The following is a 57,671-nucleotide window of genomic DNA, read 5'->3' as shown; positions in this document are numbered from 1 at the left end:
CGATAAACATACCAACAAACGGTGACCAAGATACCCACCAAGCCCAGTAGAATACCGTCCAGCCGTGCATCCAAGTTTCATCTTCACGACCGTGAGGGTTACTCAATGGAATAATATTTTCAATGTAAGCCATTGTTGTGTCGCGTAGCGAGCTCCACGCCGTATCAAACGTGATGAAGGTAATGAAAATAAGCAGCGCAAACGCAACCACCATATTGACGTTACTCAGTAGCTTAACACCACCATCAATACCACGAATCACTGATAGCACCGCGATAAAGGTAACGAAGGTGATCACAATCATTTGTGTACCAATGCCGCCTTCTAGACCAAAGACATGGTTAATACCACTGGTCGCCTGCTGAGCACCCAGACCTAGCGACGTTGCAAGACCAAATAGCGTCGACAAAACGGCAAGGATATCAATAACGTGACCTAACCAGCCCCATGCACGGTCACCAAAAATTGGATAGAACGCCGCGCGCAATGAAAGTGGTAAACCTTTGTTAAATGCAAAAAACGCTAATGCTAGTGCAACGAGTGCGTAAATACTCCAACCATGCACACCCCAGTGGAACATAGTGGCACCCATCGCGAGGGATTTTGCTTCTTCGGTGTATGGTACTGCGTTAAGTGGCATTCCCCACCAATCAGTGAAATACGCGGTCGGCTCAGCCACACTCCAGAACAGAAGACCAATACCCATACCCGCGGCGAAAAGCATCGACAACCAAGAAACGGTTGAGTGATCCGGCGTTGCTTCTTTGCCACCTAAGCGGATTTTACCTAGCGGAGAAAAAAGAAGAGCAACGGCGAACAATAAGAAGAAGTTTGTCGACCACATAAAAAACGCATCAAACTGTTCGATAATTCCGTTTTTTAGACCGTTTAATACGTCACGAGCAGTGGTTGGCTCAACAAGAAGAAGTGAAATCAGACAGAAAACAACGAGCCCCGCACTAATGCCAAAAACCGGGTTATGTATATCGAATCCCCACTTTTGAACGTTATCCTGTCCAACCTGATAATCGGTTGTATCAATACTATATTTTTTAAATGCATTATCCATAAATACAAATTTAACGTGAATTTGAAACGCCCCTCAGGTGAGAAGAACTCCAATACCGCCCTCCATTAATTTGAACTCTAAAGTTTTAAAGCGGAACGAATTTTAGCAGCAATCACATATTTTTGCAAAAAGTCGTGATTTATTGCATTTTAAGCTCAATTCGAGACAGATGAAGGGGAAATAATATCAACACAAAAATTATGAGGTCTAACGATTGATTTTGTCGTAGGTTGTAGACTAGAAAAGACACAAGAAATACTTAAGTTCATAGCCAGTCACTGCGCAAATAGAGAAGACCTGCGCTGATTTGGTTTCACAATTAACGACGAAACCAAATCAGCAAACCTTTCATCCAGCGAGCGTTATAAGAAATGGAAGGTGATGTTCCCTGTTACGCTGCTAACGGTATCGCTATCGCCTTCAATATCCACGCCAAACGCTTGATAACTCGCGCCCACAGACACATTGTCAAGCAAGAAGTATTCGGCACCAACACCATACATATAAGAGACGCCATCATCTTTGTCTAAGTTTCTCAGTCCACCGTCATAATCAACGTTGAATGCATTGATGCCGCCTTTTGCGTAAACGTGTAACGGGCCGAAGTCGATACTAGGTTTCGCCGCTAAATAGAATGAATCAAAATCAGCGCTACCCCTGCTGCCACTCAAAGATAAATCCACTTTGCCGTGGTTAAAGTAGCCTGCCTCAATGCCAATGAATGGCAAAATACCAGTACCGACATGAATACCATAAGTTGTATCATTTTCGCTGTCGATATCGGACTGACCAATTTGGCCACCAGCGTAAATCCAAGAGTCAGCCATTGCTGACGTTGAGCACAACGTTAGAGCGAATAACGAGAGTGTTTTTTTCATACTATCCCTTCCTGATCGATTCCTAAGCGAAACATTACGCAAATATGCGCATTTAATCGCCACTATATATTGGAAAGCATAGGCATTTTAAGACTCTAAAAGTGAATAATTTATGTTCAACTTTTGTTTTGTGACTTCCAGACAAAAAAACACCGACATAAAGCCGGTGTGTTTCATATGGTGTTAGAAAGCTTGACGCTTATAGGAAATGTAGTGTTGCGTTAACAGAGAACGTGCTGATATCGTCTTTACCAGCAGTGTAGTTCATGTAGCTAGCACCAACAGACATTGGGCCAAAAATGAAGTACTCAGCACCCACACCGTACATTAGGTCCAAATCGTCATCGTCTTTGCCGCCTTTCACTTTTTTGTCCCACTGATGGAAACCACCTTTTGCGTACACGTGTAGCGGACCGAAGTCGATGCTTGGCTTAAGTGCTGCGTAGTAAGAAGTTAGCTTAGTGTCTTGACCATTTACGTTAAATTCACCGTGTTGTGTTACACCAGCTTCAACACCAATGATAGGTAGAATGCCTGTACCAACGTGAACAGAGTATGATGTGTCTGTCTCACCTTTGTAGTCAGACTGACCTACTGTTGCACCACCGTAAATCCAAGAATCCGCCATTGCCGCAGAAGATGCGCCAAGTAGCGCCACTGCTAATAGAGTTTTTTTCATCATCTACCTTTACTCTTTATTATTCCCACGTCTGCATAACTCAGTCGTTGGTACTACAAATAAAGGGAGGCGAACTATTGCCTCCCAGAACTAAAAAATAATGCTTATTGAGTTACTAGCAATTAGTGTACCAGCAACTTCTTAAGCGATAATTACAAACCTGACACTATTTTACTGGTTGATTAGCAAGCATCAATCGCGTTTTTGACTCGTTTATCAGAAACAGGATAAGGAGTGCCTAATTGTTGAGCAAAATAACTCACGCGAAGCTCTTCAATCATCCAACGCACTTCTTTTACATTTTCAGGAATGGCCACACCTTTCGGGATCTTGTTCAGCAACTCTTTATAGTCTTGAGTCACAGATTCAATCTTCAGCATATGTAAACGATCTTTGTTTGGATCGATTGGCAACTTCTCCATACGACGCTCTATCGCGCGCATGTAGCGAAGAATATCCGGCAAGCGTTTCCAGCCACATTCCGTTGCAAAGCCTTTGAAGATCAAGCCTTCAATTTGTGCTTTGATATCGGACAGAGCAAACGCCATTGTGAAGTCGATCTTGCCTTTTAGCTTCTTATTGATGCTAAACGCCGTGGTCAGAATAGTCTCAACCTGTTGAGCAATCTCTACAACGGTGTCACCCAATTCAGCACGAACGTGTTCTTTCAACGCTTCGAACTTCTCTGGCTCCCAAACTAAACCACCCTGCTCTTCAATAAGCTTATCGACACCACAGGCAATGCAGTCATCTATCAGATCAAGCACTTTGCCGTATGGATTAAAGTACAGACCCAGCTTCGATTTGTTCGGTAAGTTGGCGTGCAAATATTTAATTGGCGACGGTACGTTCAATAAAATTAGGCGACGCTGACCAGCACGCATTGCCGTTATCTGCTCGTACTCCGTTTCGTAGAGTTTGATTTCAACGCTGTCTTTGGTATCAACAAGCGCCGGATACGCTTTTACATCGTAGCCGCCACGTTTTTGTTGATACACTTTCGGCAATTCTCCAAAACTCCACGTATGCAGACCTTGCTGTTCGATATCGTCATCCGCAACTTTGGAAAGCGTTTCTTGAACTTTGTCTTTCAAACTTTCTTTCAGTTCATGAAGGTCTTTGTTTTCCTTCAGTTTACGATTTCGGTGATCAACCGCACGAAACGTGACTTTCAAGTGCTCAGGTACTTGTTCCAAGTTCCAGTCTTCACGCAGCACTTCTACGCCCGTCATGCGTCGCAACTCTTTCTCCAATGAATCTAACAGCGGCGCTTCCATTGGCGTGACGCGTGCTAAGAATGCATCGGCATAGTTCGGCGCAGGTACAAAGTTCTTACGAATTGTCTTTGGCAACGATTTAATCAAGCTAACCACAAGCTCATGGCGTAAACCTGGGATCTGCCAATCAAAGCCCGCTGGTTCAACTTGGTTTAAAATCGGCAACGGCAAATGCACTGTGACACCGTCACTATCATCGCCTGGTTCAAATTGGTAACTCAATTTGAGCTTCAAACCATTTTGATGCCAGAAGTTCGGGTAATCCAAATCGGTCACATGGCTAGCATCACCCTTGAACAGCATCTCTTTTTCAAAGTTCAGCAGTTCCGGATTTTCTTTAGATGCCTTTTTCCACCACGTATCGAAATGCTTACCAGACACCACTTCGGTGCCAACGCGTTGGTCATAGAAATCAAACAGCTCATCATCATCCACTAAGATGTCTCGACGACGAGATTTATGCTCAAGCTCTTCCACTTCTTGCAGAAGCTTACGGTTTTGCTTAAAGAACGCGTGTTTGGTTTCCCATTCACCCTCAACCAATGCACTACGAATGAAGATTTCGCGACTTACGGTCGAATCGATACTGCCGTAGTTGACCAAGCGTTTCGGTACGATTGGTACGCCGTAAAGCATCACTTTTTCGTGCGCCATCACCGCAGCGCGTTTCTTCGACCAATGTGGTTCACTGTAACTGCGTTTAATAAGGTGTTTAGCTAACGGCTCAATCCACTCTGGCTGAATCTTTGCGATGATACGACCCCAAAGTTTTGAGGTTTCCACCAACTCAGCAGACATGATCCACTTAGGCTGTTTCTTGAATAGACCTGATGCAGGGAAGATATGGAAACGAGCATTACGCGCGCCTTGATATTCATTCTTTTCTTGGTCTTTCATGCCGATGTGCGACAGCAAACCAACCAAAATGGCACTGTGTACGCCATGGTAAGAAGCGGGCTCATCGTTAAGCTTGAATTCCATCTCACGCATCGACTGATGAATTTGGAAGTACACATCTTGCCACTCGCGAACGCGCAAGTAGTTCAAATAGTCTTGCTTACACTGTTTGCGGAACTGATTGCTAGACAAGGCTTTTTGTTGCTTTTGGATGTATTCCCACAAATTCACAAATGTCAGGAAGTCCGACTCTTCATGGAAGAAGCGACGATGTTTATCGTCTGACGATTGTTGTTTGTCTGAAGGACGTTCGCGTGGATCTTGAATCGACAAGGCAGCTGCGATGATCATCACTTCTTTAAGCGCACCATATTTTGGCGCTTCCAATACCATACGCGCCAAGCGCGGATCGATTGGCAAACGCGCTAATTGGCGACCAATGGAAGTCAGGCGTTTTTTCGGGTCTTTTACCTCAGAGTTAATCGCACCAAGCTCTTCCAGCAAACGCACGCCGTCTTGGATGTTACGTTTATCCGGTGCTTCCACAAACGGAAACGCTTGAATATCACCCAAACCAAGTGCCGTCATTTGCAAGATAACCGACGCTAGATTGGTACGTAGGATTTCAGGATCAGTAAACTCTGGGCGTGACTCAAAATCTTCCTCTGAGTACAGACGAATACAAATACCCTCTTCCACACGACCACAACGACCTTTTCGCTGGTTCGCACTCGCCTGAGAAACTGGCTCAATTGGAAGACGCTGAACCTTAGTACGGTAACTGTATCGACTGATACGCGCCGTACCCGGGTCGATAACGTACTTAATGCCCGGAACAGTTAGCGAGGTTTCTGCCACGTTGGTTGCCAGTACAATTCGGCGACCAGTATGAGGTTGGAAAATCTTATTCTGCTCACCTGCCGACAAACGCGCGTAAAGCGGCACAATTTCCGTGCTCTTCAGATTACGTTTGGACAATGCATCTGCGGTATCACGGATTTCACGTTCACCGTTCATGAAAATCAGGATGTCACCTAAACCTTCATCGCACAGTTCATCTACCGCTTCGAAGATGCCTTCAAGCTGGTCACGATCATTGTCGTCATCACCGCTTAGTGGGCGGTAACGTGTTTCTACTGGGTAAGTACGACCCGATACTTCAATGATTGGTGCATTGTTGAAGTGTTTTGAGAAGCGTTCTGGGTCGATGGTTGCCGACGTGATGATCACTTTCAAATCAGGACGACGTGGCAGCAACTCTTTCAAGTAACCCAAGATGAAATCGATGTTAAGGCTGCGCTCGTGCGCTTCATCGATAATGATGGTGTCGTATTGATTCAAGAAACGGTCATGCTGAATTTCAGCCAGCAAGATACCGTCCGTCATCAATTTGATTTGGGTATTTTCAGAGATCTGATCGTTGAATCGAACCTTGTAACCAACAAACTCACCAAGCTTGGTTTCCATCTCTTCGGCAATACGGTTAGCAACCGAACGCGCTGCAAGACGACGAGGCTGAGTATGACCAATCAGACCAAATTTACCGCGACCAAGCTCAGCACAGATTTTTGGTAGCTGAGTGGTTTTACCAGAACCGGTTTCACCCGCGACGATAACCACTTGGTTTTCTTCGATCGCTTTCGCAATATCGTCGCGTTTTTGGCTTACAGGCAGGATTTCTGGGTATTCAATCGTTGGTTTGTAGTTGCTGCGCTGCTCTGCAACCATCATGGATTTTGCGATGTCTAATGCGATTTCGTCGAACACAGCATTACGCGCTGCGTCCTTCTTAATTTTGCTTGCACCAGAAATACGTTTACTCAAGCGGAAACGGTCGCGCATCATGCACTGATTCAGCGCTTTACGCAGAGATGCAGCACTATTCACTTGAGCCTGAGGTGTTTGAGCTTGTTTCGCTGTCGCTTTTTGCGCACCATTTGACGGTGTCGCTTGCTCTTCAGCTAGATTCTTTTTTGGGGGCTGTGACGAAGTCAAAGCGTTTCCTATTCTTTTCATTACAAAAACTGCGCGGATTGTATCACACAAGATCTGTAACAAGATAACCGAAAGCTCATTCAATTTTTTCGAACATGTTCAGCGAATCGCTAGGCTTTTGAACTAACTTACGTTGCTTATAATGGCTCCCATAGTCGAAAGCACTTATTTAAGGAATAACCATTATGTCTCGTGTACTAGCTCTAAAATCAAGCATCCTTGGCGATTACTCTCAATCAAACAAATTGGTTGAAGACTTCATCAAAAATGTAGACCAAGACAAGCTTACTGTTCGTGATTTGGCTGCAAACCCGCTACCTGTTTTGGACTTCGCCGTTGCGACTGCACTGCGCGCTACGGAAGATCTTTCACAAGAACAGCAAGCGGTAGTCGACTTGTCTGACACCCTTATTGAAGAAGTAAAGGCCGCAGACACTTTGGTTATTGCCGCTCCAATGTACAACTTTACCATCCCGACTCAGCTTAAAAACTGGATTGATTTGATTGCTCGTGCAGGCGTGACATTCAAATACACAGAAAACGGCGTTCAAGGTTTGATTGAAGGTAAAAAGGCGATTGTAATAACGACTCGTGGTGGTATTCATAAAGATTCACCAACTGACAACGTTACGCCATACCTACGCACTGTGCTGGGTTTTGTAGGAATCACTGATGTGGAATTTGTTTACGCAGAAGCGCTAAACATGGGTGAAGATGCGGCTGCAAAAGGCATTTCAGAAGCGCAAAGCCAACTTGCAACAATGGCGTAAGTTAGAATAAACCAGAATACAAAAGGGATTGGTTCGCGCCAATCCCTTTTTGGATCCTGATGCCTTGATCGTATTTATAGGGTCTCTTACATCGTCAAAAACGATTCACTTTCTCCAAGTTGCGTATTGCATCGAGGTAGACTTTTTCTAAAGACCGCTCAGCTTCGCTTATCATATTCTCGATCATCGCATTAAACGCGACATCGCTACGGATTTCTATATTGTCTCCCGCCTTAACGTCAAGAGAGTTGACGTACAACACCAACCATTCATCGCCCTCCAAGTGCCCTTCTCCGTGAATGGCAAAAAAGCGTTTGGCAAATTCAGCGTTGGTACAATTTATCGCTTCAATTTGAAGATTGAATGAGGAGTCGATACTCATGGTGCTCATCCCATCCGATTCATCAGATGCATCACAAACAGCCTTAACTCTGGCACGATATACGAAATTTCTCGTTGAAAGCAGCATAGTATTATTCATCATTACTCATAATGGGCGATAAATAAGTCAGTTGCAAATCCGACTTATATGCATCTCGCGATGCGCTAAAACTCGAACTGGAAATAAATAGTATTGTAGTTACTCCCACCTTTAATTCGCCCAAACTGGGAAGCGCTTTCAAAAATCGCCGAGCGGTGATGCAATGAATAGCCCACCCACATATTGTTCCAGCTCTTTTGGTTGAAGAGATCGCCTACATTGACATCAAACGAGAAATCTAAGTAGTTGAGCAACTTGCTTGGTGTATAACCCTTGTCTTCCATTTCTGTGCCTTCAATATAGGTAATGCTATCAATGTATGACACACCTTCCGCTACACCAAATCGCCAAGTCGTAGGCCAATTAACCGTATAATAAGCCTTAATCGCCATGACGTATTCTGTGCTCGCAGACTGAACACTGGACGACCAGTGATGAACCAACCCTGGCGTTAAATAAATATCAAGAGGAAAACCAAACAGCTCATCCGTTAATGGATGCCCATAAAACAATGAAGTAAGTTGATTGTCGTATGGGTCTTTTTCTCTCTCAAAGCTAAATATTTCACCGATGTTCGAAGGCGTCGCCCAACCATGCGCAATACGTAGATATGCTTTATTGCTCAGTGTCGGTTTCGGAGCTTTGCTTTTATCGTTGAAAAAGCCAAAACCGACAAACACTTCTCCCTGATATCGATCTTCTACAAGCTGACTGTTGTAGGCGTTATCATCTAAGCGAGTAACACTCGTCTCACCCAATAAATACAAATTTGAAGTTACATGGTAACGAGCTTTAATACCAAGATTGGTGTCAAGTCCAGCTCCAATTCTCTCGCCAGTAATATCCTTAAAGGAATAGTATTCACTATTGAAATCAGCGTCTTTGTATCGAATCGTAATCGATGGCTCTAATTCCCAATCACCAAATACATAATTGGCAGCAAGGCGGTAATTAGAGTGAAACTGGAGTTCGTCGTCCGTCATCAACTCTACTTCTGCGCGCCAATTGTCGTTAATGCTATAACGCACTTGCCCACCGAAATCGACTCTGTCCCCTTCATTAGCATTTTGTAGCGACATGGGAATATCGACAAATCTCAATCGCATGAGTGCGCTCGCGCGCCAGTCGGAATCACTCTCGTTATACAAAAAAGCGCCACCTTCAATGCCATTGATATACACATGTTGGTTTTCAAAGAACATCATTGGTACAAATGTACTCACCGTAGAGTCATTATCGGCGGTATAAAACGGAATCGATGCTGTGCGATACATCGCAGCAATCCCCCACGTTTGTTCTTCTGAACCATGCGCAGAAGAAACTGCCGCAGCTAAAGGTAAAGCGAGTGTTGTTAGAATTAATCTCTTCATGAGTTCGAAAAATGTTGGTTGAGAAGCAGGCAAACATCAATGATTTGCCATTAAAAGCTTATGTTCTGCTGATGATAGCCGTTACAATGGCAAATGTTGTCATCCTCGTGACAGTTTGAGTCCCAAGATCATATTAATATTGCACGACTAGGTGAGCTTGTTTGCGAATATTTTACCATTACAACAAGCGCTTAAACTCTAGCTTAGTTCTAAATCAAACATAATGAAGTAAAAAGTGAAAGCATCAGAACTCATCTCTACCTTGAATCATTTACCCGCAGACACAGACCCAGACATTGTGATGGGAGAAGCATGGCTGCCAGAGAGGTTGATAGGGACTCAACTCGATGGTGACATGTTGTTTTTGCACTTTGATAATGCACCAGAAGATGGTCAAGGTGACGAAGAAGGGCGTGGCTTCGTCGAACACGAAATCGACCTAATTAGAACTCGGCTTCAGCAAATTTTGGATGAAGACAGTGATAACGCGTCAAAAGCCGATGCGATGCTTGGTTTGTTCCTTATGGGACATGAACTTAGTAGCTCGCAAGTTATCGAAATATTAGAAGAAGAAGCTGACACATAAGGAGCCGTTTTGCCAGCATTGATGAACACGACTGAAATTTCTTCACTTCCTCTTGTCGTTGCAGGTCCGATCCTACGTAAAGTGACCGCAACTGAAATCAATATTTGGCTAGTCACCACCCAACGCTTGGAGGGTATGGTGCAAATTACGGATGAAAATGCCTCCATCCTTTATCAAGCCCCTTTAAGTGAACAAAAAGAACAGCTTCAAATCGGCCTCAATGCGTGGTGTTGCTTACTTAAATTAGAAGGCGAGTTTCCAACCCATCAAGCGTTACGCTATCAAATAAAAACGCAATATGGATTAGTGACGGAACTGCTCCCTCACCTGACTTATGAGCGAGATAATACGCCAAACTTGGGTATTGAGTTCCTCGTTAGTGAAAAAGCGGATTATCTCCTACATGGCTCTTGCCGTAATCCCCATCACTTCAGTGATGATACATTGGTCGCTGCGGATCATAAAATCGCGTCTCAATCCATTGAAGAAAGACCGGATATGCTCATCATGAGTGGTGATCAAATCTATGCAGACCATGTTGCAGGCCCCACTCTCGATGCCATTGAGCAAGTGATAGCTTTATTGGGTTTGCCAGGCGAAGAATTCGATCAAGCTCCGATAAAAAATACCAATGACCTCTACCAACACCCTGCTTGCTATTATGGTCGAGATAAATTGTTGCCCCATTATGTGAGTGATGACAGTTTACTAAGTAAGTTTTTTCCACACCGAGGGACACCAATATTCAGCGCCAAAGAGTGTGAGAATCACCTAATAAGCTTTGCTGAGTGCTTTGCAATGTACTTATTGGTTTGGTCTCCGACCTTGTGGAAGTTTGTTCGAACGGATCGTTTATTAGAAAACGAATTTACTGTCGGCGGAGAAGTTCTTGAACCGAAATGGCAGCAGCAATGGCGCGAAGAAAAAAAACAAATTGATAAATTCGTCGCAGGTCTGGACAAGGTTCAACGCTTACTCGCTCACATTCCAACCTATATGATCTTTGATGATCACGATGTCACCGACGATTGGAATCTCACCATAGGCTGGGAACAAGCCGCATACAGCAACACGTTTGCAAAACGCATTATCGGTAATAGCTTGATTGCTTACTGGCTTTGCCAAGGTTGGGGAAATGCGCCAGAAAAATTCAATGATGAATTTATGAGCCTCGCTCAACGCTTTATCGATGAGCGAACCTCGCAAACCCAAGATGCATTTATTCAATATTTGTATCGCTTTGAGAATTGGCACTACACCATTCCTACGACACCAAAAGTTGTCGTGCTAGATACACGAACCAGACGCTGGCGTTCTGAGTCTAAAATGAACAAACCTTCTGGCTTAATGGACTGGGAAGCGATGATTGAGTTCCATCAGGAGCTCGTGCATCAAGACAAGGTTGTTATTGTTTCTGCCGCGCCAATGTTTGGTGTGAAATTTATCGAAGCACTACAACGTGTGGTGACCATGCTTGGTAAACCATTGATGGTTGATGCTGAAAACTGGATGGCTCACCCCGGAAGTGCGAATACTCTTATTAGTATTTTCACACACACAAAGACACCAACTAACTTTGTTATTCTCTCTGGCGACGTGCACTACTCTTTTGCATACGATATTAAGCTCCGCTATCGAAAAAACAGTCCGAATATCTATCAAATCACCTGTAGTGGAATTAAAAATCAGTTCCCTACACAACTGCTCAATATGTGTGATGGCCTAGATAGACTGCTATACAGCCCTCGCTCACCTTTAAACTGGTTCACAAAACGTAAACGACTCAAGATTTACAAACGCGCACCAAGTACGCACAACTTTTATCGCTTGGTTAACCATAGTGCCATTGGTGAGCTACGCCTTGATGATGAAGGCAAACCAAGTCAAATTAGTATTCTGACGAGTGATGGTGACGAAGTTCATTTTCCACCGACACGTGCTGAAAGCTGAGTATCAATCCCAAAATGACTTGCCCTTTGTAAGAGGCAAGTCACCTTAAACTAACTCAGGAGTTTAGGTTTTTTGGGGAGAAAGTGGCCGTGCTTAAATGTCAACGGCGTGCTAAATTTGGTATCGCACCTTGAGATCTTCCGTATTTATTACCATGTTAACCAAATAAACAATAGCTCGGTGTTCATTATGTTTAATTCTCTCACATCATTATTTAAACAACTCATTGATGGCTCTGATTTAAGCCAAACCAACACACTTTCCCCTAACATGGCTATCGCGTGTTTGCTTTGTGAAGTTTCTGGTGCAGACCATAGTGTCGATGATAGAGAACAAGAAACAAAGCGCTCTTTATTGATGAAACTGCTTTCGTTAAATGAAGAAGAATCAAATACTTTGTTAGAGCAAGCGCAACAGAAAATAAAAGATTCCGCTTCGCTGTACGACTTTACCTCTCAACTAAGAGAACTGACTCAAGAAACTCGTTACAACTTAATCAAAAGCATGTGGGAAGTCGCTTACGCAGACGGCGAAATTGACCCGCTAGAAGACGCGGTGATCCGTAAAACAGCAGAGCTACTCTATGTTGATCACAGCGAGTTCATTCGAGCGAAGTTACAGTCTCAGTAAAGTGAGGAGATGAGTATATAAGTCGCTGGCTAACTCTAAGCTACCCCTAGGATGACAACAGATATCGCTTCTGTAGCCATAAAAAAACGCGCACTCTGCGCGTTTTTCAATAAGCCAACGACATTGTTATTAAAATACTGGTCAAGGTATGTGTTTAGCTCTTTCCACACTAAACAGACTGCATGACAAAACAACAATGGTTGGATGATAATTTAATTACAAGCTAGCTAGGTTCGAATAACTAAAACATGGTCAAAGCAAGCTTAGCTAAGTTGTATGCATCTACATAGCCAGAGTGTTGACGCCCTTCCCAGTCTATTCCTTTTGCTTCTTGAGCGGCTCGATGGCCTATACGTTTATCTTTAAGACGATTTTGAATACGGTAGAGTGTCGCTAAGTTGATGAACTCTGTGAACGGTGCTTCAATACCTTTTTGCTTACACTCTTCTAGAAGAATGAGGTCATCTCGCCCCCAAGATGCAAAGATTTTGTTGCGACCACCGAAGTTCTTAACCATGGATTTAAGCACTTCTTCTAGTGGGCGTCCTTGTTTTTCAATCTTACGTGGTGTGATGCCCGTTAACTCAGCGCAGAACAGAGACACTTCATCGTGTTCTGGTTTCACGTAGTATTGAGCACGCTTGACTATCTCACCTTTAGACAAATCTATTTCAGCTAACCCCACTTCGATAATTTCACCCGTGCTGCCGATGCCATTTTCGTTCCAGCAACACATTTCTAAATCGAAGCATACAATACGGTTATGGTTCATAGTTTGCCTTGGTTCCTAACATAAAAATTTAAAGCGTGCGATTCTATCGTAACACGGCGTAAAACTCGAATTTGTGCGCCCATTTAATCGCCGATCGACACATTATTACGGCCGTTTTTTTTACTCAAATAGAGTTGACTATCCATTTTGTGATACAAGCTCTCAGGATCTTCTTCTTTATGGATAACCGCACCGATACTCAACGTACAGATGATTGACGCATCACCATAATCAAAAGCCGTACTTGCCACAACACTCCGTAATTTTTCTAGGTAAGCTTCTAGCACTGCTCTATCAATGACTTTAGAAATAATACAAAACTCGTCACCACCAGCTCGGTAAAACTTATCTCCCGGTTTTAAATTAGCACTGACCAGCTTAGTGACATGTTGTAACGCTTCATCTCCACCTAAATGGCCGTGTTTGTCATTAATCACTTTGAAGTGGTCGATATCAAAACCAACCAAGGCGAAGTTAACACCTTTGTTTATCTGATTAAGCAAATGATCGTTGAATGCTCGGCGATTCAGTAGTTGAGTTAGAGGGTCTCGCTCTGCCATTCTTTTTAATTCAACGGTTTTGAGCTCCAACATGACCGCTAAGCGCTCTTTTTCTCGAGACTGTAAATTCACAATCCAACTGATCAAAAAGGCGATTACCAATCCGGCTAGCGTCGTGCCCGCTAAAATAGAACGCTCCCAAGCTGAGACTGCGTCAGAAAGCTTAAAGTCAATACGCCATTCACGGTTAGGCAGTTGAATGGTTCGGCTTATAACGGTTCCTCGAATGTTATCCCAGCTAGCACTTTGAAAGAGAACAGGGTCATCTGCTGCGTCGAATCCCAAGTCTTCTACGCGCACCGACATATCGAGCTCCGTCGCGGTTTTCGTAATCAAATCCTCAAAGTAAACCGTACTTCGGATAACGCCGGTCACTACTCCTAATAAATATTTGTTCTCGAAGTCGAACACTGGATGGAACACCAGCAACCCAGTCTTAGGTATGGACTTGTCATAACCATCTTGCAGTAAGCGAACTTTATCCGAGACATTCGCTCGCCCATTTTCGGAAATATCATCCAAGATTAAATCGAAGCGTTTGCGCGAAAAATAGAAACCCAATAGAGAAAGGTTTTCCGGTGTTCTTGGGTAGATATCCGACGCGATGAAAATTGGCTCATTGTGTTCAAAAATGTACCCGTAGGTTTTGGGACCATCTTTAGGAACGGTAAACGGTTGGAAGTTTGGAAATTTTTGACGGGTCTTTAAAATATGTTCATCAAGATCTTCGAATTCGACCTTTTGCATCCATTGAAGTCCAATGAGACTTCGCGAGCTGTTAATCACTTGTTCCGCATACATCGGAAACGATGGCCAATAGCTTCGCTCAATCGAATGGAAAAAGTTTGCGCCCGCACCAATGAACTTTAGATCATTCTCGACGTTTGCTTTAAGTGATTCTGCTTGTCGGTCGGCTAAAGTATCAAACGTAGTCTGTGTATACCGTTGCTGCATTGTATAAGCAGCACCAACTACACCAGCAGTGACACATAAAGTCGCCAAAAAAGCTAAAATAGAGTCTGAATGTCGTTTTATAAAGCTCTTATGAGCGGTGCTTTGTGTCATATCGTAATTTTTGATACTTCCGTAAGTTAAACTTCGGGATCTATTGAAATACTGCGTTAGCAATGCACAAACATCAAGCAACAACCTATATTGGGGAGTCTGATCGTCGATTTTTCACGCTGTTCGTACGGTATAGTCACGAATTATTACAGCCTTAAGCCTTGAATATGCTACCATCCGTCATCATTTTAATGTCTAAACTTGGTGCAAGATCGCAAAGACGATCGTTTTAGTGAACAAATATGAGCCAATACTGAGCACCAATAAATCAATAGAAAGAGAAAAAACGTCATGAACATTGATTTGAACCTAATTCCTCAAACGTTCGATATGCTTCACGCTGGCCTAACCGCATCGAGCGTTTTGCTTCTTCTAGTTGCAGTGTCGCGCAAATCAAAAGTGGTCGAGAAAGTGGTAGAAAAACCAGTCGAGAAAATCGTCGAGGTTGAGAAACCAGTTGAGAAGATCGTTGAAGTAGAAAAAGTAGTGGAAGTAGAGAAAGTCGTTGAAAAAGTGGTGGAAGTTGAATCAAAACTTGCAACCGCGTCAACGGACTCTGCAATGCAGCTGCTTTCTATCATGCAACAAGAAGCTCGCCTGATTGACTTCCTAAAAGAAGACCTAACGTCATTCTCTGATGAAGAAGTAGGCGCAGCCGCTCGCGTAATCCACACTGGCGGTCAGAAAGTACTGAACGACTACGTGACGCTAGCGCATGTTCGTAACGAAGACGAAGAAACTCGCATTACGGTTGAAGAAGGCTTCAACCCACAAGAAATCCGCCTAACTGGCAACGTAACAGGCAGCGCGCCATTCAACGGCACGCTAGTTCACAAAGGCTGGAAAGCAACATCAATGACGTTGCCCAAACTTGCTGAGAACTACGATGCTTCTGTGATCGCTCCAGCTGAGGTTGAGCTGTAATGGAACACATGAACCAAGAAAACCATTCTCAAGAAGCGTCTGTTGAAACTCAACAGACGCCTAAATTCAGTGTTGGTATCGACTTAGGTACAACACACTGTGTCATGTCTTTTGTTGATACACACAACGAGGACGCTCGCGTTGAAGTGATGCCTATCCCGCAGTTGACTGCGCCGGGCACGGTAGAGACTCGCAGCCAATTAGGATCTTTCCTATACCAGCCGCACGAGCACGAAATGAACCCGCAATCACGCGTTCTTCCGTGGTCGAGCGAGCCAAAAGCTCTGGTTGGTGCAATTGCACGTAACCTAGGTTCGAAAACGCCAATTCGCCTTGTTGCAAGTGCAAAATCTTGGCTTTGCCATGCTGGTGTGAACCGTCGTGATGCTTTCCTACCAGCAGGTAGCCCAGAAGAAGTGGAAAAAGTATCCCCTCTTCGTGCGACAGAGCTTTACCTAGAGCACCTAAAAGACGCTTGGAATCACACCAATCCAAATCACAACCTTGCCGATCAAGACGTAACTATTACAGTTCCTGCTTCTTTTGACCCTGCTGCTCGCGATCTAACAGCAGAAGCAGCACGCAACGTTGGTTTTGTGCACCTAACGCTTCTAGAAGAGCCACAAGCTGCGCTTTACAACTGGATCGATAACAGCGACGACAAATGGCGCGACGAAGTTGAAGTTGGCGACATCGTGCTTGTGGTCGATATCGGTGGTGGTACAACCGACCTTTCTTTGGTTGAAGTAACTGAAGACGATGGCAACCTAACTCTGAACCGCATCGCGGTAGGTGAACACATCCTACTTGGCGGTGACAACATGGATCTTGCACTTGCGTACCGCTTGAAGATGAAGCTAGCGCAAGAAGGCAAAGAGCTACAGCCATGGCAAGTTCAGGCGATGACGCACGCATGTCGTGACGCGAAAGAAGCGCTATTGAACGACAGCGAACTTCAGTCAGTGCCAATCGTAGTACCAAGCCGTGGTTCTAAATTGCTTGGCGCAACGCTGAAAACAGAACTGACTCAAGAAGAAGTACAACAAACACTGGTTGACGGCTTCTTCCCTCAAGTTGCGATTACTGACCACCCTGTTCAACGTAACCGTGGTGCACTAACGCAAATGGGTCTGCCTTACGCACAAGATGCAGGCATCACTCGTCACATTGCTGCATTCTTGTCTAAGCAAGCTAATGCCCTTTCTGCTTCAGGAAATGGCGCAGAAGCAGCAGCTCAAGATTTCAATCCATTCGCTAACATGCCTGGTATGCCAGGTGCGGATGCAGCGCAATCAGCTGACTTCATCAAGCCAACCGCAATCCTATTCAACGGTGGTGTTCTGAAATCGAAACTTCTAGCAACTCGTCTAGAAGACACGATCAACGAATGGCTAATTGAAGCAGATGCTGAAATGGCAAAACGCCTAACAGGTGTAGATCTAGACCTTGCGGTTGCTAGCGGTGCGGCTTACTACGGCTCTGTACGTCGTGGACAAGGCGTTCGTATCCGTGGTGGTATTGCTTCGGCGTACTATGTGGGTATCGAAAGTGCGATGCCAGCGATTCCGGGCATGGCGCCTCCAATGGAAGCACTTTGTGTTGCACCATTTGGTATGGAAGAAGGTTCAAGCGTTGACGTACCAAGCCAAGAGTTTGGTTTGATCATTGGTCAACCGGTTAACTTCCAATTCTTCGGCTCAACCGTTCGTCGTGATGACCTAGCAGGTACTCACCTAGACTACTGGGCACCAGAAGAGCTTGAAGAGCTTCCAGAAATCCAAGTAACGCTGCCTGTATCTGAAGGTCGTCGTGAAGGTGAAGTGGTTCCAGTAACCCTAGCCTCTCGCGTCACAGAGCTTGGTACGCTTTACTTAGAAGCCATTGCCGCTGATAACGGTCAAAAATGGCATGTTGAGTTCGATGTGCGCGAAGACGCGAAAAGCAACTCAAACGAAGAAGAATAAATAGAAATCAAACGGCATCCAATCGGGTGCCGTTTTTAAATACACGAAGGTTTGTATGGCATCTCCTCGTTTTCTTGTTGGTATTGACCTTGGCACCACAAACACTGTGGTGGCGTATTGTGAAATCACCGACAACCTTGAACAATCCGAAGTATCCCTATTCGACATCGACCAATTGATTGGTCCGGGTGAAGTGGTTCGTAAACCATTGCTGCCCTCTTTTCGCTATCACCCAGCGGTTGGTCAAATCTCCCCTTCTGACCTAACACTCCCTTGGGAAAACGAACCTGTATCTGGCGACATTAGTAATGTGATCGTGGGTGAATGGGCTCGTGAATTAGGCGCTAAGGTGGAAGGACGTCAGGTATCCAGTGCTAAAAGCTGGCTATCGCACCAAGCAGTGGATCGTAGCTCAGACATTCTTCCTTGGGCTGGTGCACAAGATGTAGATAAAGTATCTCCCGTCATTGCCAGCGCAAGCTACCTCAACCACATTCGTCAAGCATGGAACTACCGTCACCCTAGCAATAAGTTAGAAGACCAAGATGTGGTTGTGACCGTTCCAGCATCGTTCGATGAAACCGCTCGTAAGCTCACGCTTGAAGCCGCGGAGTTGGCAGGCTTAAAGAAAATCGTCCTGCTCGAAGAACCACAAGCCGTATGTTACGACTGGTACGCACGCCACCAGCAAACCGCAGCTGATGAACTCAAAGAGTTACCGCTGATTCTGGTGTGTGATGTGGGCGGTGGTACTACCGACTTGAGCTTGATTGAAGCCAGTTTCTCTTCTCAAGATGAACTAGCCCTTGATCGTATTGGTGTTGGCGAACACTTAATGCTGGGCGGTGACAACCTCGACTTAGCATTAGCGCACCTTGCGGAGAGCCGCCTTTCTCAAAATAAAGGGGAACAAAGTAAGAAGCTCACTGCTGCAAGCCTGACTAAGCTGATTCAGCAAACTCGCAAAGCGAAAGAAAACTTGCTTTCAGCGAGTGCACCTGAAGAAGTGAAGATCACCATGCTGGGCAGCGGCTCGAAACTTCTTGGCGGAACAAAGAGTATTGGGCTGAGCAAACAAGAAGTGCACCAAATCGCTTTGGATGGCTTCTTCCCGCTTTCTGATTTCAGTGAAGTACCAGACAAACGCCGCAGCGCCGTTGTCGAGTTTGGTCTTCCATACGTTGCTGACCCAGCAGTGAGCAAGCACGTTGCCGAGTTCTTAACTCAGCACCAACAAGTTGCTCGTGCCGCTCTTGGCATTGAAGACGACAAACAAAATGCCATTCCGGTAGGTTTGCTACTTAACGGTGGTGTGTTCAATAGTGAACTTGTGACTGAGCGTGTCACTACCCTACTGTCCGATTGGCGCGGCGCTCCGGTTACGGTATTAGATAACCCACATCCAGATTGGTCTGTTGCACTAGGTGCTGTTGCGTTTGGTAAAGCACGTCGTGGTGCACAGCTAAAAATTGGTGGTGGCGCAGCGCGTTCTTACTTCTTGCATCTTCAAGAAAAGAACAAGATGGGCAAAGCGCTCTGTTTGCTCGCAAAAGGTACAGAAGAAGGTCATGAGATCCGCTTAAGTGGTCGTCGCTTCTCGCTTACCCTAGGTGAACCCGTTCGCTTTAACCTGCTGACTTCTACCCACGACACCTTAACCAATAACACCTCCATTCAAAACGGTGTGATGGTGGACGTTGATCCTGACTTATTTGCTCCTCTGCCGCCTTATATCACCACCCTTGAAGGTGAAGGTGCCGAACTGCAAGCCAACCAGAAAGAGCGCGTAGAAGTGCAACTGGCGTGTCAGTTGACCGAAGTCGGTACGCTTAAGATGGAATGTGTCAGCGCAGAAGACGATAGCAAACGTTGGGAGCTGGAGTTCGAAGTTCGTAACAAGCAAACCGATGACAGCGAGCAAGTTAAGCTTCACCCTAAACTGAATGAATGTAAGGAGCTGATCGCTCGCCTTTACAGCGGTAACAAGAAAAGTGCAGAAAGCAAAGAGATCAAAACCTTAGCCAAAGACCTTGAGAAGAAGCTCGGCAAACGTGACGAATGGGACTTCACCACACTCCGTCAACTTTTCGATACTTTTGCACAAGGTCGTAAGCGTCGCCGTCGTTCTGAACAGCACGAGAAAAACTGGCTTCGTTTGGCGGGCTTTGCACTGCGTCCGGGCTTTGGCGATCCAACAGACTCTTGGCGTATTGAGCAAGTTTGGGGACTGTATCAACAAAATATTCAGTTCAAAAACCATCAAGGTTGGACAGACTGGTGGGTATTCTGGCGACGTATCGCGGGCGGTCTAAGCCAAGAACAACAAGAAACCATTTTGGCAGACATCGCAAAATATCTGCATCCCGGCGCGATGAAAAACCCACAATCCGCCAAAGCGGCACAAGACATGGGTTACGAATCCATGGTGCGTCTTTCAGCCTCTCTAGAGCATCTAGAAGTGGAAGATAAAGTTCTATTGGCAACGTGGTTCTTGAGTAAAGCGATCAACCAAAACCAGTTTGAACAAGCACACTGGTGGGCAATGGGTCGCTTGGCATCACGTACGCCTTTATATGGCAGTCAGCATAACGTCGTTCCTCGTGAACAAGCGGAACAGTGGTTGCCTAAACTGTTAGAGCAGAACTGGCAGAAAGAGCCAATGATCGCGTTTGCAGCCGTAATGATTTGTCGTAAAACAGGCGACCGACTATTTGATATCTCAGACGACTACCGTGAGCAGGTACTGGCTAAGTTGAAGCAAAGTAAAGTGCCTGAATCATGGGTATCATTGGTTGAAGAAGTCAAAGAGCTATCTGAGAGTGAATCGAAACGTATCTTCGGTGATGCACTGCCAAGCGGTTTGACGCTGGTAAACAACTAAGCTCCCATGCTCATAAACGCAACAAAGCCCTTCTCGTGAAGGGCTTTGTTTTATCTGATTCTAATAGCTCACGAAAAACGACTCGTTAGTTCATTTCCGTATTGATTACCACATCACGCGTTTCATTATCCATATCACTGATGCCGACCACTGAGATTTCACGGTCAGATAAATTCTCAATCATGCTGTCTTCCAACCCACCGTCCGTCATCCACGCATAGAATTTTTCCGCAATACGATCCGAACCTTCTCCGACAAACGTTAATGTGACCTTCTTCATTTGTGACACTCCATCAATTTACGATTCAGCCACTTAAGCGTAGTATGTTTCGCAAATATCGACATAAACTAGGACTAACTTCTTTTATGAGTATCGAAAAATTTGACGCGATTTATCAGCGTGCTGCAGAGCGTAAAGGTGGTGAAGATCAACTTGAAGCGCTTTTGTCTCATCCACTAAGCAAAGAGGAACTGGCTGCGATTCCCGATGACCGTTGGCTGGCCGCTTTTTCGATGAAAGTATTCCAAAGTGGGATTTCGTGGAGCGTGGTTCGCAACAAGTGGCCGAACTTCGAAGAAGTGTTCTTCGGATTTAAGATTGAGCCGCTGTTGATGCTGTCAGATGAGCAATGGGAAACCAAAGCAACCGACAAACGCATTATTCGCCACCTCACTAAAGTCATGTCGATCCCTGCCAACGCACGTATGATCCACGAAGCAAAAATCGAATATGGCTCGTTTGGCAAAATGGTTGCCGATTGGCCGCAAGAGAAAATCACCGACCTGTGGGCGTATTTGAAGAAACGCGGTAATCGCCTAGGGGGCAATACCGGTCCTTACACACTTCGCCAAATGGGCGTTGATACCTTCATCTTGTCTAGCGACGTTGAAGCTTACCTGCGTAATTGCAAGATCATTGAAGGTGGCAAAGATACGAAAAAATCGCTCGATGCAACCAACAAAGCGTTTGTTCAATGGCAGCAAGATAGTGGCAGAAGCCTGTCTGAAATCAGCCAAATCATTGCGTTCAGCACCGGCGATAATCGCATTTAACAGAGACTGAACCCAAAACAAAACGGCGCACCAAATATTGGATTTAGTGCGCCGTTTTTATGTTCATTGGTTCAAGTACAGACTTACTTTGAAGCCAGTGATTCCCACTCAGTCAGTAGCTGCATAATACGGTGAGAGTCTTCCCATGTTGCACAAGGGTTCTCTAACGATGTACGCCCTGCTTCAACCGCTTGGCGAATATTGCGCACTTGATAGAAGAAAGCGTCTCCAGCTGCCGATACAGACACCTCGCGCTTCGACGTCTCGTAAATTTCCACACTAAACTGGTTTTCTTGCGTTGGTAGCCATGGGTTCGAGTCTAACGTAATACAGCCTTTGCTACCCAGAATGGTGAATTGGTGTTTCAATCCGTGATCTTCGGCGGTATGCACGCTCGCCGTTTGTTGCTCACCGAATTGCATCATCAAGCTCGATTCACAGATATTCCCATCGTTACCTCGTCGACCAATCGCCGTCATAGAGCGGTTTCCAAAGGCTTGTTCACCCAACATGGTTTTCACCACCAAGTGCACTAATGATATTGGGTAGCAACCTAAATTATACAAAGCACCTTTGCTGTCTGGATTAACAAACTGCGCAATCGACGCAATATAAGAAGTATGGATGGAGCGAAGTTCACCAATCTCTCCTGATTTAAGCACAGAAACCAACTCGCTGATCAACGGGTGATGCAAGTACATCAAACCTTCAGCAAAGAATACCTTGTGCGTTTCGACTGCTTTTAGTGCCAACTCGGTTTTTTCCATATCTACCGACAGTGACTTTTCACACAGGATCGCTTTCCCCTGCTCTGCCGCTTTGACGATAAAGTCATGATGAAGGTGATTTGGCAGTGCGATGTAAATAATGTCGACTTGCTCATCAGCAATCAACGCATCGTAATCGGTGAACGTATTCTCGATGCCATATTGCTCAGCGAATGTCTTTAAGTTCTGCTCCGAACGCCCAGCAACCGCGTACAGTTCACTCTTGTCATCGCCTTGGATTGCCTCAGCCATGACTCCTGAGATAAAGCTTGTGCCTAAAATGCCCCATTTCATGTTCACGTCTCCTATTGAGCTTGGGTTTCGAATGCTTGAACTAACTCTGCCATTTCAGCCGCAATAAACGCTTGTGTATGCGGCATAGCAAAATGCGCTTCAATCGCGGCGCGGTTTTCATATCGCTCCCAAAGAATCACACGTTGTGGAGCTTTAGAATCGTAGGTCGCATTCGCTTGCAAGCACCCCGCTTCGCTTTGCATATCAAGGCAAAATTGTTCAATGGCTTCAACCACTTGTTGTCTTGGCTTATCGGCATTCATTTTCAGTTCGGCGGTAACAAAAATCGTCTCGCTCATGATGGCTCTCTTTCTCCATTCTTAATCATACGCCCACTGTAATTAACCTCATTTGATTGATAAACTCTGCTTTAGTTATTTCTTTATCAACTCTGGGTGTGCAATGGATAAATTAACAAGCATGAAAGTTTTCGCTTACGTGGTCGAACACGGCAGCTTTCGTAATGCAGCACACCACTTTGATATTTCACCGACCATGGTTGGCAAGCACATGAGCTTTCTTGAGCAAAGCTTAGGTACGCAGCTGATTCATCGCACCACGCGCAAACAGTCCTTGACCGAAGCTGGCAGACTCTACTATCAAGAGTGCCACCGCATTATTGAAGACATCACCAACGCAGAGAACCTAATCCAGACGCTGATCAACCGCCCAACTGGAACAGTAAAAGTTAACTGCCCAGTTACCTATGGTAAAAAGGTGATTGCGCCCATCGTGGCTGACTTCTTAGCAGAATTTCCCGAACTGAACGTTGAGTTAATGTTGGATAACAGTTTGATTGACCCATATCGAAGCGAAGCAGACGTGATTATTCGTATTGGTGAGTTGGTCGATTCATCGTTAGTTGCAAGAAAACTCGGGCAATACGACATGACTTACTGCGCCTCACCCTCTTATCTTAAGCTGCATGCCCCTATCCAATCGCTTGATGACCTTGAACATCATCATTGTTTGGGATTTCAGTACCACCAAGGGGAAAGCCAACAGGTGGTGAACATGCCATCTAATACCTTTGGAAACAGCAACACCCGATTAACGTCTAATAATGGTGATGTGCTTAAGTTTGCCGCGTTAAAAGGCTCTGGTGTTCTTCTTCAACCAAAGATCTTAGTTGAACAGGAAATTCAATCTGGTGCCTTGGTAGAAATTCTCCAGCAACATGCTCCCAAGCCAAAACCTATCCACCTGCTTTACCGTTCAAAACAGCTTTCCCTTAAAAACCGTACCTTGGTCGATTTTATTCTTTCTCATGTGAATCCATAACGTCACCCCATAAAGCGGCGACAATTTAACCATTTAATTAACTTTTGTTGTCGATATGACAAATATTATTGCTTGTTAATTGTCTTTATTTTTCATGTTGTTAGTCAGAGACACCCATTAACTAGGCATAATTTATTGATTCACACCAATTGCATTGCTCTGACAAAGTGACTAGGATTGCCGCCTTTCCTGAGTGAACTATCAAAAAATATCGAGAAATTTAATCTAATTTCTCTTCCTGTTCGTGTGCAATCACAACATTTACACTCATTTCAAATTGCATAAGCACATTCCTTTGCTTATGAAAACGACATTGATTTCTCAACGCTTTTAGTCACGTATGTGGCTTTTTGGCTTGAGAGAGATTTTTATTCAAGGTAGGTCACAAGGACGCTACCCCTTGACTGCATTTACTGGAGGATAAAATGCCTAAAGGTCTAATGCTGACTGACTTAGCCATTGCTGGCTTACTATTGATTTTGGCAAAAGTCATTCGCGTTCACACGCCACTACTGCAACGTATGTACATTCCATCGGCGGTTCTCGCGGGATTATTCGGTCTAATTTTTGGACCAGCCCTGTTAGACGTACTGCCTTGGACCGATACGTTTACCACTAACGCAAGCCTATTAACTGCTGCACTTTTTTCTGCGTTAGGTCTGGCAACGGATGTTCCATCACCTAAAACCGTCGCACAGCGTGCTGGCTCATTGTGGGCGTTTAACCAAATCGCTTCTGTTTCTCAGTGGTTGTTTGCAGCAATGTTTGGTCTAGTTCTCACAACCTTCTTCTGGCCAGAGATTAATCCCGGCTTTGGTGTGACAATGTCTGCGGGTTTTATGGGCGGACATGGCTCTGCATCTGTTGTTGGTGAAATCTTCACGGGGCTTGGCTGGGAAGATGGCTTCACACTTGGCTTAACGTTCGCAACCGTGGGTATTTTCATCTCGATTTCTGTCGGCATGCTCATGCTGCAATTCGCATTGAAGATGGGTTGGATTCGTAGCTTTACGACCTTCGACAGCATGGACGAACACGAACGCAAAGGCCTTGTTAAGCCTGATGATCAAGAACCGGTAATGAAAGACACCATGTCTTCCCTGTCGGTTGATTCTTTCGCGATTCACGCTGCGTTAGTGGTTGTCGTAACCGCTTTCTCTTATGTCGCCGCCAACTACTTGTCTTCTTTCCACGATAAGGTGCAGATCCCGACGTTTGTAACTGGCTTCCTTGGCGGCATGCTTGTGCGAATCATCGCGCAACAAACCAAAGCTTCACGCTATCTTTGTGACGGTGCATTCAAACACGCTGCGGGCATCAGTACCGATTATTTGATTATCTTTGGTATCTCAGCCATCAAGATTACCGTCTTAGCCCAGTATTTAATGCCGATGGTAGTGCTTGCAATCGGCGGTATCGCCTTCACACTATGGCTAATCTTCTGGGTTGCCCCACGTATCATGGGCGAAGATTGGTTCGAGAAAGGCATTTTCTCTTGGGGTTGGTTAACCGGTACGGTTGCCATGGGTATTGCGTTACTTCGTATTGTTGATCCCAAAATGCGTAGCAAAGTACTTGATGATTACGCCATAGCTTATGTCCCTGGCTCAATCACTGACATCTTCATCATCTCTTTGATGCCAATCGCGATGTATAACGGCATGCACTGGCAAGCGCTTGGTGTAGGATTAGGTTACATCGCAATTGTCTTATTTATTTGGCGATTCATTTTTAAACGTAACCGCAGTGCTCTGACACACGAATCTTAGTCGCTTTACTCGGGAGGATTTTATCCTCTCGAGTTCACTCCTTGGTTTTTATCAAAATCACTCCTCATCTCGAAAATAAGCAACTTGTTTTATATTTGAGATTTGCAATCCCGATCTCTTACTATCATTCTTTTTTAATACTTGACCTGAAAGTTTCTATATCAGAATAGCCGCCTATTCGTTTCTAAAACATGGAGAAAGGCTGTGCGTCGCTCTCAAGGATTTACTCTTATTGAACTCATTGTGTGCATCATCATTCTTGGTATTGTAAGCGTCGTTGCATTTCCTAAATTTCTTGGCTTACAAAAAGATGCCAGAGTGGCGGTTCTATATGGAGCCAGAGAAGCACTCATGACCGCCAACAACTTTGTCTACACCAAAGCAGTGATTCAATCTCAAGAGACAGTAGATGGCGGCATACAATATAACATTGATCTAGATAATGACGGCCATAACGACCTAATTGGTTACTTTGGATTTATCAAAAATGTTATTCCAGCAAAAGAGCTAGCAGGCTTTGATCCGCAACTCACTATTAACACTTGGTATGGGGTAGATAGCCCAGACGAGCCCTACTTCCTTATTGGCTTTGCAAACAAGCCTGTTGGTCCAGAACATATGTGTTATGTCGAAGTTTACTACCCAGAAACTCCTGGTGGCCAAGTGAAATACAAAATACAAACTGACGATTGCTAATTCCCATATAGAGTGGCAGTAACACTTTTACTTTTGGTGTCTTCATCGTTATTGCAAGGTCATGGCTCCAAAACCACCATTAACAACTATTTCACATAATGTCGTCGCACAGTTAGCTCATAGAGATAAAACCAGTAATTTGCGCCGACACATGGCTATAATTGAAACAATCTATCGTTTTTAAACCCGCCTATAACTTGTGCTTGTAAACTCATCATTTCGCTCAATAATAGTTCTATAACAAATTCAATAATTTAAAGCGGGAGGCGTAATGAGAATATTCTGGCAGCTACGTTGGTATTTCCAACAAAAGTGGAGGCACTATGTCGGCTCCATTCTGCTTTTCGCTGTGATATCAGCACTACAGCTTGTTCCGCCCAAAGCAGTTGGCATCATCGTTGATGGCGTCGTAGACAACACTTTAGATACAAATACGCTGATTCTATGGCTCTCAGGGTTAACTGTACTGATCTTTACCATTTATGGGTGTCGCATCTTATGGCGAATTTGGCTTTTCGGCGCAAGCTGGGAGCTCGGGACCATTCTACGTAACCGTCTATATAGGCATTTATCGACACAGCCACCTCGTTTTTTTGAACGTTACAAGACGGGGGATCTGATGGCTCGTGGCACTAATGATGTGCGTAATATCGTTATGACAGCCGGCGAAGGGGTTTTAACCGCCGCAGACTCTTTGATCACTGGTATTGCGGTTTTAATCATTATGGTAACGCAAGTAAGCTGGAAGCTCACCGTAATGGCGCTTCTTCCAATGCCATTTCTTGCCATCATCATCTTCTTTATTGTGCGTATCCTACATCAACGCTTTCGTGTCGCTCAGGAAGCCTTTTCTACCATGTCAGACATGACACAAGAGTCACTTAATGGCGTGCGAATGCTGCGTGCTTTCGGATTAGAAAACCAAGAGCAGCAACGTTTTGAAGAGGTTGTGGATGATACTGGCGAAAAGAACATCGCTGTCGCAAGAGTCGATGCTAGATTTGACCCGGCAATTCAGTTAACCATCGGTCTTTCTTTCCTTCTTAGTGTCGCTGCTGGTGCTTACCTTGTTGATAAAGGTGAGATCACGCTTGGTGATCTGACCGCATTTACGATGTATTTAGGGTTGATGATATGGCCGATGCTGGCATTCGCATTCCTATTTAACATTTTAGAAAGAGGCTCTGCTGCATGGAACCGATTACAAGAGATCTTTGATGAAAAGCCAGAAATTATCAGTGGCAATAAGCCAATAGAAAATAAACCACTTCCGTTAAAAATTGATATCGACGATTTCCATTGGTCTAGTGATTTACCGCCCGCTTTGACGGAAGTAAACATCGAACTGGAACCCGGAAAAATGTTGGGAGTTGCAGGGCCGGTAGGAAGCGGAAAATCGACCCTGTTAACACTACTTTTGCGTCAACATGATTTAGAAAACGGCTCAATTAAATTCGGGGATGTCGAGATCAAGGATGCCCTACTACCGCAGTGGCGCAACCGTTTTGCTGTCGTTAACCAAAGTCCGTTTCTATTCTCCAAATCTATCTTCGAAAATATTGCCTTAGGCAACCCTAATGCAGAGAAAGAAGAAGTCTATAGAGCAGCAAAGTTAGCCTGTATACATGACGATATTGAAAAGTTTCCTGAAGGCTATCAAACAGAAGTTGGTGAAAAAGGCATTACACTCTCCGGCGGGCAAAAACAACGTATTGCGATAGCACGCGCTATGCTGATGAATGCCCAAGTGTTGGTTTTGGACGATGCACTTTCCGCTGTTGATGGACGGACCGAACATCAAATCCTTAAGAATTTGGAAACATACTACCGTAATCAGGCCCTAATCGTTATTGCGCACCGCCTCACCGCTTTGGAAGCAGCAGACGAGATCATTGTATTGAATCACGGACACATTACTGAACGTGGGCAACATAGCGCGTTATTAGCGCATAAAGGCTGGTACGCCGAGATGTTCGAGTATCAGAAACTAGAGCAGGCGATGGAGGAATAATGAATGAACCAGACCAGCACGTTTAAACGGTTAATGTCTTACCCATTATCTCAACCAAAGCCAATGATTAAAGGACTCGCCTTGCTGTTTATTGCAGCGTTAGCTAGCGCCGGCGGCCCTTGGTTGATTCAATATTTCATTGATGAGCACATCGCTAAAGGTGACTATTCACAAAGTGTTCTGATTTCGCTAGCAGTAGGTTATATCGCTCTTCAGATCGTATCGGCAACATTCCAGTATTTTCAGTCATTGCAATTTAGCATTGTCGCGGCTAACACGATCAAAGCGATTCGTAAGCAAGTATTTTCTGGCGTGATTAAGCAGCCGTTATCTGCGTTTGATTACACTCCTGCTGGAAAATTGGTGTCGCGAATCACCAACGATACGGAATCTTTACAGCAATTTTATGAGCTTTTGATCGCGACCGTGGTGAAAAACGTGGTCATGATTGTCGTAATGCTTGGCGTTATGTTTTTCATGAGCTGGAAGCTCACACTCGTTGTGCTTGTATTGCTGCCGATCGTCATCGGCTTTATGTACTTGTTTAAGCAGCTAAGTACAGAAAGCTACCGAAAGATGCGTGACCTATTGACCGATATAAATGCGAATCTGAGTGAACCCATTCAAGGGATGAGTGTCATTCAATTAATGCAACAAGAAGAGCGTTTTAATAAACAGTTCAACGAGCTAACCGCAGAGCATCTGGTGGCATCTAAACGAGTGATTCGGCTAAACGGCTATCTGCTAAGACCATTAATGGACTTACTCGCTGGTCTTGCGTTGCTTTGCTTGGTTGCGATCTTTGGTTTTAATGGTATTGAGTTGATTGGTGTGGGGATACTGTATGCATTTATCAGTTATCTTGCGCGAGTTACTGAACCACTAATTGAGATGACTCAGCAACTTGCTCTACTTCAGCAGGCGTTAGTATCAAGCGAACGTGTTTTTGAATTGATTGATGCGAAAGAACAAACTTACGGGGGCGATCATCAACCATTAAGGTCAGGTGCTATCGAACTTAAAGACCTCACATTTAGCTACGATGGTAAACAGGACGTCCTAAAAGACATTTCGTTGAAGGCCAACCACCAAGACTTTATCGCGCTTGTCGGGCATACAGGAAGCGGTAAAAGCACATTAGCGTCACTGTTAATGGGCTTTTATCCAACGCAATGTGGTGAACTGCTCATAGGTGGTCGTCCACTTAAAACATTAGGGAAAGACGTACTTCGCAAAGATGTGGCAATGGTTCAACAAGATCCACATATTCTCCCTGCTTCAGTCAGAGAAAACATCTCTCTCAGTCGGGCAGTTGATGACAATCAAATATGGGATGCGTTAGACAAGGTTGGTTTGGCAGAACAAATTCATCGTTACCCTAACGGGCTAGACACGCAGTTAGGTCAAGGCGAAACTAATTTATCTGCGGGTCAGAAACAGCTTTTGGCGTTAGCACGTGTGCTTGTGGTAAAACCTAAGATATTGATATTGGATGAAGCAACCGCAAATATTGACTCAGGAACAGAGGCTTTAATCCAAAAGAGCTTGGCGGTACTCAGACAAGACATGACGCTCGTTGTTATTGCTCATCGGCTTTCAACTATCCTAGATGCAGACCAAATCATTGTTCTTCATCATGGGGAGTTAGTCGAGAAAGGCACACACAAAGCACTCTTAACGCAAAATGGTCGCTATGCCCAAATGTATCAGTTACAGCAAGCAAACCGACATCTACAACAGATTGAAGAAGACACCAAGCAACTCGAAGAAGCGGTGTGATTTTATGCCCGTGCCTTCTTTTTATTTAGTCGGCATGGGCATAATTGGTGTAACTTCAAAATTTAACCTGTTAGCTTCCAATTTCTTCATAATGTGAACTAATTTTCTATTTCTTACCTATTATTGACATAACCCCTCGCTATATCGCGCAAGGTCGTTGTAAAATCGTACGGTACTTAAGTCTACTGCCTGTGGCATTGGACTGAATTCCGCTTTCTAATTATGCACATTAATCTCATGACACAAGTCCATGGACAAAGATAAGTTTACTAACATCTATCGCTTGCCTGGTTCGATTCAAATTCGTATCGGTAAATGGCAAAAGACGTTCCGCGGCACCTCTGATTTAGTTTTACATCAGGCGCTAATGGAACGTAATAAGCAATTTAAGAAGCCAGACTTTTTACCTAAAGGCTGGTGTGTCACTCCTATTGATGAAAACGACATTACCATTACGCATCACGGTAAATATATCCAAACCGTTATGCGCACAATGCTGGACAGAAAGGTCTCATACAAGCGACTGTTCCTATCTCGAATGGCTCTCGAAGAAGGTGAAAAAGTGCTCCACAATTACAAGCTGGAGTGGGTAAGAAAACATAACCAGATCGCCAAAAAGTACAATCAAATTAAAAAGAAACAATATATGAACTTTGCAAGAGAAGAAGAGGAAACCCTCTACCCTTCGATTCCAAAGGGTGAGTTTGACAAAACATTATGGAACAAACTTGTCGTATCATCGTTTGGCCCGCAGAAAAAGTACAAAAACCCGCACTTTGTCCGTAAAGCCGATTTCTAAATAAACACCCCTAAAGTGAGGGGTGTTTATTTATACGTTAACTCACCAGTCGTAAGTTAAACTTGCAATAACATTTTGTCGGTCGCCATACCAACAAAAGCCATCACATGTCGCTATGTACTTTTTATCCGCGATGTTTTTAGCTGCGACTTGTAGCTTGTAATCGCCGATTCGATAACTGACCGTCGCATCCATTAAGAAATAACTTGGTACTTTTAGTCTCTCTTCGTTGTCTCCGTATGACTCACCTGTATAGCGCGCGCCCAAGCCAACAGCAAAGCCATCAAGAGGTCCATCAAAGAAACGATATTGTGCCCAAGCTGATGATACGGTATTCGCCACTTGGGAAGGTGTTTTGCCAACCCATGCCTTATTGATGTCTTCTTTTATCTCTGCATCAACGTACGCAATGTTCCCGATCAATGTTAAGGATGGTGTCACATTAGCTACAGCTTCAAACTCAACGCCGTTATTTTCTATTTTTCCTATTTGCGTTAATTCACTCAAGTAGATACGAGCCAAGTTTTCTTTTGTTGCCCGATACGTTGCAATATTGAAATAACCATCAAATGAATCCGGTTGGTATTTCATACCGATTTCAAATTGATCACCGCTTTCAGGCTTCGCTGGCTTACCATTGCTGTCTTCTTGAATAATTGGATCAAAGTACTGAGAGTAACTAAAGTATGGCGTGAAGCCAGAATCAGAAATATAAGCCGTTCCCACGCTAAACGTCCACTCTCCATTATCGACTTTCGTGCGAGCACCCGTGGTAACATTATGTACTTCATTACTTGTATCGTCGTAACGTGCGCCCAATAACATCGCCCATTTATCGTTGATCAGCATATGATCTTGAAAGTAGACGCCGAGCTGCTGATTATCGATTTTCGTTCTTTGCTTATCGGTTTCGCTCAATGGTTGTAGCGTATTCGGATCGAGTAACATTATGTTATCCGAATAAGTAGGATTAAATACATTAAACCTAGGATCGGGCAAAGCTCCCATTGGTGTGTTTAATAATGCATTACCATTAGCAACTATAGGGTCATTGGCAAAATCTTTACCATCGATACTGATCATTTGAAAATCTATCCCCAACATCAAGTTATGCTCAACACTTCGCCAATTTACTTGGTGCATCAAACGATTATCGATATTAAAAGCATCAGATGACCCATCTTCTGTTGAAGCACCCCGAAGTATGGTTTTGCGTTCATTTGATGGGTCCAAAGCCGGCCCCAACGCAGGCACGTCAGCCGAGTAAACGTACGAATACATTTGTCTTAGCTTAACATCCATTTCGCTGTAACGAGCTGCTTGAACAAATGAAGTGGTATCATTAAATGCATGAGAAAACTCATAGCCTAAAGACACCTGCTCACGCTCAAACGTCTCCCAGTTAGGATTGCCTATCGCTAAACTATCACTGAACTTTCCATTTTTGTTTGGCGTTAACGTTCCTTCAACTGGCAAAAATTGCAGATAAGGATCTGAGTCGTCTTTTTGATAGCTCGTTAGAAAGGTAATTTCAGACGTCTCATTAAATTTGTACGTCATCGATGGAGAGAGAAGAATGCGCTCTGCTTCTACCCCACTAATTCTCGTCCCATTTTTTCTCGCTAACCCTTGAAAGCGGAAAGCTAGCTGCTCACTCACCTCAGAGTTTACGTCAAGAGAAAGTTGTTTACGGTCTTCAGAACCGTACTCCAAAGATACAAGTCCTGACCCCCCATCAAATTGAGGTCGCTTACTGACAACATTGATGACCCCACCAGGAGGGTTTTGCCCATAAAGAACAGACGCTGCACCACGTAAAACTTCAACCCTCTCTAACGCAAACGGATCTATTTGCCAACTATAGAAGCCAGAAGAATATAAACGGGTACCATCTTGATACAACCCACTGTTCGCCTGTTTAAAACCACGAATAATAAACCAATCTTGCTTGTTATCTTCGCCGAAATAATTAGTTTGAATGCTTGGTGTGTACTGTAGTGCGTCAGAAATGCTAATAGAGGCACGATCATCCATTTGCTCTCGCGTAACAACAGACACCGCTCTTGGAGTCTCATTGATAGCAATATCAGTTTTCGTCGCTGCCCGACTCTTCGCTCCGAGATAACTAAAATCTGGACCAACTGCACTGTCTTGCTGCTGTCCAATCACAACTATATTTTCATCTTCCTGAGCCAAGACATTTGGCGTTGATACAGCTAATACAACCGCCATCGACGTTGGTGTCAGCATAAACTGCCGAGTCATATTCTCTCCTTTTTGTCGGCAGCCAAACCAACCCTTCATGACTTCAGCGACCGCTGAAAGAAAAGCGAGTTACGGCATCGCCAGTTGTTTCCGTAAAAGACAAACCAGAGGTTTTGCATAAAGCACTCGCATAGGTTACGAATGCCACTACGAGTGCTTATTTGTATAAGTACTTTCTTGGTTGAGGCTTAGCTCATTTCTATAAGCGGCGTAAACCCCACATTAAATACAAACCGCCAATGAGAGACGCCATAAGCCCTGTTGGTATTTCTTGCGGGTAAAGGATCTGTCGTCCCAACCAATCAGCCAACAACATCACCCCTGCCCCCAGTATCGCGGCGCATAACATGTGTTGTGACGCTTTGTTAAAACCAAATAAGCGAGCTAAATGCGGAGCCAACAACCCAACAAAGCTAATCGGGCCAACAACCAATGTCGCACTGACCGTGAGACAAGCAACTAAAAGAAGCAGTATTGCGCGTGAACGATCAACTCGAATTCCAAGTGCTTTAGAGGAAGCGGCACCGACAGGAAGAATATCTAGCCATCTTACGCAGAGAAAACTCAACCCTATAAAGACAAGCGCAGATAAAGACAATGGGAGTAACGTTTCAACCGAGACATAGTAGGTAGACCCAGACAACCAAGCCAATGCTTGATAACTTCTTGGGTCACCAGTGGCTAGAATAAAGCTCTGTATTGCATTCATCAGTGCGGTTATTGCAATACCAGTCAACAAAATACGCTCCGGCTGAAAGCCTGACTTACGGTTTAGCAGCACAATGACTAATACCGTCGCTAATGCGCCTACGAGCCCGCCTAGAGAAAGAGTGAAAATTGACGAACCAAACCCAGTAAACATCGCGATGATGAATCCCATCGCTGTCCCTGAACTGATACCGATCACTTCAGGACTTGCCATTGGGTTTCCACTTAGGCGTTGAATCATGGTTCCAGCAATCGCTAACATTGCCCCCGCAATTGCTGCTGCAAATAATCTAGGTGCGCGCCATACCAAAAAAATCCAATTTTGGCTAGCAAATAAGTTTGTCCACCCTTCATTTTGCACAGCAACCGTGGCAAAAAGAACAACAGAAATTAACGTGCCGATCAACGCCAATGAGATCGCTTTAGGGTTTAGCTTGTAAACATGTTGACGGTGTCGAGTTAACACTGTTTGAGTATGGCTCTGCGTCTTTTGTGATAAACGAGGTAACAGCCATAACAGTAACGGAGCGCCCAATGCAGCCGTTGCTGCTCCCGTTGGTATAAAACTCGCCATTAGCCCTGGCAGTTGCTGAATAACCAAATCGGTTAAAGTCAATAACATGGCACCAATTAGCATTGATACCCAAAGCTTATGCTGGACTTTATTGATACCTATCAATCGAGTAATCGCTGGCGCCGCTAACCCGATGAAACCGATGATTCCTACGGCAGAAACCACCCAAGAAGTGATTAACACCGCAAGCCCAAGACAGACAAAACGCAACTTAGCTAGCGAGACACCTAAACTCTTGGCACCTTGCTCGGAGAGTTCCAACAGACTTAACGGCTTTGTAATCACAAATGCAACGACCGTAGCAAGTGCGATTCGAGGGGCAAGATACGAGAAATCTCCCCATCCACTCTGAACAAGCGAACCGGCTCCCCATATCATTAACCCATTCAGCTTTTCGGTATTCATCATCAGAATAACCGTACTTAATGATGCAAAGTACAGGTTTATCACTAACCCAGAAACGACGACAACCGTTGGAGATAACGCTCGTCGCCATGACAACAGCATCACCAACCCCATCGATATCACACCGCCGATGAGAGCAACCAAATTAGGCGCGATATCCAACATCCAAGGTGCGAATAGCGTTGCTAACATCAAAGCAAAACTTGAACCGCTCGCCACACCAAGTGTCGTGGGTGAAGCGAGAGGGTTACGCAGCACTTGCTGCATCAATACCCCAGCAACCGCTAATCCAGCACCAGATATAATCGTGGTGAAGACTCGAGGCCACCAGCTAAAGTGAAGTAAAACAGAATCGATAGATTGAAAGTTAGGCTCCCATAAACTGATTAGAGCCAACGAAAATGAGCTTACTTGGTACAATTGGAAAGCACCAATAGAAAAGGTAAATGCCGAAAGTAACACCACAAAGCTTATAGGCATCGTTTTCATTGTGTTAACTCCTCGACCTTACTCGCCGTAACTAACTCTGCGAAACGGAGAGCTGAAGGCATAGAACCAAAACTCCAAACGGGTGCGACTTGCATGACCTTTTCACCAGATTGTTGAACAACATATTGCCAAAATGGGTCTTGAGAGAGCTGCTCCGCTCCACCGTAAGGTAATGGCTCTACGATAACAATTTGAGCTTTTATGCCAGCTAACTTGTCGATGCCAACTAGGCTGAAGCCCCAGCTATTCGTCTTTTCATTCCATGCATTACTCAGCCCAATCTTTTCGATAGCCTGAGAGTAAAGACTATTTTGACCAAAAACACGAACGTGCTTCGTATCCATAAACTGAATCATTAAAAGCGGCGGCTGGTCTTTGTTTATGCGCTGTTTTAATAAAGAGAAACGTTTTTCATATTGTTGGATAAGCGCCTCTGCTTCCGCTTCTCTTCCCAGCTCTTCACCAAACCTCCGAGTGAAACGAGTAAGTACCGACCAATCTGTGATCCCGCTTTCATATAAGTCAATCGTGGTAACGGGGGCAATATCGACTAAACGATGCTTCATTGAGGAGAAGTACGGGGCAATAAAAATACGGTCAGGTCTGAGCTCGTAAATACGCTCTATATTGGGTTGAGTTCTTAACCCTACATCCTTCGTTTGAGGTGGTAACGGTGGCGATTTTACCCAAGCATCGTAATCTTGCCCTTGAGCGACGCCTACGGGCACAACCCCTAACGCCAACATCGTTTCAGTTTGTGTCCAATCAACCGACATCACCCGAGGTGGTGCGTCAGCTAGTGCTTGAAAAGAACTGACCAAAAGCGCACTAAGTGAGAGAGCGAAAGAGAAATGTTTAAGTCGAGTGTTTGTACTGCTCATTATTCCAACCTTTAGCTTGGCATCGCCACCGGATAACCCGCAGGGTGGTTAGAGATCATCATCTCTATCCCATATATGTCCCTCAACTTAGGTTCAGTAAACACCTGTTCAACATTGCCTTGTGCAATCAAATCACCTTGATGTAATGCAACGATGTAGTCGCAAAATCGTGCAGCCAAGTTGATGTCGTGTAATACGATAATAACGCCCAAACCCAGTTCTTGACTGAGTTTAGAGATAAGCTTCAACATATCGACTTGATGGCTGATATCTAGCGCAGACAAAGGCTCATCAAGAAGCAAATACTCGGTTTTTTGGGCTAACAGCATAGCTAGCCACACACGTTGACGCTCTCCTCCAGATAACGTGTCCACTAAGCGATCTGCGTATTTTAGTGTGCCTGTCATCGCCATTGCTTCTTCAACAATGTCGTGATCTTTCTTACTCAAACGTCCAAGTAAACCATGCCATGGATAACGACCAAAACCGACTAAATCTCGACCTAAAATACTGTCGGTCACTGGAAGATGCTGAGGCAAGTAGGCAATGTGTTGGGCGAATTTTTTCGCTGAGAGATCGTTAATGCTCGTTCCATGCAGAACCACGTCACCAGCGGTGTATGGCTGTTGCTGTGCCAGCAACTTTAACAATGTGGATTTTCCTGAACCATTGTGTCCAACAAGAGCGTATGTTTTTCCGGGTTCAAATGTCACATCAAACGCTTTTAGCAATGACTTGCCTTCAATCTCAAACTGGAGTGCTTTAGCTTCCAACATCCCTACTTCACCTAATAGCCATTTACGAATAACAGTTATTCAGAGCTCTCATTCGTTGATCACGTTTGCCGTTCTTATTCAACAGAACGATTAATAAGGGAGGTTTTATATAACAACAAAGATACAAATGCAAACCGTTGTCATTATCATTACATCAACAAGATCATTGAGAGAATTGCTAAGTGTTAGTGATAATTTGCTCTGCTGAACTTCATTAGTAAATTATAGGCAGGTCAACGAGAGCAGCGGTCTCCCACTGCTCTCGCATAAATTTGAACGAATACTGCAGCGTATGAAGAAATGAAAAATGCCGCAGTGAATACATTAATGACGAGCGTCAGCGCCAAACTCTACTTCTTTATAGATATCGGCCAGCGACTTTTTACCTTGTTTGTCTTTGGCTGAACGCTTTTTCTTAGTTTGATAATGGTATTCTTGCTCCTGAAGTGCTTGTTCGTGCTCTTTTGCTGACTCAACAAACTCAGGATTTGCAAGTGCTTGTTGGCGTAAGCGGTTTACTCTTTCAAGGGTTTCCCACAACATACTTCACCTCCAAACTTATTACTGTATATAAAAACAGTATTGTTTAAATATTCCTCCTCGTCAACATTTCAACTTTGTTACTGCTCTTCACATTAACCCCAAGCCTGTATAGTGCTCGGGATATTTGTGGATGATTTGCTTTATATAACCTTGATGCTCTCGCAGAGCATCAACACATTCTCGAGATAACCACCCCTGATATACCCATTTTTCAAGTTCTAACAATGCGTATGGGATGGACCACGCTTGTCTATACGGATGGTGCGTTGTCATAAAATCAAAGGCATTCGCGGCAGCCGTAATTTGGGCGACTATTGGTATATCATCATTGGTTAAACCATAAGGATAACCAGTGCCATTTAAATTTTCGTACTGATAAATAATCATCTGCAAAAACAAAGTCACACTCGGGTGAACCGGATTTCCGATACGGGCAACTATGTCATCCGCTGAATCGATACAACGCTCAATATGTTGAATCAATATCGCCTCTTGTTCTTGAGAGTAATTTGTTCGGCGGCTAGCAATTTCAACTGGCAGCTGACTATCACCGAGCGCATGGAACTGAGCAAAAATACCAATATCTTCGACCATTTCGTCATTCAGGTGATAACGATCCGCTAACTGCGTTGCGATAATTTGACTGTAGTACTTCATGCGTTTGGTATGCGCGTAATACTCAGGTGAATAGCCTGGCATCATACATTGCATTCGGTTCGCTAGCGTTTCTATCGCATTGACTACTTGAGTTTCTGATTCAACCGCAAATCGAATCATTTCGAAATAAGGTTTAAGACCATTCAGCGCTTCTAAACTAAACGCATCACGTTGAGTGGAGTTCAAAAATACAAAACCAGTAAAAGCTTTATTGTCATAACAAGGAATAGCAGCCGACGACTGATATCCGTGTTTGAGTAAAATTTGAACCCGAGGACAGTGATTAATATCATGAAGGTCTTCGACGATACGAGGAACCGCGTTTTTAGAGGCAATATTGAGGTGGTGGAGTTTACGGAATGCTGATTCGTGATGGGCTAGACACCAAGTGTCGAACTCACTTTCTGCAAATGATTTGAGCACATCTTGGTCTGGGTGATATTTTGCAAATGACACCCTATCAATACATGGCAAGTGCGCCTGCATCCTGCCTTTTAGCGTTTGCAGTTGCTCGTTAAGCGGTTTTGCAAACGGGTAAAAACTCCGGTGCGCCATGCTTCACCTCCACACCAAAGCAGAGAAACAAGAAAAGCTCATTGTGTTGCAAATTCAATGGTATTTTGAGCGGTTTTCTCCACTTAAATTATCGATATACCACAACTTAAGTGTACGAAATAAAAGCACATTTCTACCAATTTTTTCACCGGATATCTTACGGTAATTTGATCCAGATTAAAAAAGCCAACGAGCGAAACTCGTTGGCCTAACAATACTGATTGATTACGATGGATTCAGTAACTAGAAGTTATTCAAAGAACGTTCTAAACAACTAGCCTAGAGCAGGAAGAACACCCAGCGTAATTAACACCTGAGCGAATACGATGCCAGTGCCAGCGATGCCCGTTATCACTAACGCACCTTGACCACCTGCGACGCGGTACTCCCCAGTAAAATCATCCGATTTACGAACCTTGATCACCATAACCAAAGGCAAAAAGATGGCTAAAATCGCTAAGGCAATCGCTGCATAGCCCAAAGCCATAATAAAGCCTTGAGGATAGAAAAGTGCGAAGCCTAGCGGTGGAGTAAACGTCACTAGTGCCGCAATCAAACGATTAGGCTTATCGTTACTTCCTTTGATGGTATCACCCAAAAATTCGAATAGACCCAAACTCACGCCAAGGAACGATGTCAACAATGCCAAGTCAGCAAACACACCAACAATGCTACCCAAATTTGATTGGTGTACTGTCTGAGATAGTTGACCAATCAGTGCGCTCAACCCTCCGTTCTCAACAAGCGTACTTTGGCTAACCACACCCAACGTCACGATTTGCCAAAAGATATAAATAACGAGTGGAATCGTCGAACCAATAATAACGGCTTTGCGTAAAGAAGAAGTGTCACCGTCTAAGTAATTCACAATTGCAGGTATACTTCCGTGGAAACCAAACGAAGTAAAGATCACCGGAATCGCCGCTACAACAAGGCCTTGTTCGATTGGCATACTTAACAAGTAAGATTCCGTAACGTTTGGAGCAAGAAAAGAAAGCACCGCAACCATCGCAATGAGCTTCATCGCGAACAGAACTCGGTTTACTTTATCGACCGTACCGGTACCCACTGTCACAACTAAAGTCACAATCAAGGTAAAGATTATCGTTGATGTAGGCCCTGAAATATCGAGGTCAAACCATTGTGCAAGGCGGTCTCCGAACTGAGCACCACCGCCAGCGATATACGCTGCACATAATGAGTAGAAAAGAAACAACATCGCAAAACTTGCCACCCACTTGCCTTTTTGACCTAGGATCTGTTTCGCCAAAGTATGAAGTGTAGCACTACTCTCCGCATGTTGATGAAGCTCAAGCATAAGCAAGGCAGTGAAAGCCATCAGAGCCCATAAGCCTAGCATGATGATAATAGAAGTTGAAAAACCAATGCCGGCAGAGGCAAGTGGAAGCGCTAGCATACCAGCGCCTATTGTAGTGCCCGCAATAATTAGCGTACTACCGAATACTTTAGAACGACTCATTGTATATTAATCTTTACACTTTATTAGAAATTATCAGTATTAGATCGGGCAACGGCGGACCGAAACCAACACCATATTTGTATTGCCGTCGATATTGTAGGATCTTTAGCAGAAGATCAAGCAAAGTGTAAGGATAAAAAACCACACATGTAAACTATAATTTACACCTTACTGATATTTAACAATAACTGTGTGCATTCTTCCCTGTTCATGAACTTGGGAACAGGGTAATTCCAGTGCGCCTCTTTCAGAATTAAATCAACAAGCGCATCAGCATCTTCACGTTGAATGAGCGCACTGGTTTGCTCAATATCAATAGTTGAAAACAAGGACTCCAGATTCGCCAAAAAATGCTGAGCACTTGCGTTACCTAACTGCCCCTCGGCCGTCAACTCATCGAGCTTTCTTAGTTGAGGCTCAATCTCTGATAATGAAAAGCGCAGCACAGGCAACAAGGCTAATCCGTTTGCCATACCATGAGGTATTCCATATCTCGCACCGAATGTGTGAGCAAAGGCATGAACATAACCCAAACTCGCTTTGGTAAATGCTAAACCCGCGTAATAGGATGCCATAGCCATTTTATGACGAGCTTCGACATCATCCCCTTGCATCACAGCCCTAGGAAGATATTTAAAAATGAGTTTAATAGCGGCAACCGAATAAGCCATCGTTTCTTGAGTAGCGTTTTTCGATACATAGGCCTCAATAGCATGGGTTAATGCATCAACGCCAGTATCAGCCGTGATCTTAGGAGGTAAACCAATCATTAAATTCGCATCTAAAGCTGCCATTAGTGGCACCAACTTTGGATCCATTAAAGGGGTTTTAATGTGTGAGGAGGGATCTGACACGACCGCAGCGATAGTAACTTCACTTCCGGTTCCAGCCGTTGTTGGAATAGCAAAAAGCGGCGCTGGCATTCGCCATACCTTCAATAGTCCAGCTAATTTTTTTATTGGCCGTTTATTGGTAACTTTCGCAGCGATGACTTTTGCACAATCCATTGCAGAGCCGCCACCCAAAGCTAATATGCCCTCACAATGAAAACGATGATAAGCCTCTAGACCGCTCTCTACCTGATCATAGGTAGGATCGGGCTTAACTTGCGAGAAAACATCTAACTGTAAATCGAGTTTTGCTGCAGCCTCAAGCACCTTATCTACAATACCGACTTGGACTAACCCTTCGTCGGTAACTAACAAAACGCGTTTAAATCCCAGCTCGGTCATCGATTCTAATAGCTCATTCATCGAACCAGGGCCGGAAAACAAGGTTGGTCTCGGCATAGGAAGGATAAGGGCTGCTATTTTTAACCCTGCGGTGTAAGTCCGATATAAACGATGCTTCAACATACGAAATCCTTTTCATTTAGAGCTATCATTCTAGCTACTTTTACCACCTATGCTTACTTTGCAATCACACATTTTCAATAAACTTATCTCACCCAAAAGGCTAACATCGCTGGGAAGCCGTACCATTTTATTATCTTTCCTCAACAACATGAGCTACAGAGAAAATATTTTCAACGACGCTCTATTGTCATGTTGTTAACAAGCTGCTTTACCTAATACTCTGTTAGTTACAGAGCAAGCCTCGAAGAGGTCTTCTTATTTTTTGCCTTCAAGAACAACAATATAAATTCTGTTAATCACACATCAATACCGTGTGTCTCTGGTTGAGCCCGAACACGATTTACAAAAATAAAAATAAGAATGCGTTACATCATGATTTATTGTCGTTTTCAAATAAGTCAACAAGAGCAACAATAATCTTTCAAAACTTATACTTAGTTCAAATATCTGACTCTTAACCATGAGCTTCAGGTGATATTATTATGCAACTAGGATTATTATCCCGCCCATAATCAAAACTATGTCTAAACGCCCACCTTTTTGGGGTCTATTCGCTGTCGTACCCAATTTTTCCTATCACCTTCTGATTTGGGTTTAGCGTGGGCTAATTAGCAATGTCGGTATAAACCATGAATCATTCTTGCCATTCCCATACGGACATGGGCTTTGAAGTCGATCTGAAACAAGCACTTATCTGGGTTGCTCGAGCACTCGACTATGTAGGTGTTGATGATACGCACCATAGCCACCGTGTCGCTTACATCGCTTACCAATGTGCTCGGGTCATGAACTGGGAACCAGAAAAAGCGGAGTTTTGCTACTTCGCAGGGATGATCCACGATTGTGGGGTCTCCGAAACACAAGAACATAAAATGTTACTTGAGGAGTTGGTGCCACAAGATGTAAAAACACATTGCTTAAGAGGATACCGAAGCCTCAAGCAGTGTCGTTTGTTGCGTCAGTTTGCGACACCTGTTCTTTACCACCATACACATTGGAGTGAACTAAAATATCTTGATTTACCGCCTTTTGAAAAAGAGGTCGCTGCCCTACTCTATTTAGCCGATCGTCTCGATTTTATGCGTTCCAAATACGTCATGAACTGCCACTGTGACATTGTCACACTTCATGAAGAACTAATTGCAGAATGCATCATGGCAAACGCTGGAACTTTGTTTAATCCAGACATGGCTAAGGCAATGGTTAAGCTCGTTATGACCGACGCATTTTGGTTCGCGATGGAGTCTGAAAATATAGAAACCATCGGATTAAACTTTAAAAGCATTGATTGGCTTCAAAAACAGCTCACCATCCAAGATATGAATAGTTTGGGCATGTTTATCGCTCGAATTGTTGACGCAAAAAGCCCATTTACTTATCAACATTCGCAAAAAGTGGCGGAGTTATCTCGGTATCTAGCCATCAAGCTTGGGTTCTGTGAGCACGACCAAGAGATGTTATTTATTGCTGGGTTGGTGCATGATATCGGAAAGTTAAAAACACCAGATGAGATTCTTCATAAAGAAGGCTCTCTTAATAAACAAGAGTATACGCGTATTAAACGCCATACAATTGATACTCAGCTCGCATTACACAAAGTGTTTCCCAACGCTAAAATAGCGGAGTGGGCCTCTAATCATCACGAGCGTTTGGACGGTTCTGGCTATCCTTATCATAAAACAGGAGACGAACTCGATGTACCATCACGTATTGTCGCGGTTGCCGATGTTTTTCAAGCTCTGTCTCAGGACCGTCCCTACCGAGGACGAATGGCTCAAGCACAAATCGCCGCGATTATGGGCGAGCAAGTCGCTAAACAAGAACTTTGTTCTGACGTCTATGCAGTGCTAGAGCGAAACATGACCGAGTGTTACGAGCTATCAACTAATGTTTAATCGATAAAGGGCGTATCTACGCCCTTTGCTGATTTTGTGCAGGTTGCAAACCAATCATTTTGCAATATCAAGTACATTGTCTCGCACACCATTGATTCTGAACCAACCTGCAATACTGAAACGCTCAGCATTGGTCGGTAAAACCTCATGCGGGAATTGCTCAGATAAGAATAAAAGTAAGCGTCCCGATTGAGGAGGGATGGTTGCTATCTTATTATCATTTAGATCGTAAACCACCAATTCACCTGCATCCTTTTCCGTCCAAGATTCGTTCATGTAAAAAACGGTTGTCAATCGACGGTTTTCATTGCCCTTAAAACAATCTAGATGCTTTTGGTAGAAATCCCCTTCCTCGTACTTGGCAAAGTGAGCTTCATACTCAAAAAGTCCTAGAAACAAGTGACGGTTCACTTCTTGGCGTATTTCTTCCATCTTATCTAAGTAAGAAGTAACCGCGTGCCCCATATTGGGCGATAACCATTGAATTTTGTCACTTCGAATTGACTCAATACGAGTCACATCGTCATTACGACCAATACGCGCTTTTTTCCAGTTACTTGGAATGCAGTCTCGTAATTGAGCCACTTCTTGTTCAGAAAGAAAATCATCCCAGATATAGTAGCCATGGGTTGCTAACGCATCGATCATTTTATCCATTATTGTCGTTCACTCATATTAGTTGGGCGGTCTATATAAAAAATCTTCAACCTCACAACAAATGCGATTTTTTGTCGAAACGACAACAAAATAAAAAGAGAGCAAAAATAGGTGATGACGAATATAAAAATGCCGCTCATATGAGCGGCAATATCTTTTATTATTGACGAGCTTCTAATCTCGTTGGATGAACTCGCAACGGACTAAGACGTTTAATAGTCGGGCGTTGTTTGTTTTTTAACTGGATATGACAAAGTTCCAGAATTAAGCCGAATGCCATCGCAAAGTACACATAACCTTTGTTGATATGAATTTCGAAGCCTTCTGCCATCAATAAACCACCTAACAAAACGAGGAATAACAAAGCAAGTGTCTTAAAACCAGGGTAACACGACACCAGGTTATTGATTTTTTCTGCTGTCATGACCATCACGATAGCAGAAGAAACAATCGCTGCGACCATAAGTGGGACATCACTTGTCAAACCAACGGCGGTTATCACCGAGTCCATCGAGAATACAGCATCCACGGCAACAATCTGCAACAGAACTACCGCTAAACCAGTACGGGCGTGAGTTGAGTGAGCAGACTCGTTGTGATTTAACCAACTCCACAACTCTTTCAGGCTTTTAGCCAAGAGGAATGCACCACCCGCAATCATGATGACGTCTCTTCCGGTAAACGCTTGGTTCGCCAAAGAAAATAGCGGTTGAGTCAATTGCATGATCCAAGAGATTGAAAACACTAAACCAATACGAGCAATAACAGCAAGACCAATACCAAGGTTTCTTGCCAGCTTACGTTGGTGCAGCGGCAGTCTTTCACATAAGACAGAGATAAAAACGACGTTATCAACGCCTAAGACAACTTCAAGCGCAAACAAAGTGGCGAAAATAGCCCAAGCTTCTGGTTGCATAAAAAGTTCTAGCATGAGCATGTCTCCAATAATAAGAAGACATATGGTGAAGGGTTTTGTCGACTAAAGGGGTCGTCCATTAATTATTTATACCTTTGTTACTGAGGGATCATGAGTAAATCACCAAACAATCAACAAAACAATATCTATTTTAATTAACAAGGAACAAGTTTAATTCGTGTACAAATCAATCAACTCCTCCAAACTGATTAAAATTACATAGAAGCTTTAGAATTGAATAAATGAAAGCATTAAAGTCCAACAAAACTAAGATAAATTTCTAGACTTATAAGCACCATCAATCCTTATGCAACCCATTAAATGCATTGAGCTCAAAGAGAAACAGGCGTATTTCCGAGATAAACAATAGTAAAAATTTGTTTCATGCTGATATACTGCCAAAAATCATAAGAAACCATGCTATTTATGGACTACATTGCTCTTTCGCGTATAAGCCTTAAACATCTAACTGTTTTACATATGTTGTTAACCACTCACAGCGTCACACTTGCGGCAGAACGCTTGTGTGTAACACCATCGAGCGTCAGTAAAACGCTCGGACAGTTGCGCGAAACGCTAAAGGATGACCTTTTTTACCGTGATGGCACTCGCTTAGTGCCGACAGCATTTGCGCTGCATATAGGCCCATCAATCCATGGCATACTCTCCAGTATGAATGGGTTATTACATCAAGGCTCTTTTAACCCGGCTTACTATCAAGGTAGTTTTTCATTAGCAATGCGTGAAAGTTCGTTTGAGCTCTTTGCGCCAGTTCTACAGCACTTGTCCCAACAACTGAGTAACCACGCGCACTTGAATGTCCATGCGAAAGAGGAAATGAGCTTCGATGCATTAGCAAGAGGTCAAGTGGATTTTTTGTTGCTTCCTCACGATCTCAGCCAACCACCCACACAAAATAAAGACTTGGTCTGGAAAACCATTTTGAAAGACGAAATGGTTTGCTTAATGAGAGCATCGAACCCACTCGCTGAGCAACCCTTATCTGTTGAAAGTTACCTTTGTGCAAGACACATCGGTATTCATGATAAAGATCTGTCACAACCTTATTTTGAGCAAAATCTCACCCAAAGGCATTCAAAGCGAAACTTGGCCATGCGTGTAGCCGACTTTGGTTCAGCTGCGGTGATGTGTCAGCACTCGGATTACTTGTTCACATGCTCCAAGCTTTGGGCAAGAGCGGCAATGCAAGCAAAAGGTTTGGTTGAACAAGCTCTTCCATTCGATTACGGGCAAGTAGCCTACAGCCTCGTTTGGAACAAAGCGAGCTTAAACGATCCCGCTTTAAAATGGTTACAGCAACAATTACTCGACGCTTGCGCCATGTTAGATGCCTGTGATGCGTAAGCATAGATAAACAACAGTACTACGTGAGTACTGTCGGCACGGTGATAGGGTTACTCACGTAGCATCGAAGCTCTGATTTTAAGCGTTCGATATCATGATGAGAGCACATATCCCAAGTTAATGCCTCCCCCATTACTCCGTGATGCTGAAAGGCATTTAAACGGATAAGCACCGATTCAGGAAGAGTACTCAAGTAACGTCCAATTGCTACGATTTCTATATCTAAATCACTTTTTTGGGGAATATGCAGTAAGCGGACCTCGTACAATTTTTCGTGTTCAACTAGGTATTGAAGGGTTTTAAATACACGATGATTATCACGCCCAGTTAGCCACTGATGCGTCTCCGTCTGCCACGCTTTCAAATCGATCATTGCGCCATCCAGAAAAGGTAGAATACGCTGCCAACCAGCAACCGCTAAAGAACCGTTACTGTCGATGAAACAAGAGAGGTGCCGTAATTCAGGATCTTGTTTTATCCCTTTAAACAGCTCAATAATGAAAGGAAGTTGTAAGGTAGATTCCCCACCGGATACTGTAACACCACTGATGAAAAAGCGATGCTTGCGTATCAAATCGAGCATTGTTACTACAGAGTAGTCAGTAATTTTTGGATTAGATTGGTTCTGACATATCTCTATACAATGATCGCAGTGGGTGCACTCCTCTTTAAGCCAAACAACGTTGTTGTTTTCGTCGAACTTCAATGCGCCTGCTGAACATTCACTCACACACTCACCACAATGATTACAATGGTTTATCGTGTGAGGATTGTGGCAGTTCAAACACTGATAGTTACAACCCTGTAGAAAGATGACTAGACGATTTCCTGGCCCATCAACACAAGAGAAAGGAAGGATACGAGTGACTTTTGCCAAAAGGCTTCCACTTCGTCTAGACATCTTGTTCTTTCCTAAACCGAACTTATGCCTGCGTGTAAGTCGGTGTTACTTCATGACTCACCACACGTGGTGAGCGTTCTAAAATTTTGGTATTTTTTGCTGCTTCTGCACCTAGAAACGTCGTGTTGGTTCTCGAACCTTCTTCATCATATTTCGCGACGTCTGAAAGTTTGATCATGTAGCCTGTCACGCGAATTAAGTCATTTGAAGTGACATTCGCGGTAAACTCACGATAACCAGCATTTAGTGCCCCTTTACATAAATTGAACATCGCTTCTGGGTTAGATTTCACCGTTTCATCAATCGTCAAAATATCGCTGATACCCGCACGATAATACTGATGATGCTTCGCCGTTGCTTGTACATAAGTGACAGGGTCTGGCTCTGCACCATAAGGCAGACGTACACCTGGCGTAACATCATGATCTAAGCTAATGCCGCCTTGTGCATGTAAGAGCGCTTTGCCATCTAAACCATATTTCACCGGGGTTGAGTCCACCAGTTTAGCCAGTGTTGCTGAAACATCATGAGCAAAAGTATTTGCTCGATCATTTTTTCCGTATCGCCCTATTTGCCCTTCTTTTTCAAATAGAAGGTTTACCGCTTCGGCCATGCCGTAAACGCCATACATTGGCGCGAAATAGGACTCTTTTATCAACCCTTCTTGCGTCAAAAAGCCTTGAAAGAAGTTCGATTTTTCATGCAAGTGCGTGCTTCTTGCGTTTATGAGCTCGACCATTAATCGATGGTAAGAAGGCAACGCACTGTTTAAGAAGTCGTTACAGTCTGATGCTCGTTTTGCAACTTCTTTTAAATTCATTCGCACCAATGTGTTCGAGCCACCTGCTAATGGAAGCGAGTTGTAGCAACTTACAATACCAAAGCGTGAGCCGTTGTAGGCTTTCGCGTGCATTGGGTAATTGGCGATATGCGGTTTACTGCATTCACAAATGTTCTGTGTCGCTTGACGAAGTAAATCATCAGGTGTAACTGTCTCGTCGTACATAAAGGTGAGATTCGGTGCGATCTGCTTGAGCTCCGCATCTACTTTTAAAACAGTGCGACAAATAATGTTGTCTGTCGGTCCGACATTCACATGCATAAACGCATCTGGCAATGTGCGATCCAGCATGATCCAAAAATGTTTTAACTTTTTGTAAATCTGGCTCTCTGTTAGGTCGCCTATGTAAGGCAACAAGACATCATCTAACTGACCTAAGTAAACCGGAATGTTCGTTACCGAAGGAACATGATGGTAAATGATGGTAAGCATATTCAACGCAGCATCGAAATCATCAGCCGGAGACAACTCTAAATAGTCTGAGCCTTGCGATAGAAATTTAGCGTAATCAGGCAACACATAGCGAGGTTTAAACGGTGCATGACCTTCAAACATATCGCAGATGATGCCTTCATCCATTGCTTGTCTCAGTGATGGAGATACGGTCATGTAAGGAATGCACGCTTCCGCCTCTAAAGCTAAAAAACTCGACTTCTGTTTTGGAGAAAGACGGACGTCGGTCGCGATATCTAGAAAACGTTGTTGTAGTTTAGAAAGGCTTGTCATCTAAGATATTCCTACAAAGTAACCACAAGCCCACAAGACAAAATACGAGCTCTACCCCTAAAGAGTAACGTGATTTTACTCCTGCTTGGCTGTTGCCACTAATGAAAATAAACAAAACGTCTATTTCCATTCTGGAAATAAGACAAAGCTAAATTAGCGCATTCCAACTTACTATATGGGAAAACCTAACTGCGTACCGAAATCTGTCTTATTTATCGGTTTGCCGTCGACAACATCACGCCTGCACCAATAAATACTCCACCAGTCAAACGATTGAACAACTTCGCCCTTCCAGCGACAAACAACCAATCGGAGGCTTTTACCCCTAACAATGCATAAAATGTTAGCCAGCTAAGCTCAAAAACCACAAATGTAGACGCGAAAATCGCGAATTGAGACAGTAGCGGTGCGGAAGGTTCTATGAATTGAGGAAACAAAGCGGTGAAAAAGACTATCGCTTTGGGATTACTAGCGCCAACAATGAAACCACTAGTGAACGCGCTAAACGCTGTCGCGGAACTTTGAGTCGTTGCCGTTTTATTAAAATCTGTCTGAGATGAGCGCAACGCTTGAATACCTAACCAGATTAAGTAAGCGGCACCACACCATTTGATAATATTAAAAACTAACTCAGATGAAGCAATGACAACTCCCAACCCGGTAAATGAGAGCGTAAGGATGATCGTAATCGCAGACAAACTGCCAAGTGCAGTCATGAAAGCAATACGAAACCCACTACTCACTCCTTTACTCAAACACAACAGTGAGCTTGGTCCTGGTGAAGCAGTGAGCACGAGAATGGCAAGAGTGTAAAAAATCCATGTATCTATTTGCATTGGCATCCTTTCCAGAAAAATGAGGTTTATAGCCCATTGTGTATAGAACTATTTTATCGCCCGGTTTCTATCCATGAAGCCGAGGTCTTAATAACCATCTTGCATCTAAATAACTTAGAAAAAATTAATAGATAGTTATGCAAATAAAATACGATCTACATGCAAGGATGTAAAGCCTGTTGTATAAGCTTATCTATTTCTCTTAATCATAAAAAGGCTTAGGATCGATCTCTAACGATGAAGGCGCGATCGCTCTTTCAATTTTGTACGCACTCGTTTTTAAATCCACCATCGTGACATCAATGTATCGTTTATACTTGCGGGAGTAGAAACATTTCACTTCTGGCTTTAATGCTTGAGATTCATTTGAAGACCAAACAATACCAACACGCCCATCGTTCAACTCGACAATGGAGCCGACGGGGTACATCCCAATGCAATTAATGAATTTGTAAACTAAGTCGGCGTCTAAATGAAATGGCGTTAGACTCAACAAGATTTTAAACGCTTCGGCAGAACTCATGCCTTTTTTGTAACAGCGATCAGCCGTTAGCGCATCGTAGATATCTACAATACAGCTCATACGGCCGTGAATTGGAATCTCCTCCCCCTTCAAGCCTCTAGGATAACCATTGCCATCTAACTTCTCGTGGTGCATCAAACAAACATCACGGCTTACGTCACTAAGCCCTTTTACGTGAAGGATAATCTCACCTGCGAACACTTGATGTAGCTTCATATGTTCAAATTCTTCAGGCGTTAGCTTCGCTGGCTTGTGCAAGATCTTATCATCGACTTTAATTTTACCTACATCATGAATAATGCCACCTACAGCAAGCTGTTTTAGCGTTGGCTTATCCAAGCCCAAGTACTTACCGAATGACACTAAAAGACAAGCGACATTGACGGAGTGTTCCAATAAATAAGAGTCTTTTTTTCGGAGTGCAGAGACACACTGCAACGCATCTGAGTCAATAAAAACACTTTCAATGACATCGTCAGCCCAAGCTTCTACTTCATCAACTTCTATGATTTTTCCTTCAAAAGTTTGATTCAATAGTTTTTGCGCCAAATCTTTTGCTTCGGCGATCAGCTTTTTGGCTCGCTTGTGTTGAATGTCTCTCGAACGATAAGCTCGTTGACCCCTCTTAAAATCGGAGTGTTTCTGCTCTCGCGTCTCTTTAGTGGCACCAGTTGATTCATCTACAGGCTTGAAGACACACTGCTGCGAAGATAATGTTTGATCTACCCAAACATACTTTACGCCACTTGTAGCAAGCTTCTTAATGCCTTCAGGGCTAGATATCCGCCCTGCATTGGCTAAATTGACGCGCTTGTTGTGCTCTATCGCGGTAACAAACATACCAACGCCGATATCAGCGAGCGCAATTTTGATTGAATTTTTCGGATCGTACTGCATATAAAGAAGGCTTACTCGATATTAACGTCCGCATTATAAGAGATTTGATTACTTGGCGTGATAATAAATTTGAATTGATTACAATTAATGAGCATCCTGTCAATTAATAATCGGTCGCGCTCATTAAGTCCTTTTTGTTATTATGGTTTTATCCAAGATAACATATATACAAATGACGTTAGAAAACAGCACATTGATACCGACACAACTGAAAATAACTTTAGGATAATTATTCATAAATATTTATAGATTGCGGACGGCATCAATAACTGTATTTTATAAATGATTTTTACTGTTGACTATTTTTTATAAATGTCGATGATTAGCCGCCTAATCTTAGTATGTTATTAACCTAGTAGCGCATAAAATGATAGCCAAACAATTTGAACTGACACTTTTGTGATTGTAATGTACGCCAGCAGATCAACTCTATGTTATCAACCCCAACACTCATCTCTGATGCTAAAAGGCTCGAGGAGGAAATATCTTGACCACCATATTTGACCAACAAGTCTCAGATAGTGACCGAGAGTTCCTAAAAATCGTCGAAGAACGATTCATTCATATCTTCGATGTATTTAACGAAGGCCTCTTTTACATGGATGAGTTTGGCACCATGGTATTTTATAACAAGGGCTTTTATGAGCAGCTTGGTATCAACGCTGGTCGAATCAGCTTAGAGCAATGGTTAGACCTTGTTCACCCTCTCGATCGAGAAAGACTCTCCACTCGGGTCGATGCTCACATCATTACCAACAACACGAGGGTCACAACGACCTACCGCGTGCGTAAACCCAATGGACAGTACGTCTGGATTGAAGGCGTAGCCATGACCAAAGAAACAGAACATGGTCATTATATGGTTGGTAGCCACCGTGATATTTCTGAACGCAAGCTGATGGAAAGCTACATTCATCAAGTCGCATTTCATGACAATGCGTCAGGTATGGCTAATCGCGCCCATCTCTTGCTGGATATTGAAGATAGTGTGCGAGCCACCGATTCTTGTGCATCTATCTGTTACATTCAGATAGAAGAGATTAAATCTTACTTAAATCAATATGGCAGCGAGTTGGTCGATGGGTTAGTGGAAAAATTGCTACAAACTCTCAGTCACCTACCTTCTCCAAATAGTTCTGTATATCGCGTACATGATGATGACTTTGCGATTTTGATTCACGATGAATGCTCGGTAGAAACGCTGCAAAGTTATGCCGAAAGTTTAAAGGAAACCTACCACGAGGCAGTGATTGAAGAGGGCCAATACTTAGGAAGTAACATTAGTATTGGTTTGTATCCTTGCATAGATCCAAGTCACTCAGCAGAGGAAATATTACGTAAAGCAGCACGAACTTGTCAGTACGCAAGCGAGCAGAATAAAGACCGTGTTGCGGTTTACAGTGAGAAAACTCAGCATGCCGTAGACCGTTATTTCTTTATTGAACAAGGTCTAAAAAGTGCACTAGAAAAACAGACATTAAGCGTTAAGTTTCAGCCAATTATTGACGCCAAAAGCTCAAAAGTGGTGAGCTTCGAATCTCTGGTTCGCTGGCGTAGCAAAGAGTTTGGCGAAATTTACCCAGACGAATTCATCCCCGTCGCAGAGAACAAAGGTTTGATTGTCGAGCTCGGATATCAAGTCTTTGCCAAAGCGTGTGAATTTATCAAAAACTACCGTGATCGTTACCAAAACCAAGTTCGCGTCAACGTGAATGTTTCTGTACTTCAGTTAATGAACAGTGAATTCCCTGCGCGAATTAAAGCCATGGCGGATGAGGTTGGTGTCGATCCTGAGTCTATTGTGTTGGAACTAACAGAAACGTTTATTTTGGATAATAATCAGACAGCCATTGCCCCTCTGAATACCCTCAGGGAACTAGGATTTGCACTCTCTCTGGATGACTTTGGATCGGGTTACAGTTCATTAAATAGCTTCTTCGACCTCCCGATGACACAAATCAAAATTGATAGGTCGATGGCGTGGAAGACACTAACCAATCGCTCTTCACAAGAATATCTGAAGTTTCTTATCACTATGTGCCAGGAAAATAATATTGAAGTAGTGATTGAAGGAATTGAAGACGCCAAAATGTGTGAATTTTTTACCGAAATGGGCGTCGATTATCTGCAAGGTTATTGGTTCTCTAAGCCACTTTCTGTTGCCAGTGCAAGCCGCTATTCGTTGAGTTAAGCATACTAGAGCAATATTCCGCACGGCCACGTTAAACATGCTGAACTATTCACTATAGATTTCAGACACTAACTGGCCGTGACGAAAACAAGCTTAATGTCCCCCGATTAATGTAGACGTTCAAACACCACACTCTGATCTAAATGCTCGTGATACTGAGTGTAATCTAAGCCCACATCAAAGATATATTGGGTCACCAAGTTTCTAACGCACTCTATTAATTGGCTTGCTTGCCATGGTTTTTCAAAGTAGCGGTCAATGCCTGCGGAGTTGATCGCATTAATCGTATCGGTGTGCGTCGCTTGCCCGGTAAGAAGCACTTTCCTCGTAAAGCCAAAACGACCGTCTTTTGATACATCGGTGAGCAGTTCTACTCCCGTTTTACCTGGCATCACATGATCGGAAATAATCAATGCGATCATCTCGCCTTCTGCATCAAATTCATCCATCAGTTCTAGAGCCTCACCTGCTGATTCGCAGTCTTCGATATTCAACCATTGATTTAACGGCTCTAAATCTTGTAGAACCGCGCTTAGTACCTCTCGTTGGTCATCAACGCAAATTACATTAAGCTTCTCCATGTTCACCCTCTACTGGTAACTTGATTCTAAAAATCGTTTTTTCACTGTCGCTCTTTACCACAATAGAGCCGTTATATCCGGCGATAATGCGCTTCACAATCGACAGACCTAACCCTAAACCAAACGACAATCCCCCCTTTTTAGTGGTGAAGTTTGGCCGGAAAATTTTTCTACGTGTCGCTTCATCAATTTCTGGTCCATTGTTAGCAATCGTGACCAAAATTTTACCCTTACTCTCCCGAGTATGTATTTCGATACCGGGTTTCTCCGTTTCACCAAGTGCATCGCACGCATTCTTTAATATATTTACCCAAACTTGGACGAGTTCGGTTTGAGAACCAATAAAAGCAGGTAAATCCGCAGGGCTAAAACGAACACTCACTCGTCTTAAGTCACTTTGCAATAGAGCCAAGGCGCGATTGATTGAATCATTGATGTTAATCGCTTCATCCAAGTCGATATCCGTGCGCCCCAATTGTTTTACGGATCGCACAATGCCAACGGTATGTTTAGAGGCGATGCGTAAGTCATGGAGATCTCGCCCCATTTGCCAGAAACGTATCGCTTCTTCTGGTCTTTTTAGCCAATGTTCCGAAAGGAAATTATTTGGAACGGCACGTGCAAGATCACGAGCAACCTCCTTGGTTAAACCGTAGTATTTTTCGAAGTGGCGCCCCCGCTTTCTCGCTTCGCTAGAAGAGACTTTCTGCCCTTGCATTAAACCAAAATCAAAAAATTGACTCGCTTCCGGATGAACTTCTTCAAGCAGTTCCATGATAACTGTCTCTAGCCGTTCTGATTTACTGCTTACAACGCCTATCGCATTGTTCAACTCATGAGCAATACCCGCTGCAAGCTGCCCCAACGTTGTCATTTGCTCTGCGGTATGAAGCTTTTGTAGTGCTTTTTCTTTAGCCAATGCCTCTTGCATTGCGCGCCGTTGACGACGAGATAATTCGTTAACCATCACAGGCATAAATTGTGTCGTCAATGGTCCGTATATCGCCTCTTCCACGGCGGGCGTATCGCGCTGTATCCAAGCCAATTCAACATCGGTTTGAGCAATCACTGTCGAAGAGGCAGTCCACGTACCAGAAAAGAAACTATGTACGCCAATAAACGCACCTTGAGACGCAGAAAATACCTGAATCGGTTTCTTGTCATCTTCCGCGTAATAGCCCGCCAGTTCTCCCGACAGCACATAGTACAAGCGATCGTTGTAGCCAGCTTGCTCAATAAGCACCGACCCGGATAAAACTGTTAATCGGCGTTCAAGGTGATTAAAGTAGCGTTGTACTAACGCGTCTAACTTCGTTTCGTACATGGGTTATCCAATATGCCCAACAGTATGTAAAATCCACACCATCACAAAACTGAGTAATACGCCAATCACGCCTAGCACGGCACCGATACGAGCCATTTGGCCGCTCTCGACATGCCCTGTTGCATGAGCTAACGCGTTTGGTGGCGTACTGATTGGTAACGACATACCGAGTGAAGCGGCAAATGTCACGACCAAGATCAGAGTAACTTCACCGCCGAGAGGCGTTAGCGAAGCCATAGAAGTACCCAGCGCAGCCATTATCGGCATCAGCAAGTTTGCGGTGGCTGTATGCGACATAAAGTTTGCCATTAACAGGCACAAGAAAGCCGCACCAAACAAGACAACATATGGCGAGAACTGATCAAACGGAATGCTGTGTACCACCAGCTTCGCAAGCCCGGTTTTATCTAGAGCAAGGCCCAGAGCAATACCGCCTGACACCAACCAAAGCACATCCCAAGAGATTTTCTTCAAGTCTTCTTTGTTGATGATGCCCGTCAATGAGAACACTGCGACCGGAATTAATGCTACTGTGTAAGAATTCATTCCATGTGCAGAACCCATCAACCAAAGAATAATCGTGCCGGCAAAGGTGACGTAAACCATTATTGCTTTGGGTGTTTTCAAAAACTTGCTTTTAATGTTCAGATCGATGGTGGTTTGTTCGGCTTTATACAAAAAGCCAATCAGAAACCAGGCTAACGCCATCATCACAATAACGAATGGCACACCAAATACCATCCATTCACCAAACGTAATTAAGTTGTCACCAACCAAATATTTTAGGGCGATGGCATTCGGTGGCGTGCCGATTGGAGTACCAATGCCACCAATGTTGGCCGCAACAGGAATACACAAAGCGAATGCAATTCGACCTGGGTCTTTAGGCCCGAAAACTGCTATCACAGGGGTTAAAATGGACAACATCATCGCTGTTGTTGCGGTGTTTGACATAAACATGGAAAAAACAGCGGTGATCAGCATCAACCCCAGCATAACGAACTTTGGTTTTTGTCCAAATGGTTTGAGTAACACTCGGGCTAAGTTGACATCTAACCTGTACTTTGTCGCCGCCATAGCCAAAAAGAAACCGCCGAGGAAGAGCATGATAATCGGACTAGCGAAGGTCGCCATTATCTCGTTGTATTGTAATAGCTCACCAAAATGTGGCTGCCCTTCTTGCAAACGAAAGAGCACAATACCTTTATTTGATACAAGCAATAGCTCTAGGACAATGATCACAACCGAAGTGGCGTAGATTGGAATTGGCTCGAATACCCAGCAAAGTGCGGCAAGCAAGAAGATTGCAATCACTCTTTGCTGGACGATAGTAATGCCATCAAATGGGAACGCAGAGAGAGGCATTAACCAAACAAGCAATGGTATCAATGTTGGAACAACGTATTTGAGATAAGGGCGCATAGTACTACTTCTCTTCCTGAGATGGTTAGCCAGACACATTTGGCGTTTGGAACGCTATTACCCGCCGCAAAACCAAAACTTTCAGACTGTTTTTAAGCCTTCAGAGACGAAATGCGGTAATGGCGTTCCAGAGAAGATTATGTACACTGTTTTCAAACAAAACGTTGGTGCGAGATCAATGAACTCGTTTTCACATTGGAAAACATTTTATATCTGTGTTCAAGCTCACTAAATGCTCACTATTTAAGTTAAATATACTTTTCCATCATAAAGTTAGTTAAGGTTTCTCCCCTAACCTCAACATGTTGTCGAGACTTAACTGTGAAACCCATTTTCTCGTAAAAAGGTCGGGCGGTAATACTCACTTCAGAATACAGTCGTTTTATCCCCTGTACTTTCGCCTGTGAAAAAAGAAAAGACATCAAATCACGACCAACACCTTGTCCTTGGTATTCATGATGGCAAAAGAAATGATCAATCAAGCCGTCACCTTGCAAATCACAATAGCCAACGACCTGCCCTTCTATCTCCGCGACGTATGGTTGAATATCGTCCATTTTTCGTTGCCACACATCGAGGTCAAAATCTGATGGTGCCCAAGCGGAAACTTGTGATTCCGTATAATCGCGACGATTAATGATTCGCACAGTATGGTAAAAGAGTGCCCACAGTGTTGGGGCATCCTCGGTGCGATAGCAGCGTATTGAGAGC

Annotated in this window: 46 protein-coding genes (2 of these 46 cut by a window edge); 17 read left to right on the top strand and 29 right to left on the bottom strand. The window is 43.9% G+C overall.

Annotated features, from left to right (window positions below):
* The 4 genes from R7040_RS02490 to hrpA all read right to left on the bottom strand — a co-directional run.
* Positions 1–1,069: the 5' portion of a BCCT family transporter gene (locus R7040_RS02490; RefSeq protein ID WP_054579965.1), read on the bottom strand. Its footprint begins 512 nt before the window's first position; only the first 1,069 of its 1,581 coding nucleotides appear in the window; its start codon is at positions 1,067–1,069; its stop codon lies beyond the left edge, outside the window.
* 362 nt (positions 1,070–1,431) lie between these two features.
* Positions 1,432–1,947, bottom strand: a complete 516-nt coding sequence (locus tag R7040_RS02485) for an outer membrane beta-barrel protein (protein WP_005377661.1) — start codon at positions 1,945–1,947, stop codon at positions 1,432–1,434.
* 199 nt (positions 1,948–2,146) lie between these two features.
* On the bottom strand, positions 2,147–2,626 hold the full coding sequence (locus R7040_RS02480) for an outer membrane beta-barrel protein (RefSeq protein ID WP_021033871.1): 480 nt from the start codon (positions 2,624–2,626) through the stop codon (positions 2,147–2,149).
* 182 nt (positions 2,627–2,808) lie between these two features.
* Complete coding sequence (hrpA, locus tag R7040_RS02475) at positions 2,809–6,795, bottom strand: ATP-dependent RNA helicase HrpA (RefSeq protein ID WP_170960422.1); 3,987 nt, start codon at positions 6,793–6,795, stop codon at positions 2,809–2,811.
* 185 nt (positions 6,796–6,980) lie between these two features.
* Here hrpA and R7040_RS02470 point away from each other — a divergent pair, with 185 nt between their 5' ends.
* A complete protein-coding gene (locus R7040_RS02470; RefSeq protein WP_025766683.1) occupies positions 6,981–7,565 on the top strand; it encodes an FMN-dependent NADH-azoreductase in 585 nt (194 codons plus the stop codon).
* Between the two features lie 94 nt (positions 7,566–7,659).
* On the opposite strand, the gene R7040_RS02465 is transcribed toward R7040_RS02470, so the two are convergent.
* Positions 7,660–7,947, bottom strand: coding sequence for a hypothetical protein (locus tag R7040_RS02465; RefSeq protein WP_005389458.1), 288 nt, complete (start codon positions 7,945–7,947; stop codon positions 7,660–7,662).
* Positions 7,948–8,111: 164 nt separating this feature from the next.
* Positions 8,112–9,416 (bottom strand): MipA/OmpV family protein, encoded by a 1,305-nt coding sequence (locus R7040_RS02460; RefSeq protein WP_005377671.1) that lies wholly within the window; start codon positions 9,414–9,416, stop codon positions 8,112–8,114.
* A 235-nt stretch (positions 9,417–9,651) separates the two neighbouring features.
* On the opposite strand from R7040_RS02460, the gene R7040_RS02455 reads away from it, so the two are divergent.
* The 3 genes from R7040_RS02455 (at position 9,652) to R7040_RS02445 (ending at position 12,582) form a co-directional block, all read left to right on the top strand.
* Entirely contained in the window at positions 9,652–10,002 is a 351-nt protein-coding gene (locus R7040_RS02455; RefSeq protein ID WP_005377676.1) for a hypothetical protein, read from the top strand.
* A 9-nt stretch (positions 10,003–10,011) separates the two neighbouring features.
* On the top strand, positions 10,012–11,952 hold the full coding sequence (locus tag R7040_RS02450; protein WP_213907950.1) for an alkaline phosphatase D family protein: 1,941 nt from the start codon (positions 10,012–10,014) through the stop codon (positions 11,950–11,952).
* Between the two features lie 189 nt (positions 11,953–12,141).
* Entirely contained in the window at positions 12,142–12,582 is a 441-nt protein-coding gene (locus tag R7040_RS02445) for a TerB family tellurite resistance protein (protein WP_017820644.1), read from the top strand.
* A 241-nt stretch (positions 12,583–12,823) separates the two neighbouring features.
* Here the strand turns inward: R7040_RS02445 and R7040_RS02440 are convergent, their stop codons facing one another.
* Both R7040_RS02440 and R7040_RS02435 read right to left on the bottom strand, forming a co-directional pair.
* Entirely contained in the window at positions 12,824–13,354 is a 531-nt protein-coding gene (locus tag R7040_RS02440; RefSeq protein WP_054701434.1) for a 3'-5' exonuclease, read from the bottom strand.
* Between the two features lie 83 nt (positions 13,355–13,437).
* Entirely contained in the window at positions 13,438–14,979 is a 1,542-nt protein-coding gene (locus R7040_RS02435) for a sensor domain-containing diguanylate cyclase (RefSeq protein WP_005377686.1), read from the bottom strand.
* Positions 14,980–15,270: 291 nt separating this feature from the next.
* Here R7040_RS02435 and R7040_RS02430 point away from each other — a divergent pair, with 291 nt between their 5' ends.
* The 3 genes from R7040_RS02430 to R7040_RS02420 are packed head-to-tail and all read left to right on the top strand — an operon-like array spanning position 15,271 to position 20,748.
* The gene (locus tag R7040_RS02430) at positions 15,271–15,903 is read left to right on the top strand and encodes a DUF2760 domain-containing protein (RefSeq protein ID WP_005389474.1); all 633 of its coding nucleotides are present in this window, start codon (positions 15,271–15,273) and stop codon (positions 15,901–15,903) included.
* On the top strand, positions 15,903–17,867 hold the full coding sequence (locus R7040_RS02425; RefSeq protein ID WP_025766687.1) for an Hsp70 family protein: 1,965 nt from the start codon (positions 15,903–15,905) through the stop codon (positions 17,865–17,867). Before R7040_RS02430 ends, R7040_RS02425 begins: the two co-directional genes overlap by 1 nt.
* A gap of 55 nt (positions 17,868–17,922) precedes the next feature.
* Complete coding sequence (locus R7040_RS02420) at positions 17,923–20,748, top strand: Hsp70 family protein (RefSeq protein WP_318081204.1); 2,826 nt, start codon at positions 17,923–17,925, stop codon at positions 20,746–20,748.
* Between the two features lie 85 nt (positions 20,749–20,833).
* On the opposite strand, the gene R7040_RS02415 is transcribed toward R7040_RS02420, so the two are convergent.
* Positions 20,834–21,028, bottom strand: coding sequence for a hypothetical protein (locus tag R7040_RS02415; RefSeq protein WP_005377692.1), 195 nt, complete (start codon positions 21,026–21,028; stop codon positions 20,834–20,836).
* 86 nt (positions 21,029–21,114) lie between these two features.
* Here R7040_RS02415 and R7040_RS02410 point away from each other — a divergent pair, with 86 nt between their 5' ends.
* On the top strand, positions 21,115–21,801 hold the full coding sequence (locus R7040_RS02410) for a DNA-3-methyladenine glycosylase I (protein WP_213909933.1): 687 nt from the start codon (positions 21,115–21,117) through the stop codon (positions 21,799–21,801).
* A gap of 83 nt (positions 21,802–21,884) precedes the next feature.
* On the opposite strand, the gene R7040_RS02405 is transcribed toward R7040_RS02410, so the two are convergent.
* Together R7040_RS02405 and R7040_RS02400 are read right to left on the bottom strand one after the other, a co-directional pair.
* Entirely contained in the window at positions 21,885–22,862 is a 978-nt protein-coding gene (locus R7040_RS02405; RefSeq protein WP_318081203.1) for a Gfo/Idh/MocA family oxidoreductase, read from the bottom strand.
* 11 nt (positions 22,863–22,873) lie between these two features.
* Positions 22,874–23,161: a putative quinol monooxygenase gene (locus R7040_RS02400; RefSeq protein ID WP_025766691.1), complete on the bottom strand. Its 288-nt coding sequence runs from the start codon at positions 23,159–23,161 to the stop codon at positions 22,874–22,876.
* Positions 23,162–23,264: 103 nt separating this feature from the next.
* On the opposite strand from R7040_RS02400, the gene R7040_RS02395 reads away from it, so the two are divergent.
* The 6 genes from R7040_RS02395 (at position 23,265) to R7040_RS02370 (ending at position 31,197) form a co-directional block, all read left to right on the top strand.
* Positions 23,265–24,143: a LysR family transcriptional regulator gene (locus R7040_RS02395; protein WP_182039594.1), complete on the top strand. Its 879-nt coding sequence runs from the start codon at positions 23,265–23,267 to the stop codon at positions 24,141–24,143.
* 425 nt (positions 24,144–24,568) lie between these two features.
* Complete coding sequence (locus tag R7040_RS02390) at positions 24,569–25,912, top strand: sodium/glutamate symporter (RefSeq protein ID WP_318081202.1); 1,344 nt, start codon at positions 24,569–24,571, stop codon at positions 25,910–25,912.
* 204 nt (positions 25,913–26,116) lie between these two features.
* Positions 26,117–26,608 carry a type II secretion system protein gene (locus R7040_RS02385; RefSeq protein WP_005377704.1) on the top strand — a complete coding sequence of 164 codons (492 nt, stop codon included), beginning with the start codon at positions 26,117–26,119 and terminating at the stop codon, positions 26,606–26,608.
* A 271-nt stretch (positions 26,609–26,879) separates the two neighbouring features.
* Complete coding sequence (locus R7040_RS02380; RefSeq protein ID WP_262635344.1) at positions 26,880–28,619, top strand: ABC transporter transmembrane domain-containing protein; 1,740 nt, start codon at positions 26,880–26,882, stop codon at positions 28,617–28,619.
* A gap of 3 nt (positions 28,620–28,622) precedes the next feature.
* Positions 28,623–30,398 (top strand): ABC transporter transmembrane domain-containing protein, encoded by a 1,776-nt coding sequence (locus R7040_RS02375; RefSeq protein ID WP_318081201.1) that lies wholly within the window; start codon positions 28,623–28,625, stop codon positions 30,396–30,398.
* Between the two features lie 250 nt (positions 30,399–30,648).
* Positions 30,649–31,197 (top strand): hypothetical protein, encoded by a 549-nt coding sequence (locus R7040_RS02370; protein WP_085569861.1) that lies wholly within the window; start codon positions 30,649–30,651, stop codon positions 31,195–31,197.
* 42 nt (positions 31,198–31,239) lie between these two features.
* Here the strand turns inward: R7040_RS02370 and R7040_RS02365 are convergent, their stop codons facing one another.
* The 8 genes from R7040_RS02365 to R7040_RS02330 form a co-directional block, all read right to left on the bottom strand.
* On the bottom strand, positions 31,240–33,462 hold the full coding sequence (locus R7040_RS02365; RefSeq protein ID WP_318081200.1) for a TonB-dependent siderophore receptor: 2,223 nt from the start codon (positions 33,460–33,462) through the stop codon (positions 31,240–31,242).
* 199 nt (positions 33,463–33,661) lie between these two features.
* Entirely contained in the window at positions 33,662–35,638 is a 1,977-nt protein-coding gene (gene fhuB / locus R7040_RS02360) for a Fe(3+)-hydroxamate ABC transporter permease FhuB (protein ID WP_318095333.1), read from the bottom strand.
* Positions 35,635–36,519, bottom strand: a complete 885-nt coding sequence (locus R7040_RS02355) for an iron-siderophore ABC transporter substrate-binding protein (RefSeq protein WP_206949532.1) — start codon at positions 36,517–36,519, stop codon at positions 35,635–35,637. The genes fhuB and R7040_RS02355 overlap by 4 nt, the downstream gene beginning before the upstream one ends.
* Before the next feature lie 11 nt (positions 36,520–36,530).
* Entirely contained in the window at positions 36,531–37,295 is a 765-nt protein-coding gene (locus R7040_RS02350; protein WP_318081198.1) for an ABC transporter ATP-binding protein, read from the bottom strand.
* Positions 37,296–37,619: 324 nt separating this feature from the next.
* On the bottom strand, positions 37,620–37,838 hold the full coding sequence (locus R7040_RS02345; RefSeq protein ID WP_005377723.1) for a hypothetical protein: 219 nt from the start codon (positions 37,836–37,838) through the stop codon (positions 37,620–37,622).
* 87 nt (positions 37,839–37,925) lie between these two features.
* Entirely contained in the window at positions 37,926–39,050 is a 1,125-nt protein-coding gene (locus tag R7040_RS02340) for an HD-GYP domain-containing protein (RefSeq protein ID WP_115385952.1), read from the bottom strand.
* Between the two features lie 274 nt (positions 39,051–39,324).
* A complete protein-coding gene (locus R7040_RS02335) occupies positions 39,325–40,530 on the bottom strand; it encodes an aromatic amino acid transport family protein (RefSeq protein ID WP_033905238.1) in 1,206 nt (401 codons plus the stop codon).
* A 161-nt stretch (positions 40,531–40,691) separates the two neighbouring features.
* Positions 40,692–41,885 (bottom strand): iron-containing alcohol dehydrogenase, encoded by a 1,194-nt coding sequence (locus R7040_RS02330; protein WP_206959201.1) that lies wholly within the window; start codon positions 41,883–41,885, stop codon positions 40,692–40,694.
* A 629-nt stretch (positions 41,886–42,514) separates the two neighbouring features.
* Between R7040_RS02330 and R7040_RS02325 the strand changes: the two genes are divergently transcribed.
* Complete coding sequence (locus R7040_RS02325) at positions 42,515–43,780, top strand: HD domain-containing phosphohydrolase (RefSeq protein ID WP_025766702.1); 1,266 nt, start codon at positions 42,515–42,517, stop codon at positions 43,778–43,780.
* A 54-nt stretch (positions 43,781–43,834) separates the two neighbouring features.
* On the opposite strand, the gene R7040_RS02320 is transcribed toward R7040_RS02325, so the two are convergent.
* Both R7040_RS02320 and R7040_RS02315 read right to left on the bottom strand, forming a co-directional pair.
* Positions 43,835–44,437, bottom strand: a complete 603-nt coding sequence (locus R7040_RS02320) for a 2OG-Fe(II) oxygenase (protein WP_005377733.1) — start codon at positions 44,435–44,437, stop codon at positions 43,835–43,837.
* 160 nt (positions 44,438–44,597) lie between these two features.
* Positions 44,598–45,368 (bottom strand): TerC family protein, encoded by a 771-nt coding sequence (locus R7040_RS02315; protein WP_005377734.1) that lies wholly within the window; start codon positions 45,366–45,368, stop codon positions 44,598–44,600.
* 411 nt (positions 45,369–45,779) lie between these two features.
* On the opposite strand from R7040_RS02315, the gene R7040_RS02310 reads away from it, so the two are divergent.
* A complete protein-coding gene (locus R7040_RS02310) occupies positions 45,780–46,718 on the top strand; it encodes a LysR family transcriptional regulator (RefSeq protein WP_005377737.1) in 939 nt (312 codons plus the stop codon).
* Positions 46,719–46,737: 19 nt separating this feature from the next.
* Here the strand turns inward: R7040_RS02310 and R7040_RS02305 are convergent, their stop codons facing one another.
* The 4 genes from R7040_RS02305 to R7040_RS02290 form a co-directional block, all read right to left on the bottom strand.
* A complete protein-coding gene (locus R7040_RS02305) occupies positions 46,738–47,619 on the bottom strand; it encodes a YjjW family glycine radical enzyme activase (protein ID WP_239938422.1) in 882 nt (293 codons plus the stop codon).
* A gap of 22 nt (positions 47,620–47,641) precedes the next feature.
* Positions 47,642–49,186, bottom strand: coding sequence for a YjjI family glycine radical enzyme (locus R7040_RS02300; protein ID WP_258470152.1), 1,545 nt, complete (start codon positions 49,184–49,186; stop codon positions 47,642–47,644).
* A 212-nt stretch (positions 49,187–49,398) separates the two neighbouring features.
* Positions 49,399–50,022, bottom strand: coding sequence for a LysE family translocator (locus tag R7040_RS02295; protein ID WP_017634019.1), 624 nt, complete (start codon positions 50,020–50,022; stop codon positions 49,399–49,401).
* Between the two features lie 202 nt (positions 50,023–50,224).
* Complete coding sequence (locus R7040_RS02290) at positions 50,225–51,442, bottom strand: HD-GYP domain-containing protein (RefSeq protein ID WP_258470153.1); 1,218 nt, start codon at positions 51,440–51,442, stop codon at positions 50,225–50,227.
* A gap of 487 nt (positions 51,443–51,929) precedes the next feature.
* Here R7040_RS02290 and R7040_RS02285 point away from each other — a divergent pair, with 487 nt between their 5' ends.
* The gene (locus R7040_RS02285; protein WP_258470154.1) at positions 51,930–53,633 is read left to right on the top strand and encodes a putative bifunctional diguanylate cyclase/phosphodiesterase; all 1,704 of its coding nucleotides are present in this window, start codon (positions 51,930–51,932) and stop codon (positions 53,631–53,633) included.
* Between the two features lie 107 nt (positions 53,634–53,740).
* Here the strand turns inward: R7040_RS02285 and R7040_RS02280 are convergent, their stop codons facing one another.
* From R7040_RS02280 to R7040_RS02265, 4 genes are all read right to left on the bottom strand, one after another.
* The gene (locus tag R7040_RS02280; RefSeq protein WP_132936638.1) at positions 53,741–54,214 is read right to left on the bottom strand and encodes a response regulator; all 474 of its coding nucleotides are present in this window, start codon (positions 54,212–54,214) and stop codon (positions 53,741–53,743) included.
* Positions 54,201–55,538, bottom strand: coding sequence for a sensor histidine kinase (locus tag R7040_RS02275; protein WP_017820621.1), 1,338 nt, complete (start codon positions 55,536–55,538; stop codon positions 54,201–54,203). The genes R7040_RS02280 and R7040_RS02275 overlap by 14 nt, the downstream gene beginning before the upstream one ends.
* Positions 55,539–55,541: 3 nt before the next feature.
* The gene (locus R7040_RS02270; protein WP_017634015.1) at positions 55,542–56,960 is read right to left on the bottom strand and encodes an SLC13 family permease; all 1,419 of its coding nucleotides are present in this window, start codon (positions 56,958–56,960) and stop codon (positions 55,542–55,544) included.
* A 248-nt stretch (positions 56,961–57,208) separates the two neighbouring features.
* Positions 57,209–57,671 carry the 3' portion of a GNAT family N-acetyltransferase gene (locus tag R7040_RS02265; protein WP_005389117.1) on the bottom strand. It continues 2 nt past the right edge of the window, so 463 of the gene's 465 nt are visible here — the last part of the coding sequence; the start codon is cut by the window's right edge — 1 of its three bases falls inside, at position 57,671; it ends in the stop codon at positions 57,209–57,211.

The organism is Vibrio sp. 1069, assembly GCF_033340555.1.
This window is presented reverse-complemented; position numbering and strand designations above follow the sequence as displayed.

Coding starts and splice junctions, on each gene's coding strand:
- R7040_RS02290 (WP_258470153.1), bottom strand. CDS start 51,442: ATGCAGTACGATCCGAAAAATTCAATCAAAATTGCGCTCGCTGATATC.
- R7040_RS02340 (WP_115385952.1), bottom strand. CDS start 39,050: ATGGCGCACCGGAGTTTTTACCCGTTTGCAAAACCGCTTAACGAGCAA.
- fhuB (WP_318095333.1), bottom strand. CDS start 35,638: ATGAAAACGATGCCTATAAGCTTTGTGGTGTTACTTTCGGCATTTACC.
- R7040_RS02440 (WP_054701434.1), bottom strand. CDS start 13,354: ATGAACCATAACCGTATTGTATGCTTCGATTTAGAAATGTGTTGCTGG.
- R7040_RS02425 (WP_025766687.1), top strand. CDS start 15,903: ATGGAACACATGAACCAAGAAAACCATTCTCAAGAAGCGTCTGTTGAA.
- R7040_RS02315 (WP_005377734.1), bottom strand. CDS start 45,368: ATGCTAGAACTTTTTATGCAACCAGAAGCTTGGGCTATTTTCGCCACT.
- R7040_RS02480 (WP_021033871.1), bottom strand. CDS start 2,626: ATGAAAAAAACTCTATTAGCAGTGGCGCTACTTGGCGCATCTTCTGCG.
- R7040_RS02445 (WP_017820644.1), top strand. CDS start 12,142: ATGTTTAATTCTCTCACATCATTATTTAAACAACTCATTGATGGCTCT.
- R7040_RS02470 (WP_025766683.1), top strand. CDS start 6,981: ATGTCTCGTGTACTAGCTCTAAAATCAAGCATCCTTGGCGATTACTCT.
- R7040_RS02335 (WP_033905238.1), bottom strand. CDS start 40,530: ATGAGTCGTTCTAAAGTATTCGGTAGTACGCTAATTATTGCGGGCACT.
- R7040_RS02295 (WP_017634019.1), bottom strand. CDS start 50,022: ATGCAAATAGATACATGGATTTTTTACACTCTTGCCATTCTCGTGCTC.
- R7040_RS02435 (WP_005377686.1), bottom strand. CDS start 14,979: ATGACACAAAGCACCGCTCATAAGAGCTTTATAAAACGACATTCAGAC.
- R7040_RS02410 (WP_213909933.1), top strand. CDS start 21,115: ATGAGTATCGAAAAATTTGACGCGATTTATCAGCGTGCTGCAGAGCGT.
- R7040_RS02275 (WP_017820621.1), bottom strand. CDS start 55,538: ATGTACGAAACGAAGTTAGACGCGTTAGTACAACGCTACTTTAATCAC.
- R7040_RS02370 (WP_085569861.1), top strand. CDS start 30,649: ATGGACAAAGATAAGTTTACTAACATCTATCGCTTGCCTGGTTCGATT.
- R7040_RS02330 (WP_206959201.1), bottom strand. CDS start 41,885: ATGTTGAAGCATCGTTTATATCGGACTTACACCGCAGGGTTAAAAATA.
- R7040_RS02365 (WP_318081200.1), bottom strand. CDS start 33,462: ATGACTCGGCAGTTTATGCTGACACCAACGTCGATGGCGGTTGTATTA.
- R7040_RS02465 (WP_005389458.1), bottom strand. CDS start 7,947: ATGAGTATCGACTCCTCATTCAATCTTCAAATTGAAGCGATAAATTGT.
- R7040_RS02395 (WP_182039594.1), top strand. CDS start 23,265: ATGGATAAATTAACAAGCATGAAAGTTTTCGCTTACGTGGTCGAACAC.
- R7040_RS02355 (WP_206949532.1), bottom strand. CDS start 36,519: ATGAGCAGTACAAACACTCGACTTAAACATTTCTCTTTCGCTCTCTCA.
- R7040_RS02460 (WP_005377671.1), bottom strand. CDS start 9,416: ATGAAGAGATTAATTCTAACAACACTCGCTTTACCTTTAGCTGCGGCA.
- R7040_RS02405 (WP_318081203.1), bottom strand. CDS start 22,862: ATGAAATGGGGCATTTTAGGCACAAGCTTTATCTCAGGAGTCATGGCT.
- R7040_RS02320 (WP_005377733.1), bottom strand. CDS start 44,437: ATGGATAAAATGATCGATGCGTTAGCAACCCATGGCTACTATATCTGG.
- R7040_RS02430 (WP_005389474.1), top strand. CDS start 15,271: ATGAACATTGATTTGAACCTAATTCCTCAAACGTTCGATATGCTTCAC.
- R7040_RS02375 (WP_318081201.1), top strand. CDS start 28,623: ATGAACCAGACCAGCACGTTTAAACGGTTAATGTCTTACCCATTATCT.
- R7040_RS02280 (WP_132936638.1), bottom strand. CDS start 54,214: ATGGAGAAGCTTAATGTAATTTGCGTTGATGACCAACGAGAGGTACTA.
- R7040_RS02305 (WP_239938422.1), bottom strand. CDS start 47,619: ATGTCTAGACGAAGTGGAAGCCTTTTGGCAAAAGTCACTCGTATCCTT.
- R7040_RS02400 (WP_025766691.1), bottom strand. CDS start 23,161: ATGAGCGAGACGATTTTTGTTACCGCCGAACTGAAAATGAATGCCGAT.
- R7040_RS02390 (WP_318081202.1), top strand. CDS start 24,569: ATGCCTAAAGGTCTAATGCTGACTGACTTAGCCATTGCTGGCTTACTA.
- R7040_RS02325 (WP_025766702.1), top strand. CDS start 42,515: ATGAATCATTCTTGCCATTCCCATACGGACATGGGCTTTGAAGTCGAT.
- R7040_RS02270 (WP_017634015.1), bottom strand. CDS start 56,960: ATGCGCCCTTATCTCAAATACGTTGTTCCAACATTGATACCATTGCTT.
- R7040_RS02345 (WP_005377723.1), bottom strand. CDS start 37,838: ATGTTGTGGGAAACCCTTGAAAGAGTAAACCGCTTACGCCAACAAGCA.
- R7040_RS02300 (WP_258470152.1), bottom strand. CDS start 49,186: ATGACAAGCCTTTCTAAACTACAACAACGTTTTCTAGATATCGCGACC.
- R7040_RS02380 (WP_262635344.1), top strand. CDS start 26,880: ATGAGAATATTCTGGCAGCTACGTTGGTATTTCCAACAAAAGTGGAGG.
- R7040_RS02485 (WP_005377661.1), bottom strand. CDS start 1,947: ATGAAAAAAACACTCTCGTTATTCGCTCTAACGTTGTGCTCAACGTCA.
- R7040_RS02310 (WP_005377737.1), top strand. CDS start 45,780: ATGGACTACATTGCTCTTTCGCGTATAAGCCTTAAACATCTAACTGTT.
- R7040_RS02415 (WP_005377692.1), bottom strand. CDS start 21,028: ATGAAGAAGGTCACATTAACGTTTGTCGGAGAAGGTTCGGATCGTATT.
- R7040_RS02350 (WP_318081198.1), bottom strand. CDS start 37,295: ATGTTGGAAGCTAAAGCACTCCAGTTTGAGATTGAAGGCAAGTCATTG.
- R7040_RS02420 (WP_318081204.1), top strand. CDS start 17,923: ATGGCATCTCCTCGTTTTCTTGTTGGTATTGACCTTGGCACCACAAAC.